Here is a 55,811-nt window from a genome sequence, read left to right as displayed (position 1 = left end):
TATCAGCGACACCCCGCCATAGAGCAGGCCGATGGCAATGAGCCAGCTGCCAAGAATGCGCGCCGGAATCGGAAACCAGTCCCGCCGGAACGCCCGCGCGGTCAGCGCAACGGCCGCGATGATCCAAAACCCGAGCGCCACTCCCGCCACGGGGATCGCAATATCGTGAAGGCTGGGGTCCGTCACCTGGATCGTCACCGCCAGCATGCTTCCGGCGACGACGGCGGCGACGAGCAGAAGCCTTGAACGCAGTCGCCCATCGGGCAGCGCGAGTGCGACGCCGACGGCCACGCTGGAGATTGTCGCCGTCAGGAAATGGTGGCTTGTTGCCCCTGGAATTGCCGCCAGGGCCGACAGCAGCCAGTCTCGGCCGAAAAAGCCGACAGCCACGCCGCCGCCGAACAGCGCAAGTGCTCCGAGACTGCAATTGCGGCCCACCAGTGCGACGGCGACGCCGAGTCCGACCAGCGGGAGCACCTGCTCGGGTGCGAGCGCAGTCGATAATATCCACCACGCGAGCATGCTGCGTCCCACAGCGGGACACATCGCTATTGCCGCCGCCCCGAGCAATCCGAGAGCGACCAGTGCGGGGCCACTCCATTTTCCCGCAATGGCGAGGACGTCGACAAGACGTTCACCTGGCGGAGAGCGCTGGGACAAGGAAGTAAACTCCGCCAAGCCCGATCAGCACTCCCAGCCCGCGCGCCAGGCGCCCCCCAAACGGCTTGCCTAGTCCAAGCCCGACGCCGATACCAAAGACGTGGATCAGGCCCGTCGCGAGGACGAAGCCAATGATGTAGTCGACCGGATCGGCCGCAAGGGGCAACTCAGCTCCGTGCGCGTATCCATGACAGATCGCAAAAACCGCTATCAAACAGAGCGCTATCCCTTCCGCAGGCTTCCAGGCAAAAGCGATTGCCAGGCCCAGCGCGAGGATCGAGAGCGCGATGCCGATCTCCACGCCCGGCAGCGGCAGGCCGAACATTCCGGCAGCGCCGCCGGCAACCATGATCAGCGGGAATGTCACCGGCAGCGTCCAAACCGGCCGACCGCCCATCTGGGCGCCCCACAGGCCGACGGCGAACATCGCAAGAAAATGGTCTGGCCCGGTGAGCGGATGGACAAACCCGCTTCCGAAGCCGCCGGAGCCCGTCGAGGCGATGTGGGCCGCCGCGGAATCTGGCAGCATCCAGCAGCAAAAGCCGATGGCAACAGCGGCGAGGGCTGCGCGTCGCAGATTTAGTCGGATCGTACGATTCACAAGAGCCAGTCAATCCTATTTGAACATACAACCGCACCATCGAGAATGCGATTTTCCCGATTCAGTTTGAAAGTGCGGAGGACAGTTGCCTTAGATTGTGCCGAACAAGATCAATATATGTGGGCGCATCGCCTTTTTGATCCGTGAGAGCGTCAGAGTACAGCGTGCCTCCAATTCTGGCACCGGTTTCCGTGGCAATTTGCTGCATTAGCCGCGGGTCCGTGACGTTTTCCAGAAATACCGCAGGCGCCTTACTCTGCTTGATAGCAGTAATGATCGATGCCATGCCTTTCGCGGAGGGTTCAGCTTCCGTCGAAAGCCCCTGAGGCGACGCAAACTTGATGCCGTACTCCCGCTCGAAATATCCGAACGCGCGATGGTCCGTAACGATGAGCCGCTTGTCGGCTGGGATGTTTGAAATCGTCGATCGTACGTCACGATCGAGCTGGTCGAGACGGGCGAGATATTGCCGTGCGTTCTCCTCATACGCCGGCTTGCCCGCGGGATCGGCCGCGACCAATCCATCGCGAATGTTCTCGACGTAGGTTTTTGCATTCGCGACCGATTGCCAAGCATGAGGATCGGCGCTGCCATGACCGTCATCATCCGCCTTCCCGGCTCTCTCTTTCGGTTTGATCCGCGTGGTTGCAACAATGATCGCCGCCTTTGTGCCAGAGGCATTGATTAACCTGTCCAACCAACCCTCAAGCCCCAAGCCGTTCACGACGATGACATCTGCGTCGGCGAGCTTCTTTGCGTCCGCAGGCGATGGTGTATAGACGTGAGTGTTGCCGTTCGGCCCAACAAGCGTATTGACGTAGACCCGGTCGCCGCCGATATTTTTCACGAGATCGCCAAGGATGGAGAAAGTCGCGACGACGTCGAGCTTTTTCCCAGCGCTGGCGCTCTGAATCCCAAACAGCGTCACGATGATTGTGAGGAGAAGCGCATATCGTGGCATCATGACACTCCAATCTCACTCGGGCTTTGATGCTCTTGTCTATTGACGCTTGGATCCAGCGTCACGAATGAGCGCCGAAGAAAACTGTGCAAGCATGGCAGCGACCCAGAGCGGGCCGTGCTCATGGATCAAGCGCGGCAACGTCTCGCTCATCAAGACGGCGTGAAGCGTTTCAGCCGGAATGCCTGCCCGCTCGATGCGTTCGATCGCCAAGCCGATGTGATCGCGCGCTTCGTCAAAGCGGGGCGGTACTGCTGACGCGTCCGTCTCTTCGGACGTATGAAGCATCTCTTCCCGCAAGCGGCCGATCGTTCGGTTCGTCATGCCGCGTCCTTTGTCCAGGACGGGAATGGGTCTGGCAAACCGCGCCACGCTTCCGGAGTGAAATGATCGGACTCTCCGACCAGGCAGCTGTCGAGACGGCGGCGGATGGACGCCTCGTCCATCGGATCGATGCCGATGATCACGATCTCCTGCCGCCGGTCGCCCCACACCGGGTCGAGATAAGGCTTCATGCTCTGCCGCCAACCGGGATCCTCGGGCCATCGCTGCTGCGGGACAGCCGACCACCACAGCCCCCGTTTCGACGTTCGGACCATGGCTCCCGCAAGCGCCAGTTCGCCGACAAAATTCGGGCGCGTCGCGAGCCAGAAGAATCCCTTGGCGCGAATGACCCCCGGCCAGGGTTCATTGCAGAATGCCTGGAAACGTCCGGGATGAAACGGACGGCGGGCACGATAGACGAAGGACCGCACGCCATACTCCTCGGTTTCCGGGATGTGGTCCTTGAAGCCGTTGAGCTCCCTGAACCAGAGCGGGTGGCGATGAGCCTTCTCGAAATCGAAGGAATTGGTCCCCAGTACCTGATCGAGAGGCACAGTCGCGAAATCTGTCTCGATAATTCTGGCATCGGAATTCAGGGACCGGACGATCGCGCGCGCGATCTCGAGATGCTCCAGAGAGGCCGCCGAAACCTTGTTGAGCACGATCACGTCGGCAAACTCGATTTGCTCGACCAGAAGGTCGACGAGCACCCTGTCGTCCTCAGGGCCGGCAACTTCGCCTCGATCTCGAAGGAAGTCCTGGCTGGAATAGTTCGCGAGCAGACTGGCCGCATCCACGACCGTCACCATGGTGTCAAGACGAGCAACATCGGAAAGGCTGGCGCCCTCCTCGTCCCGGAATTCGAAAGTGGCCGCGACCGGCAGCGGTTCACCAACCCCGGTCGACTCAATCACCAAGGCATCGAAGCGGCCGCTCGAAGCCAGTTTCCGGACTTCGACCAGCAGATCCTCGCGGAGCGTGCAACAGATGCAGCCATTGGTCATTTCGACCAGCGTTTCATCGGTCCGCGTCAGGCCTCCATCCTGGCGCACAAGCTCCGCATCGATGTTGACTTCGCTCATGTCGTTGACGATCACCGCGATCCGGCGTCCCTCGCTGTTGGCGAGCATGTGGTTCAAGAGCGTCGTCTTGCCCGCGCCAAGGAACCCAGAAAGAACGGTGACCGGAAGATTTTGATGAGCCATCATGAGCCTCTGCGACTTGTGCGGCAGGTTTAGTCGTATATTATAACATCCGTCAACCGCCGTTTGAAGAATTGAGGAGACCTCGATGAAGCGCGCAATTGCCAAGGCGCCAAAACATCAGCAGATTTTGCGTATCCTGCAGACGGCAGGTGGGCCCATGACGGCCTATGAAGTCCTTGATGCCGCCCGCAAGCATGAGATATCAGCGCCGCCGACGGTCTATCGCGCACTCAACAAGCTGATCGAACAGGGAGCTGCTCACCGGCTTGAGACAATCAACGCCTATGTCGCCTGCGTTGACCCCCAGCATCGGCATGGGGCTGCGGTATTCGCAATCTGTCGCGACTGCGGCAATGTGGAAGAACTCGATGAAGCCGATGCCTTTCGGCGTCTCAGAGCAACAGCCGACAAACATGGTTTCAAGATCGAAACCGCAGTCATTGAACTCAAGGGTCAATGCAATGCGTGCGTGGGATCGCACGCCTAGATGGTGGCGCCACAATCGACACCAGTAATCGTGCTTTCCGGCTTTCTCGGCGCCGGCAAATCGACGCTTTTGAACGACCTTCTCCGCGACCCGGCATTCGGCGACACCGCCGTCATCATCAATGAATTCGGTGACATCTCGATTGATCACGATCTTGTCCGCGTTGGCGAACGCGAGATGATGATCACGACAACGGGCTGCCTGTGCTGCACCGCCGGCAGCGACATCAGAACCTCGCTCTTCGAACTCCATGAGAGCGTCCAAAAGCAACTCGGCCGCAACTTTTCAAGGGTGATCGTCGAGACGACAGGTCTTGCGGATCCCGCCCCCGTGGTCAACCAACTTATTCCTGGCGGCACGCCCGCAACGGGTTTGCGCGATCACGTCGTAGCTCGGCGGTTTCATTTGGCGGGTTTTGTCTGCGTCGTGGATGTCCTGGCTGCTGAACAAACGCTGGAGCGACATTTCGAGTGCCTCAAGCAGATTGCATTTGCCGATCGCATCGTCCTGACCAAGATAGACTTGGCAGAGAGCCCGATTGAGGACCTGCGCCGGCAAATTGCCGACATCAATCCGACCGCGGAGGTCGTTGACCGCCACGGCGCCGGATTCGCCATCGCGTATCTGTTCGAGGCTCGCGAATTCGCGACTGCGCAACGCAAGGAGGACGTTGAAGACTGGCTTGCGCTGGATCGCGTGCTCGCGGCCGAGCAGTCGGGCGAGCATGCCGCAACCACCAAGGGCCGCCACGCCGGCCGGATACAGACGTTCAGCATCATCAGAGACGAGCCGGTCTCACAGACGGATCTGGATGGATTTGTCTTCCTGCTCCAGCGCGCCGCCGGCGACCGGCTGTTGCGCGTCAAGGGCCTGATTTCAGTTTCGGATGATGTCGATCGGCCCATTTTGATTCATGTGGTGCAGCACACGGTCTATCCCTTCCACCGTCTTGAACAATGGCCCTCCGAGGATCGCCGAACTCGCATTGTCCTCATCTGTCGGGATATCGATCCCGAGACAGTCCAGCAATTGTTCGATGTGTTGGCCGGATTGAAGAGACCGAGAGCTGCGCCCGTCGCGCTTGTGCTGATCGCTGCAGCGTTTGCGATCGCGGTGGGGGCAGCCGTGCTGTCGGTCTCAAACCACCTGTCGGAACATCATCGCGCCGGCCATCGCGATTGCAATCCCTTATACGGGCCGACAGATTCTGTTTGCACGCCGACACATCTATCCGAAATGAACTGGCAGGACCGTCGTCCGAGTTTGCGGAATCTGCCTGTTTTCATTCTCTCTCCATCACGCATGCAGGCCTTGACGGCCACTTCGATAGAAGCGACTGCTATAATGTAACGTCGGTGATTGGACGCCATGCACAACATATTCGAACGAAGGGGTTGGGCACAATGACGGCCGCGAACTCCAAGCCCGCCGCGATGCGCGACAACGATACGTCGCGGCTTCGCTTTTCGCCGCTCCGCACCGGCGTCGCTCACCGGCTGATTCCGATCACGATGTTGGTAGCAATCCTTTGGTTGGCAATTGCGCTGGTCGTCAGATCATGAGGCCGGCCATCGTATATTCCGCTCCTCCGAAGTCGAACAACGTCGCTCTCTCCTTCGAGGATCTGACGCTCGGATACGACCGGCATCCGGCAGTGCACCATCTCAACGGCACCGTCGCGCGAGGCGATCTCATTGCCCTCGTCGGTCCCAATGGCGCAGGCAAATCGACCCTGCTCAAAGGCATCATTGGGGATGTCAAGCCGCTGCAGGGAAGACTCGACCGCAAGGGAGCAAATCCGCGCGACTTCGCGTATTTGCCCCAACTGAAGGAAATCGATCGAAGCTTTCCGTTGCGATTGTTCGATCTGGTCTCGATGGGTCTGTGGCACGAGATTGGCGGTTGGCGCCCCCTTGATACGCAACTGGAGCTGCGCGCGAGGCAGGCGCTCGACTTGGTCGGCCTCGCCGGCTTCGAAGATCGCCTGATCGGCTCTCTTTCCGGTGGCCAGTTCCAACGGGCCCTATTTGCACGACTCATGCTGCAAGATGCGCCGATTATTCTGCTCGATGAACCGTTTGCTGCGATCGATAGCCGGACAGTGTCGGACCTGATTGCAATCATTCAGAGATGGCGTGAGGAAGGACGAACCATCATCGCGGCAGTCCATGACCTCGACCAAGCACGAACGAACTTTCCACAAACTCTGTTGCTCGCACGCGAGCTGGTTGCCTGGGGCGACAGCGCGGCCGTCCTGACGGACAATAATCTCAGGCGCGCGCGTCAGCTGTGCGAGGCGTGGGACGAGAATGCCGAACTGTGTCAGCGTGGAAAGCATGAGGCGCAAAAGAAGTCATGATCGATCTTCTTATCGGGCCATTCGTCGAGTTCTCGTTCATGCGCCGGGCGCTGGTCGGATGCTTTGCGCTGTCGCTAGGCGCCCCGCCGATCGGCGTATTTTTGATGCTTCGACGGATGAGCCTGATGGGGGACGCGATGAGCCACGCGATCCTGCCTGGGGTCGCGATTGGCTATCTGGTTGCGGGATTTTCCCTGTCGGCCATGTCCGCAGGCGGCTTGATCGCAGGCCTGAGCGTTGCGCTCCTGGCGGGAGCGGTCAGCCGATCCACCGTCCTCAAGGAGGATGCAAGCCTAGCGGCATTCTACCTGATGTCCCTCGCAGCTGGAGTCCTCATCGTTTCTGCCCGTGGCTCAAATGTCGATCTAATGCAGGTCCTGTTCGGCACCGTGCTCTCGCTTGACAACAAATCCCTGCTTTTGATGGGCGCCATCGCAACCATCAGCATGATCGGACTGGCGATCATCTACCGCCCCCTCGTCGTGGAGTGCATCGATGCACAATTCCTGCGCTCCGTGAGCCGTTCCAGTTCCGTTGTGCATCTTTCCTTTCTTGTCTTGGTGGTGTTGAGCCTCGTGGGAAGCTTCAACGCACTCGGCACACTGATGGCCGTCGGCATCATGCTCCTGCCCGCCGCGACCGCGCGATTTTGGGCCGACGAAGTCTTCCAGCTCATCATGTTCGCCGTCATCTTCGCCCTTGCAGGCTGCTACGTTGGCCTCCTTCTCTCATACTACCTGAACATGGCGTCTGGCCCGACCATCGTCGTCACCTGTGGTGGGTGTTACGTTCTTTCCATGCTCTTTGGTCCGCGCGGCAGTGTCCTCACCAAGTTGCTTCCGGTGCGCCATCTCGAAGCCTGACCCAGTTTGTCCTGGAGGACGCAGCTCGTGAGACACAATCGAGCGATGATCAGCATATTGAGCGCCTTGCTTATGTCAGCGCTTGCTGGTTGGGAACATCCAGCGAATGCTTCCGACAAGATTCTGGTTGTCACATCATTTTCCATTCTCGGCGATCTCGCCCGCGAAGTCGGTGGCGACCGCATAGCCGTGATGACGCTCGTGGCGCCCAATGGCGATGTTCACACGTTCCATCCCACGCCTGCTGATGCCAGACATCTCGGAGACGCGAAGGTCCTTGTTATGAACGGCCTGGGACTGGAAGGCTGGATGCCTCGATTGCATGACGCGTCCGGCTTTCGCGGCGTCCTTGTAACAGCAAGCGCCGGCGTCAAGCCGCGGGAAATGGTGGAAGACGGCACCAGGGTGACCGATCCGCATGCCTGGCAGGATCTGCAAAATGGCAAGATCTATGTTGCGAACATACGGGATGGCTTGGCCAAGGCAGATCCGAACGACAAGGCGACATTCGAGACGAATGCCCAAAGACTGATTGATGAAATCGACGAGCTCGATGCGGAGGTGAGAGCCGCAGTCGCCAAGATTCCAACAGAGCGGCGCAAAATCATTACCACGCATGATGCGTTCGGCTATTTCGGTGCCGCCTACGGTTTCGAGTTCATTGCCCCCGAAGGTATCAGCACCGAAAGCGCACCTTCGGCGCAGGACCTCGCCAGGATTGTACGTCAGATCAAAACCGAGAGAATCCCGGCCGTCTTTCTGGAGAACGTCACCGATCCTCGGCTTGTTGGTCAACTTTCCAGCGAGACCGGCGCGGTGATCGGTGGAACGCTCTACTCGGATTCTCTTTCGGCTCCCGACGGCCCTGCACCGACCTATCTTGACATGTTTCGTTCCAACCTTCGGACCTTGATCTCCGCGCTATCCGAATAACCGTTGTCCACGCGTATCGTATATTATACTATCCCTTCATAGATTGGACGAGACCGTGTGGATTTTTGGCCCGTCAGACCCGGAGTGTTCACGATGACTAACCTCGACGTTCAAACGCCCGTCACTGTTCTCACGGGTTACCTCGGATCGGGCAAGACCACGCTGTTGAACCGCATTCTGACCGAAACCCACGGGAAGCGCTATGCGGTGATCGTCAACGAATTTGGCGAAGTCGGCATCGACAACGACCTCATCGTCAACGCCGATGAAGAGATCTTCGAGATGAACAACGGCTGCATCTGCTGCACCGTTCGTGGAGATCTCATACGCATCATCGAAGGCTTGATGAAGCGCAAAGGTAAATTCGACGGCATCATTGTCGAAACGACGGGCCTGGCCGATCCCGCGCCAGTTGCGCAAACGTTCATAGTCGACGAAGAGGTTCGCAAGAGGACGAAGCTCGACGCGATCGTGACCGTGATCGACGCCAAGCACCTGCTTGGCGAGATCGAGAGCGCGCACGAGGCGCAGGAACAGATCGCATTTGCCGATGTCATTCTCATCAATAAGACCGATCTGGTCACCTCTGACGAAATCCAGCAAGTTGAAGCTCGCATCCGCCAGATCAACCCATACGCCAAGCTACATCACACCGAGAAGTGCTCTGTCGACCTTGGCAAGGTCATGGGCATGGATGCGTTCGATCTGAATCGAATCCTGGAATTCGAGCCCGACTTCATGAATGAGACGCACGCGCATGAGCACGACAGTCACGTCAAGAGCTTGTCGCTGAAGTCAAGCCGAGACTTGGACCCCGATCGTTTCCTGCCATGGATCCAGATGATCGTCCAAAAACTCGGCGTGGACATCCTTCGCATGAAAGGCATTCTGGCTTTCAGGGATGACCCCGACCGGTTTGTCGTCCAGGGCGTGCACATGCTGATCGATGGCGCCCCACAGCGGCCTTGGAAAGAGACCGAGCCGCGCGAGAGCCGCCTCGTCTTCATCGGAAGAAATTTGCCGGAAGACGTGTTGCGCACGGGATTTGAGGCCTGCCAAGTCTAGTCCCGCAATGCAAGGACCGAATTGAACAGTCGGGTTGAAGCACGACATGTCATCGTCATTTGTAAATCCGTTCGCCCGCAAATCAAAGATTGGGTACCCGGAATCCGTCGCGCGGTTGAAGGAAGAGGCGCGCCGGCACCTGGACCTGACGGAAGAAGTCACAATTTCCGTTACCGAATTGAATTGCAGCGATAGGGATTGCCCCGACACCGAGACAGTCGTCGCGGTACTCATCAACGGCGAGAAGCCGCGTCTGGCCCGCATCCATAAACCGATTCCCGAAGTGACGTTGAAGGATTTGGTGAAGGCTTTTGGAGGCGATCAAGACGACCTGACGTGATGGTTGGCTCCTAGCATCCACCTTTTGGGAGCGTATGCCTCCCCGACGCTGTCACCAAGATCCGATCGCCGAATTCGGGTCTAGTTACCCCTTGAGTTTGTCTCATTGCAAGGCTGGCGCTGCATTCACCATCGTCATCGGGTTTAAAGCACGATACGACGCTTGGGCCCCACCGTTCTGTGCCGGCGCACGGATGCGCGCTGGGCTGCGGGCTGGAATCAGACCTCGTCAATGTAGCAGACGGGAGAAATGCTACGTCTGGCTCGGGAATCACTGGCTCGCAATTGGCGTCGCCAAACCGCTCGTGGAGCTTGACAGATGCGAAGCGGATCAGCCGTGCGCCACCCATCCTCGCCAAGTGAAGGCGGCGTAGAACTGGCTGATGTTGGAGAATCCAGCCTCACGCAGAATCGCTTCGTCCTGCTCGGGGTTGAGCATATTCAGATTGGCCTCGATGATCCCGCGCATTGCCTGGGCGCGCTCAGTATCCACACCGGAGGCAATTGCGAACGCGACGTACCTCGACAGCGGGAGACAGACGACGCGCGAAGTTAGGGTTCCCGGGCGACCTTGAGCATCTCAGTGGCAGGGTCCACGCCGTTGAAGGTCCAACTCAGGTGAGTCTGCGCGAGCGCCTTCAACTCAAGGCCGCCGCCGCCACGTCGGGCTTGACAGCACCAAGTCCAACTATTAATCCATGGATCGTTGGACTGATGGAGTATGAATGGCACGCAATACGCATCTCCATTCTCCACGGCCGATCGCAAAACTGCCGAACGACCTCCAGCTTGAGGAGGCGTCTGCGATGTTTCGAGCGCTCGGCGATCCAGCCCGGTTGCGTTTGCTGGCCCACCTCGCCAGCGGCGAAGTCTGTGTGTCGGAACTGGCGGAGTTGGAAGACGAGAATTTGACCACGGTATCGGCGCGCCTGAAGACGCTCCATGCGGTGCGGCTGGTCAAGCGCAGGCGAGAGGCAAAGCACATCTACTATGCGCTCTCCGATGACCATGTTCTTCGACTGGTTGAGAGCGCCATCGAACATGCCGCCGAAAGGCACAACATCTGATCTCGGGCAGTTCGAGATCAATACGGAAGGAATGAACAATGAGCGCGTGTAACGAGAAGCATCATGCCAACCACACCCATCAACATGGCCCGAACTGCGGACATACCGCCGTCCGACATGACGGCCATGTCGACTATCTGCACGACGGTCACCTGCATCACATGCATGGCGATCATGTCGATGAGCATGTGATCGCTGTCAGCGCCGCAAACCCTGTGCGCTGCACGCCCGATACGAAATGCGCCTCTCATACCCACGGCCCCGGTTGTGGACATGAGGCAGTGCCCCATGGGGACCACATCGACTATCTCGTCGACGGACGCTTGCATCACGCCCACGGCGACCATTGTGACGATCACGGTCCCCTGAGACTGGCCTGATCTCCTCTGGCGAATCAGCCGCAGTGTGAGTGAGCGCTACGAGGAATTTCCCCGTCGCAGCGGGCACAGGCCCGCCCTGTCCTAGCGCGGACCGTGGCAAGACGTAGCCACGGTCCATGACTTTGATGGGAGGCCTACGGCTACATCATGTGGGGATTTTGGGATTCGTGGAACAGGTCGAACAGCTGCAGCGCAATCACGGCGGCAAACACCGCGCAGGCAAGCGGCGCGATCGGCAGCCCCCAAATAGGGGGACACATCGAGCGCGTCGGTGATCCCAAAGAGGCCCCGATTCCGACAAACACCTTGGCCGAACGAGACGAGACCGGCATCACCCGCGAGCAGGTTCCACATCTGCGCCATGGCCAAGATCATTCCGCAGCGGTCGGCTTGCGAGGCATATCGACGACCAGTTGGCAGTTTTGAGAAGCTCTCGTCAGAGTCACGGGTTTCCCCTTTGCGAGCGCTTGCAACCTCGCTGTTTCCCGGCCCGGCGATAGAGGCTCCGCCAGCTGAGCACGGGCAGATCATTTCGACGGAGTCAGCGAAATTCCAATCGCAGTCGCCGCCAGGCAATCAGGATCCCGGTGACACTGAATGCTGCGCCCAAAGCGCATAAAACAACAACGAGGGTCGTACGCAGTTCTGGGCGCGCCATCAAGACGGGAAGGTCGAGGGTATGCAGCGCGCGGTACAGCCAGCGATAGCTTCGACGTTGTGGATCAAGCTTTTCCAGGTTGGCGCCGCTGGCGCCATCGACTTGGTACCAGACCTCTCCGCAGATGGACCGATAGACCGGAGCCGCTGCAGCGTCAGATGCGATGATATATTCATCGCCTCGCGTCACGACGGACGTGCTCGAGCAGCCTCCGAGCGCGTGGACGATGGCGGCGTTGACTTCGTCGGCCTGCAAGAACGAGGAAGACGACGCACCTGACAGCGGATCGACGAGGGAAAGCTGCTGAGTGTCGATCACCGTTCGAATACGCCGATAGATACGGGCGCCGAGAGCGAACCATTCGATTTCTCGGGTGGTAGGTGGGGCGACTCCTATTGACGTCAGACTTTCCCAAGCCGCCGTGCCGGCAATCCGATCCGCTTCCGATGTGGTCAGCGCGCCGGTGGAAAAGAGACGGCCATGGTCCATCGATAGCCACCCGCTGACAATCCAAGTCATGACGAAAACGGCGCACGTCAATCCGAGCCAGTGATGCCAAGCATGCCATCGTCGGTAAGGAGATACGATACGGCCCCGCACGCGCTTGAGACGAAACAGACCCACGATAACGCCCGACAATGCCGCGAGGACAGCAGCAAGGGATAGCCACCAGACCGTAACGTTCCAGACTGCCCAGTTTCTGCGCAGTACGGTCGGGTAGATCCAATGCGCGATGCTTCCAACGTAGTTCCATGCACGCTCACTGCGCGTCGAGTCGCTTACGATCTCACCGGTGCGCGAGGAGACGTAAAGCTCCGTTCCCGCATGATCGTTCAGGGCAACGCGATAGAGAGGTCGATAAGGATCGAAGCTGTTCGGTACCGTCCATTGATCATATTCGGCCAGCCGAACCAATGTAGTGGAAGCGGAAGCGAAGCCGCGTAAACGCGCATGCTCTGACGCGATGGCCACAGCAACCAGCTCGGACCCGACATCGGCCGCGCGCAAATCGTCGGCACGCAAGGCTTTCATGCCGGAGGACGTAGACACCAGGTAGACAGGACCGTCGCTGCGCTGCCACAAGCGCACTCGCGTAACGCCCTTGAGAAGGCTCGCTGCGACGGCCTCGGCCGGGCTGTGCTTTATCACGGAGACGTCGATGGCCGGTAGTCCAGCGAACCGTTCGGTTTCGGTGAGCACAGGAAACGGCACAAAGTGCATCACGATACCGGATGCAAACCACATCGCGAACAGCAGGCACAGCGGAATGCTCAGCCAGCGATGGATAAGGACCAGGAATCGCTGTAGGCGGACTACCATCAGAACTTGAACGACGTCTCAATTTCGTATGTTCGCCGTGCTCCCAGGAAAATCTGGTCAGGGTAGAATGGGTCACTCCAGGCGGCATATATCTTGTCCGTGAGATTTCGAACCCGGAACGTGACACGCGTGTTGTCGAATGTGGGGAACGTCCGGGATTTGGGAATGTCGACGAACGCAAATACGTCAGCCGTCGTATAAGCCAGCATCGTCACCGTGTTGGCATCGGTGGTATAGCGATCACCGACGTGACGCACCGAGAAGCCAGCTTCGACCGGCAGCCAGCCCGGATTAAGGAAGCGGTAGGATGCCCCGCCGTTCACCACCAACGCAGGAATGTTGGGCGGTGCGTTTCCGGAGAATGAGCCGCCGGTGAAATCATAGTCCGCATAGCGGGCGTGGACGTAGGCGACGTTGCCCCAGAGCTTGAGCTCGGGGACCGGCCGCACCGCCGCAGCGAACTCGATACCTTGCGATTTGACCTTTCCTGCAAGGTTGAGAGTCTGTCCGGCCTGCGCCGTGTAGACATTGCTGCGCTCGATGTCGAAGGCCGAAAAGGTCCATTCGGCACGGCCGTTCCACCACAGGTTCTTAACGCCGGTCTCGTAGCTACGCGCATCCGTAAGCACAAGCTTCTGCGTCGGGCTCAAGAGAAAGATGCTTCCGCCTGACAAATCGCTGGCCGTGGCATACTGGCTGTAGAACGTGGTGCCCTGAAACGCTTCCCAGGTGTAGCCGATCCGGCCTGTGACCGGGTCCCAGTTGGCCGAGTAGGGAAAGCCGGCCTTTGTTGCGCCGTAAACGTTTGTCGAGTCGCGATCGAGCGAGAACGGATTGTAGCGCAGGCCGCCAATCAGGGCGAAGGTCGGCGTCAGCTTCAGACGATCTTCGATGTTGAATGCGATGCTGTCGATGGTGGCGGTCTGACGCTGTGTCGTAAGCAGGCCGTAATACCCGCGGGTGGGGTCGACCAGGTTGACCTGGTCGTAAGGAAAGTTGGCAGCCGCGGGGCGGGTAAAGTCCAGATGGTAGGCCTCGACGCCAGTGACCAGGCGATTGTCCAAACCGAAGAAACGCGAGTCCCAGGTCACGTCGGTATTGTTGCCGACGGTGTTCTGATTGTGATGCACGAAGAAGCGCTCGCGATCCACCTTGTTGTCGGTAGTATTGAAGGCACTGACCTCGCTGTTGTACCAGTCACGACTCGAATTGTACTCGTAAGTCTGGCTTCTTAGCGTGACGTTGTTTGCGAGATTCCATTCAAATCCGGTGCGGAACCACGTCTCGTCGATAGTCTTGTGGTTGTCCAGCACATTGTAGTTCGTGTTGAGCGTCCGGCTGTCGATCGTGACAGCGCCGAGGTTGGTGCCGTTGTAATCTGACACCTTCGTGCCCGATACGACCCCGTTGGTCGCGTAGGGACCACTAAATGCTACGGGAACGAGCGGTGTTCCTTCGTAGATGTGGCCGTAATAGTTCTTGTATTCTGCTGCGGCGAACACCTTGAAGGTGTCCGAGAGGCGATAGTCGAGTTGCCCAGACACGTGCAGGTTCTTCGCGTCGGTACCATCGATGAATCCATTCACGTTCGACTGACTGATATCGAAGCGATAGTCGAGACCCTGAATTTTGGTGCTGCCGCCGGATCCAAAGCCGGTCCGGTAGCTGCCGTAGGAATCAAATCCGACAAATGCCTCGTTCTGGATGGGGCCGGTGTGCGGCGTCTTGGTGACGTAATTGATGGCGCCACCGACCGCGGCTTCGCCCGACATCAGCGACGACGGACCCTTGAGGAATTCAACATGGTCGAGATTGAAGGTCTCCATCGTCAAGGCCGTGAAGCCCGTCGGCCCAATATTGATGCCGTTGTAGGTCACGTTGATCTGATTGCCTTGGAAACCGCGCATCGCGAATGAGATGTCGTTCGGCGCATCTCCCGCCTGGACGCCAGTCGCTCCCTTAACGGTATCGAGCATGTTGTGGTAGCCCTGCTCGCGGATCGTGCTCGCGTCGACGACCTCAACTGTCGCTGGAGTTTCCCGCGCGGTTAGTCCCAAGCGGCTCGCGCTCTGCGTAACCGTATTGGTGTTGAGCGGCGTCGCCGGCATTTGCTGTTGCCCTAGCGAGTGCGGCGACACTTCGGCAGTGGTTGGTAATCGCGGATTTCTGCTCGTGCGCGAGACCCGACCTCTCTGCGCGCTCGACGGCGTCGCCACTCTGGCCGTTGATCGCTGCTGTGGCGCATCAACGGTTACCGGCGGCAACGAAGTCGCTGGCTGGCCGGTTAGTGACGAAGGCATCTGAGCTTGCGCTTGGACCACGCCAAGAGAAAAAACGTCTGCCGCTATCAAAAGCGTTGAAAGAGAAACCGAACTCGACAGATAACGCACGCTTGCCCCCACAAACCACCTCGTCCCACATCGAGGCTTCCCCGCGCGAATGATGTAATGTTATAACGTTGCATGCGTCAAGAGGCGAACGGATCGCCATCGGCGAGACCCTCGTCACTGTTGCTGGGTACCACACACCACAGTGTCGTCGCGCGGTGGCGGATTAAGGCTCAAGAAATCCATGCTCGATGCTATTGAAGTAACGAAACAGTTCGGCGCCAAAAGCGCCCTGGACAAAGTCTCGCTCAGTGTCCAGCCCGGCGAGATCTACTGCCTGCTCGGGGCCAACGGCGCAGGCAAGACGACGCTGGTCAATCTGTTCCTGAATTTTCTCCAACCGACATCCGGTAGCCTGCAAATCGGCAAGCTTGACGTGGTGCGTCAGCCTCTCGAGACGAAGCGGCTGCTCGCGTATATCCCCGAACAGGTCACGCTCTATGGCGTGCTCACAGGTTTGGAAAACCTGACATTCTTCTCTTCGCTCGCAATTGGTGAGCGCTTGCCGCGGCTGCGGCTGCTTGAGCTGCTCGAGGCAGCCGGTCTGCCTCGTCAAGCAGCCGACGACAGGGTCGCGACCTACTCCAAAGGAATGCGCCAGAAGGTGGGCATTGCCATCGCGCTGGCCAAGAACGCCAAAGCCCTTCTGCTCGACGAGCCGACCTCGGGACTTGATCCGTCTGCGGCTAACGAGTTCTCCGAGCTTCTCGTCAAGGCCAGCAACGACGGCGTAGCGGTATTTACAACGACGCACGATCTCTTTCACGCGAAGCAGACCGGGACACGCATCGGCATCATGAAGCACGGGCGGCTGGTGGAGGAACTCAGGAGCGAGGACGTCAGCCACGCCGATCTTGAAATGCTGTACCTCAAGCACATGAAGAATTGACGTGTTCGCAATCATCGCCGTTAAGGATCTCCGCGAATTGGCTCACGACGGGCGCCTGATCTGGGCTGGAGGTCTGGTGGTCGTCCTCATGCTGGTGGCTCTCGCGGCCGGGTTGAATCGGCAAGTTCAGCTGAATAGCGAACGGTCGGCCGGCCAAGCCCTCGACTACGACGCCTGGCTTCAACAAGGCTATCGCCACCCGCACGATGCGGCGGAACAGGGCATGCACGTGTTCAAGCCTGAACCATCGCTTACCGTCTTCGATCCCGGCATTGGGCCGTTTGTCGGCTCGACCGTCTGGCTTCAGGCGCATCGCCAGAGCGAACTCAAGTTCCGACCGGCCCAGGATGCCACCGGATTGCAGCGGTTCGGCGAGTTATCACCGGCCTGGCTACTTCAGGTTTTGGTGCCACTGCTCATTATCGTCATCGGCTTCAACGCCGTGAGCGGCGAACGCGAACGCGGAACGTTGCGCCAGCTTCTCAGCCTGGGCGTACCCCCGCGAAGCCTCCTCTTCGGCAAAGCGGCTGCGCTAGCGATCTGCGTTGGTGCTTTGACTGCTCCAGTCGGCATGGCCTTTGCGGTGCTCATCGTTGCTCGCCTACCCGCTGGAGAGCGCCTCGACGTGGTGTATCGGATCGCGTGGCTCGCGGTGGGATATGGGCTCTATCTCGGCTTTTTCGTATTTCTGACGCTTGCGGTATCGGCTCTTGTACGTTCATCGCGGGCAGCCCTGGTCTTGCTGCTGAGCTTCTGGGTCGCTGCAACGCTGATTGCTCCGCGCACCGCCTCCGAGGCAGCCAATTTGCTTTATCCTACACCGTCCCGGCTCGACTTTGACAATCATCTCGCGCACGACGTGGCCGATGCTGGCCGCAAGGCCTGGTCCACCCATTTCGGTGCGCGAATGCCGTGGGATCCATCGGTTCCACTCAACAAATGGGGTGCGGCGCTAAAGGTTGACGACGAGGCTGGCTACGGCGCACTTGATGAGAACTTCGGCAAGCTTTGGGATACATTCGAGCGTCAACAGCGCGCGCAAGTTTGGGTCGGCCTCGTTGCACCGGTCGTTGCACTCCGCGGCTTCTCGATGGGCATGGCGGGAACGGACTTTTCGCAACATCGCGACTTCTCAACCGCGGCCGAAACCCAGCGGCGGACGATTCAAAACATTGTCAGTGAAGACCTGATCGAACACGCCGATCGCTTGGGCAATGCGCACTTCACCTATAAGGCTGGTCCCGAGCTGTGGGCGAGCGTGCCGCAATTCAAGTATGAACTTCCGTCTGTTTCGTTCGCCTTGGCGCACCATTGGACAAGCCTTGTACTGCTCGCCGTCGTGTTCTGCCTCTCCGGCGTGCTCGCGCTGTACGCGCTCACCCGTCCGCTGATGCGCTAGATATTCGGATGATGATGATAATGATCAAGCGTCGTCCGCTTTCGAATTTGTCGCTGATTGTACGACATGAAGCCCGCATCCTTTTGCGCGATCGCACGCTGCCGTTGGTGTGTTGCGTTCTGGCCCTCATGGTAGGTTACGGACTGTTTGTGGGACTGGCGCAAGCAACGCTCCGCGACCGCATGGTCGACCAAGTCCTCAAACACGAAAAAGAGAACCAAGCGGCAAATAGTGAGACGCTCCAGTCCGTTCTCGGCGGCAAAACCGCGCTGATACCTTTCTCCAATCCGGCGAACCCTGCTGCGATGGCAGGCTCCCTGTCCGGGCGCTACGCCACCATGCCCAACGCGCCGCTCGCGACGCTGGCGATCGGTCAGTCGGACATGATGCCCAATTATTATCGCATCACCTATCTGAGCAAAGTTCAGTTCATGTACGACACGGAAATCGAAAATCCATGGAATCTGCTCAGCGGGCACTTCGACCTCGCCTTCGTCATCGTGTTCGTATTGCCTCTGCTGGTCACGACGCTCGGCTACAACCTTCTGTCGGCGGAGCGTGAACATGGCACCCTACGCATGCTATGTTCGCAACCCCTTTCCGTCAGTACCTTGCTGATCGGGAAAATCGTCGTGCGCATGCTCGCGCTGCTGGCGATCGCGATTCCCCTGCCGCTTGTCGTGCTGATTCTCATCCGTCCCGAAACCCGAGGCGGGGAGCAACTGGTCTTGATGCTTTCGTGGTCAGCACTGGTCGCGGCTTACACTTTGTTCTGGTTTGCGGTCGCGGCTCTGGTCAACGCCAGCGGTTATTCCTCTTCGACGAATGCCTTGATCATGGTGGCGACCTGGACATTTCTTGTGCTCGTCTTGCCGGTGACAATGAACCTTGTCGTAGGTTTCGTCAGCCCGGCGCCTTCCCGCACGGAATTGGCGAGCCGCACGCGCGTTGCGACGGCGGAATCCTTGCGCGAGTACGAGGGCCTCTATAGCGCGGACTACCGCTATGCCTCCGATCCGGAAGCGCTGCTGGTGAAAGACGAACGCGTCGAAGTGCCGTCGCGCATGCGCGCGTTTTTTCTGGCCAAGCAAAAAGTCGACGAACAAATCGAGCCGCTTTTGAAGCGCTTTGATCAGCAACTGCTGCAACAGCAAAAACTTGTCGATCGACTGAGCTGGCTGTCGCCTGCGATTCTCGTCAATGAAGCGCTGACCTCCATCGCCGGTACCGATTCACGTCGTTTCCTCGCGTTCAAGGATCAGACCGAGACTTTCCACGAAAAATGGCGGCAGTATTTCTCTCCCAGAATCCTGGAAAGCCGCGCCATGACCGTGCGTGACCTGTCATCATTGCCCCGATGGCATTGGATTGAGATCCCGGCAAGCGAAATCAGATGGAGCATCTGGTGGCGGGCCATGTTGGTGCTGGCGCTCGCATCCGTGCTTGGCGGCCTCGCGCTCAGGCGCGCGTCCCGCCGATCGATCGCGTGACTGTCCAAAGCGTTTCCGATCAAGACACCTCTGGTACAGAGAATCGCCAAAGCTATCGACACCGCAGTGAAGCCCAGACGGGGTGTGACGCTTGCCGCTGCTCGCCAGCAATATTCCTTGCGCCTGACCGCGAGATTGACCGATCCTGCCACAAGCCTTGAGGGCTAGCGTTCAGGCGTACCCGCGCATTCCGCACACTGGCCCTCCACCTCGATCATCGGATGCCAGGGCCTGAAGCCGGTTGTTTTCGCTGCGCCCCGCAAGCCGCGCGCCACCAGTTCGGACGCTGCCTCTTGAACTGCGCCACATTGCGCGCAAACCATGAAGACAACCGTTTCGCCTTCTCCGTGCAGATGATCGCAGGCGAAATACGCCGAGCGGGACGCCAGCCGATGGACGCACCCTGCCTCCTGCAAAAATTCGAGCGCACGGTAGACTTGCACGGTCTTGAGCTTTCGCGCATCGCTCACTTTCTCTGCGATCTCGTAGGCGCTCATCGGCTTTCCAGACGTCGCGAGCAAGGCAAGCACGCTTTGGCGCATCGGCGTGAACGGCACCCCTTTCGACACCGCGTACGAGCGGGCGCGAGATTCAACTGCGTCGCCGCCGACGGCGTGACCATGCATCTCCTCGTGCACGCGAGTTCCGCGCGGATTTGGGTCGCGGTGCATTCCATCTCACCTTGACTGTCCCAGGTGTAACAGTATAACAGGCACTGTATTGTTACGACATTACACCAAGGATCGTTCATGACCAAGTCCCAAACGCGGGAGGAGGGCCTCCTCCCCGCTTCTTCTCCGTCCCGAGTCTTCAACGGCGAAAACAGGGCCACGGGCGAGATCATTCTCGGGATTGACTTCAGGTCCAAGCGCCGAGAACGAATTTACGACGCAGACCTGGTCTGGTCCGGAGAACATACGGTCCTGGACTACACAGAGATCTAGGGTCTGAACGTGGCCGACTTCACGGCTATGACGATATTACAGCGATCGGGCTGCCGGCGCTTGACACGCACCCGCCCCCTAAAAAGGCTCTTCGATCTTTATGCAAAAATTCCCCGTCACCATCTTGTCCGGCTTCCTCGGGGTTGGAAAGACAACGTTGCTCAATCGCGCGCCCCACCGGTTTCCTGACATTACGCTTTCTTCCCGCTGTGGCACCGCGTGCACGGCCACGCTGGCGACAGTGGGGCGGAGTCTTTTCATTTGCGTGTTCGCGTTTTCGTCGGCCTGAAGCAGAATTCGTGGCCGACGTGTGGACACGAACTAGAGGTATCAGGTCGGTTTCGATATCAGCATGTTCGCCCGATGCCTGGGCAGCGCTGCGGATACTTCGCCGAACACCTGGCAGAGGCCGTAAGGACCATGCACGACGACATATCATCGATAGGCGGGCGCAACGTGTGGTCCGTGAAACCCTGGCGCGGAACGAGACTGGGGAGCGCGATCGTCTGCTCGACACTTGCGATGCTCACAGGGCCCGCGCTTGCTCAAGTTCCGAACCCTCTGCTGCCGCACAACCTGTCGCCATGGGGCATGTTCCTCAATGCCGACATCGTGGTGAAGGCTGTCATGGTTGGGCTTGCCTTTGCGTCGCTTGTGACCTGGACGGTCTGGCTCTCCAAGACCGTCGAGCTCAGCATCGCGACACGGCTTGCGCGACGGCGAATACGGATGCTCGAGGCGGACGGTAGTCTCCAGGACGCGGTGCGCGCCTGCCGTGATGATCGAGACGCGATTGCGCAACTGGTCTCTTCCGCCGCGCGCGAGGCGGAGCTATCCGAAGGCCCCATCGACGACGGTTTCAAAGAGCGCGTCGCCCTGCGGCTGGAGCGCGTGGAAGCGGCGATGACGCGGCAGGTCTCGCGCGGGGTCGGCATCCTTGCGACGATCGGCGCCACCGCGCCGTTCGTCGGCCTGTTCGGCACGGTGTGGGGCATCATGAACTCCTTCATCGGGATTTCCGAGTCCCACACCACCAATCTCGCGGTGGTGGCTCCCGGCATCGCGGAAGCGCTGCTTGCCACGGCGTTTGGACTTGTCGCTGCCATTCCTGCGGTCGTTATCTATAACCATCTCGCGCGTGTTATTGCTGGCTACCGCATGCTGCTTGGCGACGCCTCGGCGCAGTTGTTGCTCCTGATCAGCCGCAGCCAGAGCAGCCGCACCGCGATCCTGCCGCGCGCGGCGGCGGAGTGAGTGGCATGGCGTTTCGTCTCGGCACGCGATCAGGCGATGACGGTTTAGAGGTCCTGCATGAGATCAACGTCACGCCGTTCATCGACGTCATACTGGTGCTGCTCATCATCTTCATGGTGGCAGCTCCGCTTGCCACCGTCGACATCGGTGTCAACCTGCCCGCCTCGACCGCACCCGAGCAGCCGCGGCCTGACAAGCCGGTGTTCATCACCATCAAGCCGGACCTCGCCATCGCGCTCGGCGAAAGCATCATTTCGCGCGAGGCGCTACCGGCCGCGCTGGATACGGCTACCAACGATCACCGGGACGAGACAATTTTCATCCGCGCCGACAAGTTGGTGAGCTATGGCGACCTGATGAGTGTGATGAACATCCTGCGTGACGCCGGATATCTCAAGCTCGCCCTGGTCGGGCTCGAAACGCCGGCAACCAAGCAATGAATTCGCTCGCGCTGTATCTTCCGGAGAGGCGCGGTTTGTCCCGCTGGACGCTGGCTGGCATGACGATCCTCGCCGTGCATGTAGCTATCCTTGCCTCGCTCGTGGAGTGGTATGCCCGCGAGCCGGTCGAGCCCAACATCATTCCCGCCATCACCGTGACACTCGCGCCGGTCGAAGCCAGTTCGCCCGAGATTCAGAATCAGGACATCGCGGTTGGCCCAACCATGCAACAGGCGGAGGCCGTGCCGACAGAGGATCGCAAAGTCGAGGAGAAGCCGGTCGAGCAGGTCGAGCAGCCTCCACCGCAGCCGCAGGCGGAGGTCACGTTGCCACGGGAGGAGGAGAAGGTCGAGAAGCCGGAGGCTCAACTCATGACTCCCGCGCCGGAGACCCGCGCTGTTCCCAAGAACGAGCGCGTCGCCGAGTTCAGCGTGGCCAGCTCGAACGCCTACAATGCGCTGATCTTCGGGCACCTGCAGCGCTATAAGCGCTATCCGCTGGCTGCGCACGGAGCATCGGGCACGGTGATGGTGCGTTTCGAGTTGAACCGCGCAGGTGAGGTGGTCGCCAGCAAGGTGACAAAATCCTCGGGTAACAACGTCCTCGATCAGGAGGCGCTCGACATCCTTCACCGCGCCAGCCCATTCCCGGCCTTTCCCGCGGCCAAGCCCGGCACGCAGGACAGCTTCATCGCGCCCGTTAATTTCGGGCACTAGCTTTTGCGCTCGCCGGCGAGAGGCCTGTCCGCTAGAGCGAATGCGCGAGGCGCGCCTATCTCACAAGGCACATGGGGGCGTCGACTGAACGTGTCCGCATTAACTAGCGTTGCGAAAATTCCACGTTGCGAAAATCCCACAGAGTGCCTGATTCTGACGACGCTCTGCTTGACTGCCGTTGACAGCGTTCAATCAAGTTCGCGAAACTCTCGTCGACGTCGATTAGGTCTGAATGTTCGACCTTTCGACGAAAGGCGCGTTTCAGCATGAAGTGGTTCCGATCCAACACAAGGCGGGTGTCTTGGCTGGCGTTTTTGGCGCTGGGCATCCAGCTTGCGTTGTCGTTTGGCCATTTCCACGGCGTTGGCTCTGCTGCGATCGCTGCTCCTGAATTGAGCTTGGCCGCGTCTGAGCTTTCCTTCGCCGCTCAGGCCGCCAGCAGTCAGCATGAGCGGCAACCTGCCTCCAATCACAACTCGGGCGAGCGCTCGGGTGACATTTGCGCCATCTGCGCTGTGATGGCGATGGCTAACGTGGCGCTGTTTGCCACGCCGCCATCGTTGCCGCTCCCGCAGATTGTCGCATTCTCGGCTCTGACCACGGAGAGCGATTTCGCTCGCGTGGCATCCGCTTGGCGTGCGTTTCAGTCACGCGCACCTCCGATTTCCTGACATCCATTTAGTATCGCGAGAATCGCACCAGGCGATCTCCCGAATGAAATGAATTCAGTCCGTCGCAGCCCGACGGCAGGCGCTTGCGAATTCGCCCGCAGCGCCGACTCCGCTCGCGCGTTCCAGGAATCGGAATAATGTCAGTTTTTCTCAAGCGAATGTTAGCAACGAGCGGAGTGGCCTCGCTCATGATCTGCGGCCTCGGCGCCACGGCTCGCGCGCAGACCCCACCTCCTGCGGAAAATACACCCAAGGTGCTTCCCGAGACCAAGGTGGAAGCGCCGAAGCAGCCGGCCAAGCCCAAGCAGAAGCCGCGCGTGGTAAGGCGTGAGCCCGCACCGGCGCAGCCCGCGCCGGTGCAGCCGGCGCCTACCCCAGAGCAGGTCCAGGCAGCGGCCAATCGTCAGGTCGTCCAGCAGACCCAAAACTTCGACCAGCGGCGCGACAATGTCATTCTGCCCAAGGTTGGCGCGACGACCTATGAACTCACTCAGAGGGACATCGAGAATATTCCGCAGGGAAATGCCGTCCAGCTCAGCGACCTCGCGCTGCAATTTCCGGGCGTCTCGCAAGACTCGACGAGCTCGGGCGATTTTCACATCCGTAACGAGCACGCCAACGTTCAGTACCGGATCAACGGAATTCTTCTGCCCGACGGCGTGTCCGGCTTTTCGCAGATACTCGAAACCTCATTTATCGGCAACATACAGCTGCTGACCGGCGCGCTGCCGGCGCAATACGGCCTGCATACGGCTGGCGTCTTCGACATCACGTCCAAGACCGGCGCGGCGCTGTCCGGCGGCAGCGTCAGCCTCTACGGCGGCAGCCGTCAGACCATCACGCCCAGCTTCGAATATGGAGGAGTCGAGGGAAAGACCGATTATTACGTCACCGGCCGCTATCTCAGCACCGGCCTCGGCCTTGAAAATCCCATAGCTTCCCCCAACGCCATTCACGATCATTCTGAACAGGGCAGGTTCTTCGCCTACACGTCCACCGTCCTCGATCCAACGACGCGGGTGGTCACTCTTACAGGGTTCGGCGAGACCCGTTACCAGATTCCCAATAATCCGGGGCAGCCGGGCAACGCGGGAGGTTTCTGCGGTGGTCCTTTCGACCCCGCGAACCCCTGCCTCAACCCTGACGGTACCCCCAACCCGACTGCTCCCGCCTATACGGCCTTTGGCAAAGGCGCTTTCGATTCGGCCACCCTCAACCAGAACCAGTACGAAAAGAACGCCTACAATGTTATCGCGTGGCAGAAATCGGAGGGCAATTTCGATGCGCAGCTCTCGTACTATTCACGCTACAGCGATCTGCACTTCGTGCCCGACCCGGTGGGCGATCTCTTCATCAACAACGTTGCGTCCGATGTCTTCCGCAGCTCATTCCTCAATGGCGTCTCGGGCGATTTCTCCTACCGCTTGAACGACGCGCACACCTTACGGGCCGGCTTCTACACCCAAGGCGAACAGACCCGAATCGCAACAACAAGCACGGTGCAGCCGCTCGATCCGAACGATCCGAACGGCATGACTGCGATCGACACACCGTTCAACATTCTCGACAGCAGCAAGTTATTTGGCTGGCAGCTTGGAGCCTACGCCCAGGACGAGTGGCGGCTGACGGACAAACTCACGCTCAATTACGGCCTGCGGTTCGATCAGATCTACCAATATGTCGACGCCAACCAGTTCAGTCCGCGCGCGAGCCTAACCTATAAGCCATGGTGGTCGACCGTATTCCATCTCGGCTACATGCGGACTTTCGAGCCGGCACCGCAGGCGCTTGGTCGGACAATTCCAACCCAGATCTTCAACGGGACCACCGCAAGTACCCCGACCGTCACTCCCGATCAGGCCGCCGTACTGGCTGGCCAGGTGGCTGGCCAGCCCCTCCAGAATGTCGGTGCGATCCAACCCGAGCGGGCGGATGTGTATGACGCCGGCTTCAAGCAGCAACTGCTGCCGCAATGTCCGACCGGGCCGGGCGGAATGCCTACCAAGGCTCCGACCGCGGTCGCAAACTGTCCGAGCCTCGAGCTCGCCGGCAGCATCTATTACAAAAACGCCAGGGACTTGCTCGACGATGGGCAGTTCGGCCAAGCTTACGCTCTTACGGCGTTCAACTACGACAAGGCCTACAATTATGGTGCGGAGCTGTCGCTCAGGTTTAGATACGGTGGCTTCTCCGCCGACACCAGCTGGGCGTACGGGGTTCAGCGCGCGAAGAAGGTCGTGTCAAACCAGACTCTGTTTGGCCCGGACGATCTGGTCTACATCCAGAACAATTGGATCCACACCGACCACGAACAACTCTATACGGGTTCGGGGAGGATCGCATACCGATGGTTCGATACCCATAGCTGGTTGGACGGGACCACCGTGAGCGCAACCTTCATCTACGGCAGCGGCTTGCGTACTGATCTTCAGAATCCAGACGGCACCGTTGTTCCGAACGGTGATCACCTCCCATCCTATTGGCAGGTCAACACCGGCGTCTCGCATGAGTTTGACCATGGCTGGAACGGATTGCCCGTTACGGTCCGGTTCGACGTGGTCAACGTGGCCGACTACATCTACCAGATCCGCAACGGCAGCGGCATCGGCGTGTTCGCACCGCAATACGGACCGCGGCGCGGATACTATTTTGGCATATCCCAGAAGCTTGGGGCTCCCGAGAAAACTACCGGTGTCCTGCCCGGCTTCTCCACCAAGGCCCCAGCCGCGGCCCCGATCGCCTACTATTGGAACGGCGCCTATGTCGGCGCCAATTTCGGCGGCGCGTTCAGCGCCGGCGAGCACGTGCTCACGCCGATTGGCTGGGGCGCGACCAATCCGAGCGGCGCGCTCGGCGGTCTGCAGTTCGGTTACAACTACCTGCTTGCATCGAACTGGCTGGTCGGCATCGAAGGAGAACTCGGCTGGACGTCGGCGCAGGGCAAGACCAATTTCGTTGATCCCGCCGGGACCGCGTCGCTCTCGATTGCCAGCGACCACAACTGGTATGACACTTTGAGCGGCAGGGTCGGCTATGTCACGGGGCCGCTGATGCTCTACGCCAAGGGCGGCGCGGCGTGGATGAACGCCGACTACCGTATGGAGGTGAACAGCGGGCTCGACGGTTCGACCGTGGCCAACACGACCAGGTCCGGATGGATCGCCGGCGGCGGCCTGGAATACATGTTGGGGTCTCACTGGTCCGCGAAGCTCGAATATGATCACCTTGCTTTCGGCAGCAAGACCCTGACGTTCGCGAACCCGTTCGGCAACAGCGTAACCGTGGAATCCGGGGTCAACCAAGTTAAAGCGGGCGTGAACTATCATCTTGAGGGATTACTATGATTTTGTCACCGGCCACGATTTCCGCGGCTATTTCCGCCTCGATCAAATACGCGCTGATCTCGGGCCTGATGGCGGCAGGCTGCAAGGTGCACGACATCGGGCTCGCGGTGACGCCGATGGCCTATTTCGCGCAGTTCGATCTCGACGTGCCCTGCGTTGCGATGGTCACCGCCTCGCACAACGACAATGGCTGGACCGGCGTCAAGATGGGCGCCAACCGCCCGCTCACCTTCGGACCCGACGAGATACCGGTGTCGGCGCCGGGCTGACGTTCCAGCACGATCGAATTGCCGTCCGGCATGATGATGCGGGTCCAGACCAGGAGGATCCGACTCTGGCCGAACGCAACGGAGCTGTCATACTGACCGATCAGCTTGGCGCCCTGGGTGGTCAGCATCTGGATCTGATTGTTGATCTGCTGCAGCTCGCGCGCCGCCGTCATCACGTTCTGGCTGAAGTTGGAGGGGTCGTAGACGATCCACTGCGCCGAGGCAGGCGTCGTCACAAGCGGCTGAAGCGACAGGGCGAGTGAGAGGGAGGTCATGGCCATTAAGCCTGCGCGCCGCAATTTACGGGTGGTCATGATTACACCTCCAGGTTTGTCAGGTCAGGGATGAGGTCGGCGGCCCATAGCAGCTCGTGATCCGCGAGCCAGGCCGGCGTAAAATTCTCGCGGCCGTGCTCGGCGAGAAGACATTCGATGGCAGCATGGTCGGCCTAGAGGATCCGGCGCAGAAGGCAAGCGCGACGGGGCCAAGCCCCAGCTCGAACAGCCGATTGCCGCGTCTTGATTGGCAGTAGTAGTCCCGCTTGGGCGTCGCCCGCGCGATGATCTCGATCCGGCGATCATTGAGACCAAAGCGCCGATAGATTGCTGTGAGCTACGGCTCGATGGCGCGCTCGTTGGGCAGAAAGATCCGCGTCGGGCAGCTTTCGACAATTGCGGGTGCGATGTTGCTGCCGTCGATGTCGGAGAGCGATTGCGTGGCGAAGACGACGGAGGCGTTTTTCTTCCGGAGCGTCTTCAGCCATTCTCGGAGCTGCTGCGCGAAGGCGGGATCGTCGAGCACGAGCCAGCCCTCGTCGATGATGAGGAGCGTCGGCCGGCCATCGAGTCGCCCTTCGATGCGATGGAACAGGTAGGTAAGGACGGCGGGTGCCGCGCCGGCACCGATCAGCCCCTCGGTCTCAAAGGCCTGGACCGACGCCAAGCCGAGTTGCTCGACCTCGGCGTCGAGCAGCCGGCCGGAGGGGCCGCCGACACAATAGGGTTGCAGCGCCTGCTTGAGCGCGGTCGATTGCAGCAGGACGGTCAGACCAGTGATCGTCCGCTCCTCAACGGGTGAGGATGCGAGTGACGTCAACGCCGACCAGACATGCTCTTTCGCGGTCGGATCGATCGTGACGCCCTCCTTGGCGAGGATCGCGGTCACCCATTCGGCGGCCCAGGCGCGCTCCGCCACTACTGCGTTACTCGATCCTACGAGGGTTCGTCCGGGCGGAGAAGGACAAGGGCCGCCTGAAGAATTGCGAATTGCTATTTCCTAACATCGAGCTTCGGTTGAACACGGGCATCGTGAAGGGAAACTTCGTCAACATCCATCTGTTGGTAAGCCCAGAAGGGCCAGATCACCTCGGCGAACTGAATCGGTTTCTTTCCCGTCTTCATTTCCAGGCGTTCGATGATGAGTTTGCATGCACGCCTACCGAACTTATGCGTCTTGGGCGTAAAGCAAAACCGGACTTGACCAACGATGAAGCGGCGCTGGCGCACGGCTGCACCCAATTTAAGAATCGCGGGAATATCTGACCCGCGTCTATGGAATGCCTTGGGCGAAAGATAATATCCTCATCGCAGTTGCCGGCAATGCGGATGGCACATCCGGCGTGCGCGAAGGAGCCGATACTAAGCGGATAGTGTTGTGCCCTTCATTTATGAGGTGACGTTGCCCTCCGGCAACGTCCGGGCAAAACTCTGCGTCCGGTGAAAACCCGCCAGCGTGACCGACGGGTTTTTAGCCTTGTGAAGGCTCAGTTCGCTTTGATGGCGGAAAGGACGGCCTGCAAAGCGGTCTGGGGCGGATCATCCCAGATTGGATATCACGTCCCCGGGTGCCGCTCCCTTCGCAACTCAAGACGGGAGCCCAGTTCGTAAAACCTTCCAACTTATCACCGCCCTCTGTCGCGGTCCCCCACCATATCTCTGAGCTGATACCGACTTGTTCGTGCTTATTACCTTCACGAGACGCTCCCAAAGAACCGGTTGATGGCCGAGGCGAGTTTCTCGGGCAGGCCGGTGTGCCAGCTATCACCGGGCCAGCCGCGTCTGGCGGTGACGTACTGGAGCAGCTCCAGCGTTCCGTGCTTCGTCGAGGGGGACATTCACCAAGACCCACGCCACCATGGTCTCCTCGCTCCGGCTGTGTCCATGTCTCGCTCTGCAACACGACGCCAGCCCGCTTGTTTTCCAAGAACGATTAGCGTACTACACTTATTATGAAGCCCTCGACGAAAAACGTAGTACGGAAACGTCCGGGCCGGCCGGCCACCGGTCAGGACCCGGTTACGGCTATCCGCCTGTCCTCGGAATTACGGAAAAGCGTCGATGCTTGGGCGGCCAAGCAAGAAGACCTCCCCGGCCGTTCCGAAGCCATCCGCCGCCTGGTCGAGCTGGGGCTCGGCAGAGCCTTCTCATTTGCAAGGCCTGCGACAAGGGCCGGTGGCGCCATCGCTGTTCGAGCCAAAGAACTTGCCGAAAAAAAACCATCGCTCGCTTAGCCGATCCGGAGACTCCATCCAGAGAGAAGGTGGTTCGCAGGCGCAGGTTGGTGAAAGGGCCCTCGGAATTCCGGGAATACCGTCTCGATCAACCCCGACCCACAAAGAGATAGGGGATGGACGCGCTCGCCGAGCTACTCCAGCCGGTGAGGCTTGGGCATTGGCTCATAATCGCGGGCGGCCTCTTCATTGTTCTCGGCGCCTTGGGCCTGATCGGACGGTCTCGCCGAGTAAGCTCTGAAGTCGAGGACGAAGTTACCTCCGACGCCAAATAGTAAATCTGGGGAGAAGGAAGATGATGAGGCCTGCGCTGATTCTCGCCACCGCCATTCTCGGCTTTTCGGCATCTGCCTACGCTCAAACTGCCGCGCCGAAGGCGACCGCGCCCCCCAAAGCCCGCGCGGCCAAGCCGCAAAAACAGCCGCTGGCCCCGATGGGTTGTAAGCTCGTGGGAACGGTGAGGGGGACCAAGCTTTGGGCAGGCGATTGTGTCACACCGTCGGAGCTCAGGGGTACTACACCCGCCGCCGAACCCGCCGCGCCGGAAACACCTCCCGAGCCACCTGACAAACAGTAGGCACTCGAGATATCGCTGCGATGGAGCTTTTTGGGATGTCCGACCGAGAAACACGCACAGATGCGACGTTAAAGCGCGAAGCTACGGTCAAACAGCTATTGCGGCGCGCAGTCGAGCGTAGCCGGCCCAGCGAGTCCGTTTCAGTAGTGCCCCACGGGTGGGAGACGCACCCGAATCGAGAGTTTGCGCCGGATCGCGACGCGGACGCCATTGTGTGGTTCCTGATAGCGCTCCCGATATTCATCGTAGCTCACGCGATCTGCGTGAAGATTGGCGCCATCTAAGCCTACGCGCATCCCGAACTGGTGGTTCCGGGCTCCCTGCCTTGGCTGCGGAAGTTGCGATAAACCTTCAATTTTCGGGGGGGAGAGTGGCGGTGACGCCAGACCAGAAAAGCAGCGTTCGATGCCATCATGGGTTTCGTCCATCGCGCAGCAATGAAGATTGCTGAAGTCCCTGAAGAAGAGCGCGCGAGGACGCTGACGCCCTAGGTGTTTAGTCCCGGCATTTGCTGGAGCGGATTGAGTTTGAATCGTTCTGGCTGGGAAGTCCAGCATTTGCAGATGTATTCGTAGGGTGTGAGGCCCTTCAGGGTCTTCAGCCGCCGAGCGTAGTTGTGGGCGGTGATGAAGTCGGCAAAGTGAGCTTCGAGCTGATCGTGTCGATCATAATGGTAGCGTTGGACGGTCGCTTCCTTGATCGTGCGGTTCATGCGCTCGACCTGGCCATTGGTCCAGGGATACTTGATCTTGGTCAGCCGATGTTCGATCCCGTTTTCTTGGCATCGCATATCGAACATATGCGTCACGTATCTTGCTGTCGGGCCGTCCACATAGCGGGGCGGGAAGGTGAACTGGATCCCATTGTCGGTGAGCACTGTGTGGATCTTGTAGGGGACAGCCGCGATCAGAGCTTCGAGGAAGGCCGAGGCGGAGGTCCTTCCCGTCTTCCTGACCAGTTGCACGAAGGCGAACTTGCTGGTGCGATCGATTGCGACGTAGAGGTAGAGCTTGCCTTCGGCAGTCTAGAGCTCAGCGATGTCGATGTGGAAATAGCCGATCGGATAAGCCTCGAACTTTTTCTTCGAAGGCTTGCCGCCTTCAATCTCCGGCAATCGGCTGATGCCGTGGCGCTGGAGGCAGCGATGCAGGGACGACCGCGTCAGATGCGGGATGGTCGGCTGCAGGGCATAGAGGCAATCGTCGAGCGGCAGCAGTGTATGCCGCCGGAAAGCGACGATGACCGCCTCCTCCTCGATGGAAAGGACTGTCGAGTTGGCTTCCTTGGGGCCTGTCGAACGATCGGCGACGGTCTCGCGCTGCTTCCACTTCGCGACAGTCTTCTGGTTGATCCCGTAGCGCTTGGCGAGTGCTCTCAGGCTCTCTTGACTATTTTGTATTGCTCGACGGACTGCCTCCGTCGTGGTGGCGCAGCCGTGTAAAACTTGTCCCATAGCGCATCCTTCGAATCGTGCGACAAGAATGCACCATCAAAGCCCGGGACTAAACACCTAGCCTGTCAGGCTTGGAATGCCCGCATGTTTGGTTTCCAAAGCCCTGCCCAGCCCTCCCCGGCCCCCGGGGACGCCCTCAATGCCGGCTATCGCTATCTTGAGGTGAAGTGTCCCGGCTGCGACAACCACCAGACCGTAGCGCTCGACATCGTTCGGCGGCCCAGATCATGCTCATCCACGAGCTCGGGCGCTATATGCGATAAGCAATGCTCGGTCAGGGGCGCCCGTTTAAGCGCAGCCATCTCGTCGTCTTACGGACCACGAAGATCTCGGCCAGTAATCCACCTTCTGTTTGGTGGCCCAGGGATCGCTGAGAATTGAAGCTGTCTGCTGAACGACCTTACGCCAGCCCTGAAGCGCCGCGCGCAAGCTTGTCGAATTGGCAGCCAGCATTGAGCAGGTCCAGGATGGCCGCATCTACATCGAGCGGATCAACGCGCCATTTCTCTACACGCTCAAGACCAGCGGACCGGAGTTCGGAGCTGGCATCAAGCACGCAGTTGAGAAGGGTTGGCTCGAGCTACACGAGAGCGGGACTTTCGTGCGTTTGCTGGAGCCGGGAAAGGCGCTGACAACGTAGACCAACCGGCCCAGCTTGGAGGTTTTTCCGGATCAAAAAACGAGCCGGAGGCAGCAGACCGGGCGAGCCGATAAGGTCGCCTCAATTGACTGCCGGACTCCGCGCTGGCGAGCCTTGTTCTGGCTAGTGATCTTCAGAAATTGGTGCCGGTCGTCGTCTTTTTGCTTGCTCGTTCCTCGCTGGCCATACGGCCTCAGCGTCCGAGCCAGCCCCGGAAAATGCTTGAGGCCGTTTTGTTGTTTCCTGTCACGAACCTGTGGCACGGCCATTGCTAGGGTAGCGCTAACTGGGATTTCAGGGCTCAGTTTGAGAATGAAACGCTGCCGGGACATGTATTTCGAGCCCGGCTGCGCGGCGGCGATCAAGGTGACGCGCTCTCATCCTGATTGATGTGGTGGAACGGCCCGCTCCGACAGCATCATCGTGCTAAAACGTGGTCGTTGTTCGAACGCCACAAGGAGGGACCGTTCCATGAAGCAGGTTAGCACCATCGGTGATTTGGCGAAGCACATTTTTCAAGTTCACGGCGCGGGTGCCGATGGCTCGCCGCTGTTCAACCGGAGACTACGGCACAGCGAGGTGCTGCATTTCTTCTCGAAGCAGCCGGCCTGCCTTGTCGGAATAGAAGCCTGTGGCAGCGCTCACTATTGGGCACGCGAGATTGCAACTCTCGGCCATGAAGTGCGGCTGATCCCACCAGCTTACGTCAAGCCGTTTGTGAAGCGTGGAAAAACGGATGCGGCGGATGCCGAGGCCATCAGCGAAGCCGTGACTCGCAAGACCATGCGCTTCGTTCCGATCAAAACGGCCGAGCAACAAGCCGGAACGATGGTCCTGAAGAGTCGCGCACTTCCGGTGAAACAGCAAACGCAGACGATCAACGCCCTGCGCTCGCATCTGGCTGAGTTGGGCATCATTGCCGCCGCCGGCCGGACAAAGGTCGAGGCGTTGGTTGCAATCGTACGGGATATAGCAGATATCCGCTTGCCTGCGGCAGCGCGCTTCGTGCTGACGGCAGTTGCCGATCAGATCGAGGCTCAGGCGGACCAGATTGACAAGCTCGAGCGAGCCATTGTTGCTGCGGCAAGGACCGACAAGGACATGCGCCGACTGACTACCACCCCCGGCATTGGAGCCATGACAGCGGCGACCATCACGGCGCTGGTGCCAGATCCCGGCGGCTTCAAATCCGCTCGTCACTTCGCTGCCTGGCTGGGACTGACGCCGCGACAGCATTCGAGTGGGGGCAAGGAGCGGATGGGGCGAATCTCGAAGATGGGAAACCCCGAGCTTCGGAGCCTCCTCGTTCTTGGGGCGACATCCGTCCTGCGAATTGCCCGGAAGGCTGATCGGGCGCCGCCATGGTTGAAGTCGCTGCTCGCCAGACGTCCGTACAAGGTGGCAGCGGTCGCACTTGCAAACAAGACAGCGCGAATTGCCTGGGCGCTCTTGAACAGGGGCGGGATTTATCGGCATCCGGAGACGCTAGCGACGACTACGGCTGCCGCTTGATGAATACAGCAGTTGTCAAAGAGATCTGACCGGCGCGGGCCGGCAGAGGGCAAGGAGCAATAACAGGCGATGAACCCACGGGACGAAATCCCGACACGAGTGAGGCTGGCGCGACAATGCGCTTCAAGCGCGTCTGATTGATTTAGCCCCTTGTGTCGCGGACTTCATCGAGGCCAGCGGTCATGCGCCGCGCTTTACAGGCCGTATACATGACCGCACCGCTCCCATGTGTGAACTCGACTGAGAAAGCTCTTGCGCCCGCGGGCCGTTCCATACATGTCGCGCCATACCCGGCAGCGTTCTATTTCGAGAAACTGGTGGCACAGCCGCCCGCGCCCTCAAGCTTATCTCGCAAGGCCGTGATCACGCGATGGACAATCCGTATATCCTTGACCGACAGCCCTTCTGAAAGATCGTTGATCCAGGGAGCCTGCAATTCCATTGCGGCTTCGAAGGCGCGCTGTCCATTCTCAGTGAGCACGACGAGCTGCGCCCGTCGGTGATGCGGGTTGACCTCAAAAGATACGAGGCCCTCCCTGTGCAGATCATTGATAATTCGCTGCACGTTTTGACGATTGCCGCCCAGGTCGCGTGCGAGCCAAGCGACCGGTTGGGGACGTTCGGCGGACACAATGGCGCCAAGCACCTGCCAGCGTGCGCTTGTTAGGCCAAGCGGGGCGACCAGACGGTCGCCGGCCGTCAGAAGTAGGCTGTAGAGCCTGAATAGATCGAGAACAAGGTCGGTCAGGGCGTCACCCTCGGGGGTTCGCTCGGCTTTTTTCATTTGTCACCATTATTTTATATTGACATCATAATGTCAATCTGTTATGTAATCATAATACCAATTAGGCATCACATATCAACTAGCGATGGAGGCACTCATGTCGTTGCTACGCCCACTGGACCCTTCCTTCCCGATCGACCGCCAGATTGCTATCGAGGCAAATTCGGTCGTCCTGGTGAACTTATTCACTCTCGACAAAGCCGATGAGGCGGCTTTTCTCAAAACCTGGCAGGACGACGCAGCGTTCATGAAGCGACAGCCGGGCTTCATTTCCACTCAGCTGCACAGAGCTCTCGGCGACAGCTCGACCTATCTGAACTACGCCGTCTGGGAATCCACCGCACACTTCCGCGCGGCCTTCACCCATCCTGACTTTCTAGCAAAAATCGCCACCTATCCGGCCTCGGCGGTAGCTTCCCCTCATCTGTTCCAGAAAGTTGCCGTGCCCGACATCTGCGTTACCTAGCCCTGCTGTTTTTAGGAAGGGAAGATACTCATGATCAAGTTGATCCATCCTGTCGCTGGCGCCTTGGCTATCGCAACGATCGGCACTTTCGACGGTACTCAGCGAGCTGTTCGCGTCCCATCGACGTTGAAACGGTTCCCTCGGCCGACAGCGCCGAGGCGTTCTCATGACCCACTAGAGGAGCGCGCTATGTCCTGGAAGTGGAAGCCGAGTTGGTACATCTTGGGCGGCAAGGCCAGCATCGTGCAACCGGCCCTTCAATGTCTTGTCACAAAACGCTCGACTGTCCCTAAGATCGACGGCCGCCGCGCCCCCAAGCGGGCCCAGCCCGAACTGGTACTCGATCTGATCCGCAAGGCTGCAAACGCCATTCTGCACCTAAGGCCGCGCAAGGTGCATCGCAGCCGGTTCAGCGAACCAAAAGGAAATCCGCGCAAGGCGAAGGGCGAAGCGCCATTGCAGACGTCAGCAGAGGTTGTGCGCACCTATAGTGCTGTCGTCGACGCGCTCACAGCCGCGATTCTCAATGCAGAGGCCGCCTTAAACTGGTTGGGCACTCAACCGCCAGATCTGGAAGAAGCCCGGCGAGCACTTAGTACTATCGCTAAGGACGGTAAGCGAGCAGGCGAAATTATCGCTCGACTTCGAGCGCCGATGCAGGATGACGCTCTTGATTGCGCGTTCCAGACGATCGTGATCACCAATTCCAGGCCATCGTGATCACTCATTCCAGAGCATCGTGATCACCGTTTCCAGGGGATCGTGATCACCAATTCCACAGGATCGTGATCGCTATTTCCAGCGGATCATGATCGGGGACAGCGAGCCGGACACCACTGACAGTCTGCAACCCAGGTAGCTTGATCTTTTGCCCGACAGCAGAGGATCGAGATGCCGACAGAGAGACTGTCCATGCGCCACATTCGCGAAGTTTTACGCCTGCACTACAGCGTCGGCATGTCGCAGCGCGCGGTTGCCCGCAGCCTCGGCCTGGCCCAGGGCACGGTCAACAAGTACCTCAACCTAGCGCGCCGGGCCGGCCTGACCTGGCCGTTGCCGCCGGAGCTCGATGACGATGTCCGGCTCGAGAACCGGCTGTTTCCGCCACCGTCCGATTTGCCCAGCGACGAGCGGCCGCAGCCGGATTGGGCGCTCGTGCATCGCGAGCTGCGGCGGAGGAACGTCACGCTGATGTTGTTGTGGGAGGAGTATTGCGGCTCCCACTCCGACAGTTTCAGCTATTCGTGGTTCTGCGAACGCTACAGGGAGTGGGCCAGCCGCCTCAAGCCGACCCTGCGCCAGGTTCATGTCGCCGGCGAGAAGCTGTTCGTCGACTATTCTGGCCACACCATGGAGGTGGTTGACGGGCTCACCGGCGAGGTGCGCAGCGCGCAGATCTTCGTCGCCGTGCTCGGTGCCTCGAACTACACCTACGCCGAGGCCAGCCTCAGCCAGAGCCTGCCGGACTGGATCGGCTCGCACGTCCGCGCCTTTGCCTATTTCGGCGGCACCGCCCGGCAGACGGTGAGCGACAATCTGAAGGCCGGCATCACCCGGGCCTGCTTTCACGAGCCGATGGTGAACCGGACCTATGCCGATCTCGCCCGCCATTACCGCACCGCCATTGTGCCGGCGCGGCCGTATCGTCCGCGCGACAAGGCCAAGGTCGAAGTCGGGGTCCAGATCGTCGGGCGATGGATTCTGGCGCGCCTGCGCAACCGCCGCTTCTTCTCGCTCGCCGCCCTCAACGAGGCAATTTACGCGCTCCTTGTCGAGCTAAACGATCGACCTCTCCGGAGCTGGGGACGAAGCCGGCGCGACCTGTTCGAGGAGCTCGATCGCCCGGCGCTGACCCCCTTGCCGGATGAGCCCTACGAGTATGCCGAGTGGAAGCGCTGCCGGGTCAATCTCGACTATCATATCGAGATTGCCAAACATTATTACAGCGTGCCTCACCACCTCGTGCATCAGGAGGTCGAGGCACGGATCACCCTCAAAACCGTCGAGATTTTCCTGCGCGGCAAGCGTGTCGCCTCGCATCTGCGCAGCACCCTGCCGCATCGTCCGACGACGATCCCCGAGCATATGCCAAGCTCGCATCGCCGCTACCGCGACTGGACCCAAGAGCGCATCCGCTCCGAAGCCGCCAAGGTGGGGCCCGACGCCGAGACCCTGATCGACGTCATCCTGCGCTCGCGGCCGCATCCGGAGCAGGGCTTCCGCTCGGCCATCGGCATTCTCGGGCTGGTCAAACGCTATGGCCAGGAGCGCGTCGACGCCGCCTGCGCCCGTGCCCTTTTGCTCAATGCCCGTTCCTACAAATCGGTCGCTGCCATCCTCAAGAACGGCACCGACAAAACCGCGCCTCCGACCCAGGACGCACCCATCCTCTTCCACGCCAACATCCGCGGCCGCGGTTACTACAACTGATCAGGAGATCATCGTGCTCATCCATCCGACCGTCGAACGCCTGCGCGCACTCGGCCTCACTGCCATGGCCGATACCGTCATCGAACTGCAGAACAATCCCGAGGCCGCCGAGATGCCGCACCCCGATTGGCTCCGCCTCCTCGTCGATCGCGAGGTCACCGCCCGCGACAACCGTCGCCTCACGCGCCGCTTGAGCAATGCCAAGCTCCGCCAGGCCGCCACCATCGAGAACGTCGACTATCGCACCGCGCGCGGTCTCGACCGTTCGCTCTTCCAGACCCTCGCCTCCGGCCAATGGATCCGCGATCACAACCATCTGGTGATTGTCGGCCCGACCGGCACCGGTAAGTCCTGGCTGGCTTGCGCGCTCGGCAACAGAGCATGCCGCGATGGTTTCTCCGTCCTCTACAAGCGCGTGCCCCGCTTGTTCGCCGATCTCGCCCAGGCGCGTGGCGAAGGCCGTCTCGCCCGTCTGATCGCGGCGCTGGAGCGTGTCAATCTACTCATCCTTGACGACTGGGGACCCGAACCGCTCACCGCCGACCAGCGTCGTGATCTACTCGAGATCGTCGATGATCGCTACGACAAGGGATCATTGTTGATCACAAGTCAGCTCCCCGTGTCGCAATGGCATGACGTGATTGCCGATCCCACGCTTGGCGATGCCATCTTGGATCGCATCATTCACAATGCACACCGCATCGAGCTCAAGGGCGACAGCCTGCGTCGGCGGGCCGACGATAGGACAAACGCGTGACCACCGCACGCCCGATCGCCCCACCGGCCCACAGGTCCCTCCCGCGCGCGCCGCTGCGTCGCTCGTGGGGCCACTCCGCGCCGCGCGCGGGGCCCTCCCATGGACCGCCGGACCGATCTCCAAACCCTCCCGTCTGTCTTGACCAGGAAGACCATTTCCAGCACACATTAAACACGTCAGTCGTGTTCGCCTCCGCAAGTGATCACCATCGTCTGGAATCCGTGATCACGATCGCCTGCAATCGCTGATCACCATCCGTGGAATACGCACTTGATCCCTAAACGCGCTCTGACCCGCACCATCCCGTTTATGATGGGGTTGTCTAATCGCTGCTGAAAGGTCAAGCATATAATCTTGTTGAAGTGCTTGCCGGGTGTACGGTTGTCTTCGCGGTCGATAGTAGCCGGCGCATGATGGAGCTTCGCGGGACGAGCCCTTCAATGTGGACGACGTACTTTGCTGAGTCAGCGGTGCAACCCCATCAGCGGAATGGCTCAAGGGACACCTCGAGCGTTCAGCTTCAGAACGCTAATCGGATTCATGCGATGGCTCCGGCTGTCGGATTGAACAGCTCGCCAGTCTTAAGCATTGTATGCATTATCACTGCCAGCTTGCTCGCCACAGCCACGGCAGCTCTTTTGAAGCCGATTCTTTCCCGGAGCTGCAAACCCCACGTGCGCAACGTGCTTTCCTGCGCGCGGCCAGCCGAATTTCCGGCGATGATCCGCGCACCGTGGCCTCGATCGCATAGAGCTGTGCGATCTGGTGAACCGCGGCCTCGGCGATCGGCGATTTGCCGTTGCGCGCCAGCTTGACGAAGCGCCGACGCAAATGACGCCAGCAATGCACGAGCGTCCATGAGACCTGCGGTCGAACAACCTTGGCGAGCCGATCATAGCGCACCCGCATGACTTTCCTGATAATGCCTCACCCCTAAGCCCCCAATGATTGACGGCTTGCTCATTTTGATTCCTTCACAACCACGTTGAGGGTCTGTACCGTCTCGGAGATTGTGTGATGCTGCGGATCCGCCCAATAGAGTCTTATTGTGTGCCGGCCGGGCTTGGCAGGAAGATCGAAAACATAGAGATAGCGGCCATCACCAAGCTGGATCAGCTGGTCTGCCATTGGCATGAGCTCGGTTTCGTCCATCGAAACATGCAGATGAACGCTCGGATTGGCAGAGCTCATGGTCATTTCTGCGATGTTATCGTCGGCTTGGAAAACGAAAGCAACACGCTCGCCGATGGTATTACCCGATTGCGGCAGGAGGATCTTCAATGCGGGCAGCTCGCCGGTATTTCCCGATCTCGCAATAGGCGCACCGTCAGACCCGTGCATATGGTGCATGCCCGGCTCATGGTGTTGTGCGTGGGCTGGAGCCACGACCAGAGCGCCAGCCACAAGAATCATGCACCAAATGAACTGTTCGAATCGATCGCCAAACCGGTTGGGACGGGATGATATTTGCATGCTTTCCTCCCTTTGTTTGCGAGCCCTGAAAGATTTCCACTAGTTCAGTGCACATGTTGAGCGGCTGGCGGGAGAATTTTGGGCTCTTTATTGAGAACTCGGACCCGCGAGATCAGCTCGTCGGAATTTTCCCAACCACATTCGTCCTCCTCCCGCAACCAGCGCGCACGGATGTATCCGAACCTGTCGATTAGGAATTCCATGGAATGTCTTCCCATTTCCAAACGCTTGGGATCTCCACGATTTGTAGTGCTCCGGGAGAGCAGATCGTAGCTTTCTCTAACCTCTTGTGCTCCACGCCGGACATTCGGGACGCCCGCCGCCAGCTTTGCGTCCGGCGACACGATAATCGCCCACAATCGTTCTTTCCGGAATCTATTCTGCTCAAGGCGTAGCTGTTCAACGCGCATTGCATCGGACTTTTCGGGAAACACGAGCAGCACATTGCTTTGCTCACGGAAGTCCTTCAGCTCCCTCTCCGCCCCATTTTCGTCCTCTAAGAAAAAATTGGGAGCCCCCAGCCACGGATGATCGGGTACGATTTCAGGCGACAGGAGGCGCGCCTGAAATCCCTCTGAAAACGTCCGCAGGAAGTTGATCACATCCCAGCGGGCCTGTTCGTCCAATACATCAGCAAATCCGGGCATGCCGCTTTTTGGAATTCCATGGCTAAGCCACCAAAACATGTCGCCGGCCGTGTGCAGCGCAGTATGCGGTTCGCTCAAATTCGCGGGCGGCTTGGGAAGGGTCGATGCCGCCGGACCATCGCCAAGCCCTCCGCTGCCGTGGCAATCCGCACAATTCTGGGCAAATAGACGCTTTCCATTGGTTATTGATATCGTCGAATAGGCAACCGAAGGGCGGCGGTAAGTATCGGGATAGGCTTGCACGGATATCTGCGACAGACCGCCTGCGACCGAAATAACGGCGGCGGCGCCTGCCGCGACTGCTTTTACCTTTTGCGGCTTTCTCAAACAAACGAGCAGGCCCCAGAAGAGTGACAATAGTGCTAGTGAGAAGGCGCCCGGCGCGATAACGGGCGTCGGCCACGCCGGCCACGTGGCTTCGATCGAAAAGCGAAACGGCAGCCACCAGATGGGCTGATCATGTCGTGCTGGTATGACTGAAGAGAGCGCGGCTGCGCAGCCGACGATCAGAACACCGCAAAAGAATTCAGTTGCTGCCCATCCAGCTCCTGCAAGAAAAGCCACGGGTCTTGCTCCTACGGTTTCCATGACGGGTAGGAAGCGCGCGCGAATCCGATTGGCCACCAACAGGATGCATGCAAGTAGAGCAAGCTTCGTTATAATTAGTTGACCGTAGGTCGTGCCAAGCCACTCGCCAGCCGAACTAGTGGAGCTAAACGCGAGCACCAAACCTGATGCGACGACGACGACCACGAATCCGATTGCTAGTTGGGAGAAACGTCGCAGCGTCGCTGCGACATAGACGCGCCGAGTCTCCGTGGTGGTGACAGCGACCGAAGCCACCAGCCAGATCCAAGCCGGTAAGGCCCCAAGCCAAGCAGAAACCGCGAGCACGTGAAGTTGATAAGTCGGAACGAGCCAACGGCTGTCGTCTTCCCCGGCGGCGTGTCCAGCAAGTGGACCAATCAGCGCGATCAGTGCTGCTGTCCCGGCTGTCACGATTGAAGCTGAACGTTGCCGCTCCCTCGACCAGCCGCGAATTAGGATCGCTGTCGGCAGCAGCAAAAGAAGAGAGAGCGCTAACCTTGCAAGCGTGATCCGACCGTAATGTGTGTCAAATCCGAAGCTTTCCAGCGTCTGGCCAGCCGCTACTATCTCCAGTAGGGCCATATCTGTCGCAATCGCGACTTGAGCGATAAATAACCCGGCGGTAGCGAAGAGGTGAATGCCGGCTGCCCAGAGAAAGCTCACCTGCACTCGTCTTTGCCAAGCGGCAAGGAACGCATCGGAAGACGGCCCTGCCAGCAACAGAAAGAGTACTCCGCCTATGACCCATGCAAGCGCAATGTCAGCGATGGCCTTGCACAGAGCTGGAAACAATACAGTCATTCCGCATGCCTAACGTTCCTTGACGGTGAACTGATAGCCGTAGTCCACCACATGCCCGTCTTGCGAGAGCACGCGGTAATGAACCGAATAGCTGCCCGGTCTCATGTCAGATACTGCCGTTACCATGCACTTCGGATCATTGCCTGCTTTCAAATTGCCGAGCGTTAGCGACTGACCGTTGGCGTTCTTGAGCTCCACTTTCGAAAACTTGAGCTCTATGCGTTCGTTGAAGCACAGTTCGATCTGCTGCGGCGAATGAGCTAACACTGCCCGGCTCGCGGGATCTGACTTCACGAGAGCGGCATGTGCAGAGGCAGCCGTCGGCAGGCACACGAGGCCAACGCACAGCAACGTGATGCCAAGCGCTGATGCCGGACGCCGGCTTGCGGACGAGAGTTCTTTTACCGTCCCTTCAATCAGCCTAGTTCGCGCCCTGCCGGCGCCGGCAGTCAAGTTTGGCGTGCCAGCAGGATCAAGTGATGGCCGCCCCGTCGCTACTCGGATGCAATCGCTCTTGTTTCTGTGTTTTTCGTGAGACATGCGTGTGCCCCTTATGGCAAGACAGCGGTCGACAAAGTGATAGCCTAGCTTTCCTTCCGCAACGTGGAGTACCAAAACATGGCGGCCCCGGCTGCCAACGTTCCTAGAACGATTGCGAAACTGTCCCTATATCGGACCCAAATCCCGTTGCCGTAACCAACCGAAAACGGAAATCTCGATACGTATTTCGGTCCGTCGCCGACTGTCACGAGGCCCACAAAGCGCCCGGATTCGGGGAACGTGTACTGAAACGATAGTGAGCCTGTCGGATATTTTTTTGGCGGGATTCGAAGGACGGCCTCGCTGTCTACGTCGTTGCCGGCGTCTCGCAACAACCGCACCTCGATGGGCAGATCACGTAGCACATCGCCGATGGTATCCAAGACGATGACGGTGCGGCCGATTTCCGGAATGTCCTCGCAAAACTCCTGATTCCCCTGCTTGACCGGCTGGTATCCGGTAAAATGCATCATATAGGGCCCTGCGCGAAGCTTGCACACGTCTTTCTCCATCGATACTCCCCCGTGTGCAATCGCTGGCCGCGCCCCACCGCAGTCCAGGATGACGAGCAAAGATGGAATTCCAAGCACTGCGGCTTTTACTATGTTCAACCCGCCCCTCCTTTCGGATTCTCAGCCGTGCGGTTGTCGGGATCGGTGAATACAGGAACCATGGGGCCGCTGACGTTTGAGATTGTCCGCTTGCCGTGCTCGTCATAGAAGAACAACAGTCCTCCCAACGTGTTGTCCGGATCGTTGATCAGGCTACTCAAGCGCTCCGTCTCCCATGCCGCGTCGGCCGCTTCGATATCGACTGTCTTCGTTTCACCCGGCTTGAGCGGTCGGCTGTCGCTCACCTTTAGCCCATTCGGAGGAAGCAATTCCTTGGGGTAATTCGGATCCACCGTCGCCATTGCCTGGCTAACCTCATGGTTGATGAAGCGCTGATTGGAAGTTAAGAGCTCGCCAAGCTGCACTGACGAGCTCCCATTGTTCGTCAGTGTCACGTTCATACGAAGCGAGCGGCCAGGGACGTCATAGTTTGACTTGTTGACCGCAACTTTGACCTGCTCAGGCACTTCCGGTAGGGGCTCGACGGTTGCGCGGGACCCTTGCAGCGGCACCGTCCTTGGATAAGCGGTGTCGGTCGCCTGAAAGCCGAAGAATACGATGAGAATCGTCGCCACGAGCAAACCGGCCCCGAATAGGCGATCGATGCTGGTAACGAGCTGAGATCGATCGCCGCCTTTTTCCGTCAACGCGCGAAAACGTGGCAGCAGGAGCGGCCGGCGCAACCACCAGACAAGCCACACGATGGCGATCGCAACCCACAAGCCATGCCAGAAGAACACCCTGCCAAGGCCCCAGGTTTCGAGATTGTCGATAGTCTCGCCACTGAGAGTTTTGATTGAAAGCTTGAAGTCGCTTTCGTTCCCCGTCACCGTCAGCCAGTTTCCCGGTCCGAGCAGCGGCCCGGCTCCCATCACGTTGATCATCGGATGGACGTGATGGTGGCCTGGCACTCGTCCTTTGAGCACTGTTTTGAATTCATAGTCCCGGTTCAACTCCAGTTTGGTGGACTGAATTGCCGGGACGCCATTAATGTAGCTCTCGGTTCGGGCTAGCACCGGGCCCGGCGTCCCGTTTCCCAGAAAGGCCGCTTCGGGAAGGGGTAGGTTGACTGGCCAGATCGGGAAGAGTCGGAACTTGCCGGTGACAACGATTTCACCGTTCACGGGAATTTCGTTCGTGCTCCACTTCACATCGTAAAAATGAGCCGTTCGCATCCGCAGAAACGGCTCCTGATTGCGCTCACCATGCGCCAGAGCAGCATCTGGGACGAAGGTCAGTATTCCAATCTGCATGATCGCCGCCGCTGCCGATAAGACTACACGCACGCATGAGCCTTTGCGGAAACAGAATGTTCTCATTTGGAGTCCTCCACAGTTCCAGCAGGATCATTCGGCTGCGACGAAGCGCCCTTGCAGGCTGGTACCGTCCACGGATTTTCGGGCCGTCTCAGCTGGCTCATCCTTATCGGTGAGCCCCATGAAATTTTTCAGGGTGTTTGGCGTCGTTACCACGCGAGCGAGGAGCATTCCGATATGCCACCACGCCAAATACATCAGTATGGATACGAATGCCGAGAAAAAGGACGCGATAATGGCCGAGTGGCCACCAAAAGTTCGAAGCGTGCCCCGCTCTATCAGCCGGATATACTCAGGCAGGGCGGTGCGGGTGAAGGCATAGCTGATGTAATCGCCCACGGAAACAAGCTGCCCCATCACTTCTACGGGTAGCCGATATGGCGCCAGCCAAAACCAGTTAGTCGGGTAGAAAAGTAGTGCGAACGCAAAGGCGCCGGACATCGCCGTGAACAAAAAATTCCCGGTCAGCAAAAGAGCGACATCGAGGACTAGTGCGCCAGGTATCAGCAGCGCTGGAATGACCTCGCTCATCGGAAAGTACGACCACAGGTGGAAACCGAAATATCGATTTATCCACTGACCGAACAGGAGACAAACGACCGCAAATGTAGCGGCGATTGGAAGTCTAAATTTCGTCCAAAACACATACTGCAAAGCTGCAGGGAATGTTATGGCCATAATTGGAGTCAGGGTGACCCACCACTGTCTGTCTTTCCAATCGATCCACATATCCCAGTCCCCTGCGGTCAGCATGCAATGCAGGTGGAATGCGCCGGAGATGGCCAGAAAAAGGATGGCGGCGACGAGAAGGTCAAACACTCTTGAGATTCTTGCTGACTCTTTAGGCCATTCGAGCCCATACAGTCTCACAGACGTTCCTCCTTGCATGGCTTCCTCCTAATTCTTCTACCGAGTTGAGATCGACCTTCCTAGAAGCCGACGCCCGACATGATTACAAGACGGCATGCTTTGCACATGCTGGGCTGTCAGCGATTAATGGTTCATAAGCGGTTTCACCGCTGGGTGGCGACCGAAACTTCGTCCTCTTGGGAAAGCCGCCCGATCACTTCAAGCATGTGCATCGCGATCTGGATCAGGAGCCCACCCAAGGCCAGCACACTCCAGCCCATCACGACAAAACCCCAGTGCAAGGGATAGGAGAACACCTCTTCCATCAGGAAGAAGGCATGGCCCCACTCGTTGTAGCCTAAGTTCGGCAATATTAGAAACGGACCTACAACCACGAGCACGAATGGGATTGAGATCTGCGTTGCGAACTTCGGCAGCCTCGTCATCGCGTACAGAAATGATCCCACGCCAAACAGCACGTAGAGTGGCATGGTGCCGTAGAACAGCACGATGTGACTCGGCGTGAAGCTTGTATCCCGGACCACAACCTGATGCCATGAGGCGTCCTGCTCGGCAAAGAAGCTGGTAGAGAACCAGACGCAAAAGGCATAGACGAAGATGAACAGGACCAGATTGAAGTAACGCCGGAGCTCTTCCCGCGGTTTGAGCGCGCCAAGATTGCGGTCTCGCGTGAACCATAGATACGCCCAAGTCACCACCCAGAGCAAAGGGATGACGCTAAGCTCAACCTTCAGCAACGTCATCCAGGCAGCATCGAACGCGGGCTCAGTCGAATCGAGGCCGGCACTCCAAGCATAGACCTGCTGAAAGATGCGCCAGAACACCATCAGCGCCAGCACCGCCAGAGTGACTCCTGCTGCAAGTTTGAAATTCCCCAACGGCTGAGTACGGTCCTCAGCGGCAGACTTGGCGTTATGAGTCATCGTGATCGACATCTTGTCTCCTCCTTGAGATTGCCTAAGGTGTGGTGTTGTTTACGAGGGTGGCGCTCACTCCGATCGTTGACCGCAAGGATAGGATCTGCCTTCACGCTCCCAGCTTTCTGGTTACCTCCTTGCGAACGGCGCACGCATAGATGTTGATTTCGAGACCGATCGGTAATTCGACGACTTTTGGGGCTTTCGACCGCCTGCTCGAGCATGGCCTGCCCGATGCCCTGGGCAAGGCCGCCATGGACCTGGCCCTCGACGACCATGGGTTGATGAGGCGGCCGAAGTCGTCGGCCGCCACGAAGTATTGTGCGTGGTATAGGCGGCGAGCGCGACCATCGGCAGCGCGACCGACTTGTCGGTGCCGGTGACCTTGAACTCGCCGTTTTCGATGACGATGTCGGCCTCCGAACATGCGCGGCGATCTTCTTGGCCTTGGCCTCCGTCTTCTCCATCGCCTTGAGACCGACAGCCGCCGAGCGCGAGCCGTAGGTGCCCATGCCGGACTGCACCTTGTCGGTGTCGCCGTGGACGATCGAGACCTGGCTGATGGGAACGCCGAGCCGCTCCGCGATGATCTGGCAGAACGTCGTCTCATGGCCCTGGCCGTGGCTGTGCGAACCGGTAAGCACCTCGATGGTGCCGACCGGGTTGACGCGGATCTCAGCCGATTCCCACAGGCCGACGCCGGCGCCTAAGCTGCCGACCGCCTTCGAGGGGGTGATGCCGCCGGCCTCGATATAGCAGGACACGCCGATGCCGCGCAGCTTGCCTTCGGACTTCGCCTTGGCCTTGCGGCCAGCGAAGCCTGCGTAGTCGAGCGCCTTCATCGCGGCATCGATCGAGGCGTTAAAGTCACCGACGTCGTAGGCGATGATAACCGGCGTCTGATACGGAAACGTGGTGATGAAGTTCTTCTTGCGCAGCTCTGCCGGATCGACCTTCAGCTGCCGCGCCGCGGTCTCCATCATGCGCTCAAGCAGGTCGCTCGCCTCGGGTCGGCCCGCGCCCCGATAGGCGTCGACCGGCGTCGTGTTGGTGTAGACGCCGATCACCTCGGCATAGATCGCCGGGATCACGTACTGCCCCGACAGCAGCGTCGCGTAGAGATAGGTCGGCACCGCCGACGAGAACAGCGACATATAGGCGCCGAAATTGGCATGCGTCTTCACCCGCAAACCGCGGATCTTGTTGTCCTTGTCGAACGCCGTCTCGGCTTGGGTGACGTGGTCGCGGCCATGCGGGTCGGTGAGGAAGGCCTCGGTGCGGTCGCCGGTCCATTTCACCGGACGGCCGACCTTCTTGGAGGCCCACAGCGCCACCATCTCTTCCGGGTAGATGTAGATCTTGGAGCCGAAGCCGCCGCCGACGTCGGGCGCGATCACGCGCAGCTTGTGCTCGGGCGCGATGTTGTAGAACGCCGACAGCACGAGGCGGGCGACGTGCGGATTCTGCGATGTTGTGTAGAGCGTGTAGTGCTCCTCGGCCGCGTCATAGTCGGCGATCGCCGAGCGCGGCTCCATCGGATTGGACGCGAGGCGGTTGTTGGTGACATCCATCTTCACCACGTTCACGGCCTTGGCGAAGGCGCCGTTCACGGCGGTTTCACCGCCGATGACCCAGTCATAGACCTGGTTACCGGGAGCTTCGGGGTGAAGTTGCGGCGCGCCGGCCTTGATCGCGGCGTGCACGTCGGCAACCGCCGCCAACTCTTCGTAGTCGACGACCACAGCCTCCGCCGCATCGCGCGCTAGATTCTTGCTTTCGGCGATCACGACCGCAATTGCCTGTCCGACGAAGCGCACGGTTTCCGGCGCCATCGCCGGCCATGCGTCCATCTTCATCGGGCTGCCATCCTTGAAGGTGATGGCCCAGTCGCAGATCAGGTTGCCGACCTTGTCGTCGACGATCTGCTTGCCATTGAGCACCGCGACCACGCCAGGCATCCCCAGCGCGGCGGAGGCATCGATGTTCTTTACCTTGCCGTGTGCATGCGGGCTGCGGATGAAATGGGCATAGGTCATGCCTGGCAACTTGATGTCGTCCACGAACCGGCCCCTGCCAGTAATGAACCGCTTGCCTTCCTTGCGCACAACGCTGGCGCCAATCCCATCCAGACCCATGTCTGTCTTCCCGAGCAAACTTTATTTGCGCACTTACGTTTTGAAAGCTCTCGATCGGCGGAGCCGCGCTGCTTATTCGGCGGCCTGCGAAACCTTCATGCGGCCGGCCGCATCCAGCACCGCCTTGATGATGTTGTGCTAGCCGGTACAGCGACAAATGCTGCCTTCGAGCTCGCGGCGGACGATGGCTTCATCGAGCAGATCACCATGACGGCGCACGATATCGCCCGCCAACAGGATCACGCCCGGCATGCAATAGCGTATTGCAAACCATGATTATCTCGATATCTTTGATAACCTGATCAATGCTTCGCGTCGATGGCGTCCCGTCGGGGTTAGCTCCCCAACATGTGTGATTCTTTCGTGAGGGTTCTTTCTGCCTGTCTTGTTGACGTAGCGAATGCGTGCGCGTTTAGCCATTCTCGTAGCCTCCTGATCTCTCCTAAATCTGCAAGTCCTGAAGGACCAGCATAGACCAACGGTTGGATTCGGCGGCCACCAATCCAGGTAGGTCAGGTGCGCTCCCACCCTTGAGAATTGAGCGTCCGCCATCAACTGAAATTTCGCATTCACAGCATAGAAGACGATCAGCGGACCGAACTCGGTGGCGCAGCTGAGCATCATATGCGGTGCGTCTCGTCGTCCATCACCAGCGCTGGTTACCAGTACCGGCCGTTTTGCTCCCTTACACATCACGAAGGTTGGCAATATACAACCTGACGCTGCGTAAGCTTCAAGCCCCTGCGGGGTGTCCAATTATCCTATGCTGGCAAACGCAATGACCAGCCCATGCGCCTCCCCTGCCGATGCTTGGCTTGTGGTATCGACGGGCTGCCTGGGGTGATTACGCCTGCATTCGCTCGGGGAGCGTCAAGATGATCGTGCATCCCGCGGAAGGTGGTACAGGCAGTCGAGACGCGCAGCGGGTTCGCTGTGCTAATCAGCGCGTTATTGTCGAGGACGATCTTGAAGCAGCCATCCTCAAAAGCCGCTTTCATTTCGTTATGGGTGACGTTGCAGTCGTCCGGCAAGCCACCTTGAGCCTTGGCTTCTTGGACGCTCGCGTTGTATGTCAGTTCGTTCTGGAGGCGCGCGGCAATGTTCATCCTGCCGACGTCGCTTGCGATGTCGCGGATGTTCTTACGCACATCTGGATTTCGCAAGGCCGCGAGCCCAATGAGCGTGAGGAGGTGCGCGCGATCGTCTTCGTTCTCTAGGTGGCGCACCTCATTGATACCGCCCTAGGCATCGGCCAACTTGGTCTCGAACTCCGACATGGCTGCTTCGAGCGCATCCGGATCCATGCCGTCGAGCGGGATGCGATTGAAGTAGTTCTGGCATGCCACATCCTGGGTGTTGTTCTTGTAGCTCTGCGCCTTCTTGCGGTCGAAGACCGATACGTGGTGAGCCTTCGTGAGCCTTACCATGCATATTGGCGAACTGGCGCAGGTAGCACTGTGGCACGCAGTGCTGCTTTATTGGCCGATTTCGAGTTTTTCCCATGCAGGCGTTCCCCCCCAGTGGCCATGTTGTTTCCCAGACTTGGCTTGTTTGTGCAAACGCAACCCGCGGCATCCAAATACTCGGACGACCAGCCAAGGTGACAAACCTACCGGCGCTGTTGAATGTTCGCTAGTGCCGCTTATGCGATGTCGCAGGTAGGGCGAGCAGGGTATGAACCTAATTTGACGTCGACAGTTTAGCTCAACCAGATGTAGGAGTATCAGATCAAGTCACGAATCTAGAATCTGTTCGTTTGGCATGCACGACAATAAACCGGCCCTCAACCCACGCCACGGATGGCAGCCAGGACTGCTCCGCGAGATTGTGCTCGCGACAGCTAGCAAGATGTTGAGTCATGGGATTCCGGTAACGCCACAGCTGTCGACGTTGCTTGGATGAACCACACGGAATCGAGGCCCTTAGTGTGACTGTAGCGTGAAATGTGATCGATCAGGTTCTGTCGAGCCTGCGCGTAGTTCGCCTGGTGTTTATTAAAAATCCCAAGTGAGCAAGTTACAGGGCCATCACTGAGCTCCCTGCGGAGTTGCACAAACACTCTCATAGCAAGCCTTCTCACCCTTGTAGTTGGCCAGCGCTTGGACCAACGGCGGCGTGACGTGCTGTTTCAGTTCGTCGGGGATAGGCTCAGGACCGCTTAGCGAGTTCAATGCCACCTCGACCAATTCGATTGCGCGATCCTTGTTGCCGCTCTCATAATAATACTGCGCGACCGCCCCATAAGACAGCCACTTGAGGCCACCGTCCCGGTGCGGAGGATTCAGCGCAAGAATGTGTTCGGACAACTCTTTGCCCATCGCAAGGCGCTCGGCAGACGGGAAGTGGGAGTTGTCATTCGCCGGATTGAAGAGTTGACGCAGCGCCTTTTCCATCCACACCTCATTGTTTTTGTCGATCGCGTCGCGAGCGAATTGCCTCATAACCGGCAAGCCGGTCTGCATGTTGCGCAGCTTGTGAAGCAACAGATCCGCATGGCGCCCGCGGAAGGCGAGGTAGTCCGGCATCACCGCGAGGGCCTCTTCGACCGCCGAAACCGCCTTTGCCCAATCCTCCGCTTTCATCGCTGCGAGAATCGGCTCAGTCAACGCCCGCCCGCGCGTCATTTCGTCCATTTCGCGTCGTCCGGTCTCGATCCGCTCTGTGTCGGCGGCTTTAGCTTCATCGCTGGTCCGCCAGCTGCCGTTAAGAACTTTCGGCAAGACGTCATCGAGCTGCATCGGAGGACCGATAAAGGCGATGTGGCCGTCACGGTCAACGACGAACGAGGTAGGAATCCCGACAGAAAAGCTGGATTCCATCCAAAGCTTGTTCATTTCGCCTGTGGAGTCGAACCCGATCCGATAGTTCAGGTTCGAGAACTTGTCGGTCAACCACGCGTCCAGGCTTCTTCGGGCCTCGTCCGCCGTTGCAGCTTCTTCGTAAGCTGCGACGCCGAGCACCTCAAGTCCGCTGTCTTTGTATTTCTCTTGCAGCTCTACTAGATGAGGCATCACTGCCGCACATGGTCCGCACCAAGTTGCCCAAAATTCGACGATGTACACCTTCCCGGGCTGGAAGCTCGTGAGGGGCTCGCCTCGCAGCCAGTTCTCCACCTTGATCGGGGGAGCTTGGGACTCCATGTGCAGCATCATGTTGCTCTCCAAAACTATTGCCACTCGTTGCGCGATTTCGTGTGCTAGCCTGTCTCTCTCAGAAACGGAGCACACGGGTTCAAGAGAAGGAGAGCATCACTCGTTTTGCGCATCTGGTGTGCGCTCAGCCCTCACTCCGTGTTCTGCATCCCAATAGCAACAGGCGTGCCAGCTCAGTCAGCACGCATCAAGCGCCTGACTACGCTTTGAAAACCCCAAGGCGCCCCAAACGCAGCCGGTGTTTTGAACCTGACTGACTTTGTCCCGAGTCAGAACTTGGACACGAATCGCGCGCTTCGCGCCACCAGAAAAGCTGGTTTGTGAGTCACCGAATGGAGCCTGCTAACACCTTTCCCCGCCAGGCAGGATGAGAGGAGATCGCGATGCAGATCGGAATCGAAATAGCCAAGGCAGAGGACCGCGACGGGTTCGTGGTCGATGACGACGGAATCATTCGAGGGGGCACTAGAGCACGAGCTGCGGATCGGTGCGCCTTAAAAACTGCCAGTGCTCGCCAGCACGCCAAGCGTTTCCTGCACCAACTGGCACTTCGATAAATTTGCTGTTCAGCCGCGTGAATAGCGGCCGGACAGGAGTTTTCGCGGATGTTCGAACAAGGCTGCCGCCCGAAGCGAGCGGCCCGATGGTCATAGACATGCCAGAGAACAATGGTGTGCTGGTCGGTCGGACTACGGAGAATCAAGAAAATCGTGCTGGGCATGGCAGCCCTCATCGCGCAGGGAGGGACTAAGCTAACTTGCTCGAACTTTGATTGCGAATGCTTGCAGACCGTTTGGGAAGCGCCCGACCGCCAAGTCCGCTAGTGTTCATCAAAGTCCATCTCCGATGCGGGCGACAATGTGTTCGCTATGGTATGAAATCTGCTGTCCCGTTTTTCTGAATAGGCACAAGCATCTATGCCGCGCCGTGGAGGACATAGAGGTTTCTCAACCTCCGAGCTAAGCTCGGATCCGGCGCGCGGGCTGCGGAGGGTTCAGCTCGACAAGCTGATTGACGAGGCTCGAAAACAACAGCCTGTCAAAATCGGCCCCCCTTTGCAATTTTCCGGCCTAGTCAAGAGCACCGCTTCGAAGGCCTTGCGTTGGTTTATTGTCCGGAGATCTCACAATGGTGCGCTAGCTTTCGAGAAGCTGACGAGCCTCGGCCCGATGCTTGGTTCGACGTTGAGAACGCCGTCCAGCCTTAACCGGCAGGGATGTTAGCGGCAGCGACAGCTGGACGGTGAATGTCCTGTGCGTTCCCCCGAGCTGCGGTGCTCAGAGCTGTAAAGAATGGACGACTAACTACCCTCGGAGCCCGCTTGGTCTAGGCCGACGGAAGATTGAACGCCATCTACGTCATCCAGGATTTCCTGCCTCAGCTTGGGCCCATGGCTTAGCCGCCGGCCCAATGCTGCGACGAAGTTATCATAGCGCGCTCCCGCTTGTGCCCGCGCGGCCTTTGCGGCTGGCTCGGGGAGTAGCGGTGTCGTCGTGAGCCAGAACCGGATGAAGAGTGCGATGGTCTCGACCGAAATCCCGACATCCCGCTCGAGGCGAGCGATCCGGCGGTCGATCTGATCGAGGCGCTTGGCAATAGCGGCCTCCCGCCGCTCGTCGGCGTCGGCGTCGGGCGACAGGAAGGACGCGATCGCGGCCTCTGCGATGAGCGATAGCGATTGCTCTCGGCGGGCCGCGTAGGCCGAGAGCGCCTTCATGACATCAGGATCGAGATAGACCGACATCTGGGATTTCTTCTTTGGCGTGGTCATGCCTGCCTCACAGTCCGAGATCGTCGCCCTGAGCCTGCAAGGTGAAGGCGGGAGAGCCGAAGCGGCGGAGGTTTTGCGCGCGTTGGTCGATCAGGTAACACTCGTCCCCGATGGCGAAGAGCTGGCGATCGTGTTGCGCGGCGACCTGGCCGCGATCCTGCGCTTTGCGGCGGGCAAGAAAAACCCCGACTTCCTCTCAGAAGCCGGGGCTCTGGATGGCTTGCTATCGCAAGCATCGGTGGTTGCGGGGATAGGATTTGAACCTAAGACCTTCAGGTTATGAGGCCGAAGGTCGGAATGAACGCAATTTGCGCCCCCGAGCGCTTCGTAGGCCAATTGAACCGGTTCGTCCTATTTGTACGCCACAGCCATCCAGCAGCCATACCCTCGCAGTTGATTTCTTTCTTGCTGGATCGGCCTACGATCTTATTGCGTCAGACCGATCATTGGTCCGGAGCGCATGAACGACGACCAGAATCGGAACGAGGCATTTGGATCGCCAGATTCCAGCAAAGCGCCGAGTAGCCCGAAGCGCCGTCGCAAGAGTCGTGGCATGCCGCCCCCCGCGACGTTCGATATCGATACGCTGCCGGGCGGCTCCAATTTGACGGCGTTGGAAACGGCCGCGGTCATCCGGCGCACACCCGGGGCGCTGGAACAGTGGCGACGCGATCCGAACCACCCGCTGAAATGGCGCTACGTCGACGGCCGCCCGCTCTATCGAGTCGATGCCGTGCGGGACTATCTGGCCAAATCAGACAAAGCTACTAAGCCGTCTCAGCCGCATAATGCTCGCGGAGACGACCCAGCAGTTCAGCCTTGATCGGATCGAGCGGATTCGTTCTTTGCAGGCGCACGACTTTGCCGACCCGCATCGCGCCGACCAGCTCCGCGATGTAATCATGGGCCGCTTCGAATGCCATTTTTCGGATGATCCACTGTTCGTCGTGATTGTAGACCTGATCGATTCCGCTCGGCTTTTGCCCGACACACAGCCGCTGGATCTCGTTGTCGTAGCCGCAGCGCGACATGATGGTGCGCAAACTGCGCCTTAAGTCATGCATGGTGAATTTTGCAACACCCGCCTCTTTGATCAACCGATTGACCATCTTGGTGAAGCCCGACATCTGGCCACCGGTCTTCGGTGACGGGAAGACGAAGTCGGACGTGGCGCGCTGAAAATGTTTCGCGGCCGCGAGCACCTCATCAACGAGGTGTGTGCGCGGTACATCGTGGTGCAAGCCCATCTTGGTCCAAGCCGCATCGAAGGTGATGCGATCATCCATAATGTGCTTCTGCCATTCGATCAGGGTGGGTTCGCTCCGGCGCGGGCCACCGAGTAGGCACACCCTCGTCAGGAGCCCAAAGGTGCCGAGCTTGCCGGATGCGTGCCAGACCTTGATGATTTCTTCATCGGTCAGTGCACGGCCCTTCGTTCGGCGTGCGACCCTTTGCGCGCGGGTTTCCTTGGGCTCACGATAGCCAGCCAGCACATTGTGGTTGACATAGCCCTCGCCAACGCACCATTCGAGGAACGTGTGGGTGTGCTTGCGCAGGTCCTTGGCCGCGCCCCGCTTGCCGGTTTTGGCGACGCGGTCGACCGCCGCCATGATTTGCCGCCGCGTCAGGTCCCCCACGCCGCTCTCAGCGTGCTCCTTGAGCCCGCGCCGCAACGCCGACATGGCTGGCTTCCAGTTGACGACCTGACGTCCGGTCAAGGACGTCTGGTAGGGACCATCGTCGACGACGAGGTCTGCCAGGATGGTGCGCTGCTTTTCGGCTGCCTGTTGCCGCCTCGCTTCGCGTTTGGCGTCGTTGGGGTCCATGCCCTTGACCACCTCGCCGGCGGCGATGGTGGCGGCCTTGCGCGCAGCCTTCTCATTATACTTGGGCCATGGGCCGAGGGTCTTGCGTTGCGTCCCTCTTATTCCCGGCTTGGTGAAGAGGTAAACCCACGTTCGGCCCCCGGTGACGCGCATGCGCAGGGCAAGGCCAGGCAGCTTGTCGTCGTGGAGATAATGCTGAGCTTTGCCGGGCGGCAGCACGGCGTTGCGGATCACCGCATCGGTGAGTGTCAGCTGGTTGGTCGGCTCCGTCATGATCCATTCCCCACCTCTGTGCCCCGGTGTGCCCCTGCGAGGGGCAATCGCGCCCAATCGGGGCAAGCTCTCAGAGCTTCCCTCACAATGTGCCCCAAAAGGAAGAATCGAGAGACCAGACCTCAGATCTTCCCTCATTGTTGTGCCCCAAGGGAAAATCTGCGGCGGGCACAACAGGGGCACACAAAATGCAGTATGGCCGCTTATGGTCTACTGAGGCTAAAGCGGCCATAAGATACTGCAATAAAACGAATTATTTCGACAAAACTGTGGCTGTGCGTGGTCAGCCTGGATCTACGGATTGTGGTTCACACGGGAGAGGTCCAAGGTTCGATCCCTTGTGCGTCCACCATTCCTCCAAACCCCTGCCGGGCGCGGACGATTGTCGACATTCCGGTGTCCTTCGGGACCGCCTCATCAAAATGTCGAAAACAACCCCATGCAAAGGAGCCGAGGCGAGTGTGATGCGGCCGGCGTTCCGGCTCACTGCCGGCGGCGCTGCGGTGTCTCTGACGGATTGGCGATGCGCCGGCTCAGTTCGCCGAGCAGGTCGCGAACCGCGCAGTCGAGTTCATCGGGCGGGGTGGTGAGATCGGCCTGTTGCAGACCGGACGCCCGATGCCGGCTACGGGCGGAGATGTCGTCATTGGCGGCAAGGATGGCGTCGGCATCGCCGCCGGTATCATCCCGCCGCGGGCGGGGTCGCCAGGCGTGAGGCGCGTGAACCTCCGGCGCGTG

At 59.3% G+C, this 55,811-nt stretch carries 54 protein-coding genes and 9 pseudogenes (2 of these 63 running past the window's edge); 29 read left to right on the top strand and 34 right to left on the bottom strand.

The window, feature by feature from the left end; all coding sequences use genetic code 11:
• The 5 genes from ACVILL_RS21350 to ACVILL_RS21330 all read right to left on the bottom strand — a co-directional run.
• A protein-coding gene (locus ACVILL_RS21350) for a hypothetical protein (protein WP_456730849.1) crosses the window boundary here: on the bottom strand, nt 1-522 show its 5' portion. The gene continues 111 nt to the left of window position 1, outside the view; the window shows 522 of its 633 coding nt (coding positions 1-522); it begins with the start codon at nt 520-522; its stop codon lies beyond the left edge, outside the window.
• A gap of 112 nt (nt 523-634) precedes the next feature.
• Nucleotides 635-1,261 carry a HupE/UreJ family protein gene (locus ACVILL_RS21345; protein WP_456730848.1) on the bottom strand — a complete coding sequence of 209 codons (627 nt, stop codon included), beginning with the start codon at nt 1,259-1,261 and terminating at the stop codon, nt 635-637.
• Nucleotides 1,262-1,322: 61 nt separating this feature from the next.
• A complete protein-coding gene (locus tag ACVILL_RS21340) occupies nt 1,323-2,222 on the bottom strand; it encodes a metal ABC transporter substrate-binding protein (protein WP_456730847.1) in 900 nt (299 codons plus the stop codon).
• Between the two features lie 39 nt (nt 2,223-2,261).
• Nucleotides 2,262-2,546 carry a hypothetical protein gene (locus tag ACVILL_RS21335; protein WP_456730846.1) on the bottom strand — a complete coding sequence of 95 codons (285 nt, stop codon included), beginning with the start codon at nt 2,544-2,546 and terminating at the stop codon, nt 2,262-2,264.
• Nucleotides 2,543-3,751, bottom strand: coding sequence for a GTP-binding protein (locus tag ACVILL_RS21330; RefSeq protein ID WP_456734322.1), 1,209 nt, complete (start codon nt 3,749-3,751; stop codon nt 2,543-2,545). The genes ACVILL_RS21335 and ACVILL_RS21330 overlap by 4 nt, the downstream gene beginning before the upstream one ends.
• Before the next feature lie 85 nt (nt 3,752-3,836).
• Here ACVILL_RS21330 and ACVILL_RS21325 point away from each other — a divergent pair, with 85 nt between their 5' ends.
• From ACVILL_RS21325 to ACVILL_RS21290, 8 genes are all read left to right on the top strand, one after another.
• On the top strand, nt 3,837-4,238 hold the full coding sequence (locus ACVILL_RS21325) for a Fur family transcriptional regulator (RefSeq protein WP_456730845.1): 402 nt from the start codon (nt 3,837-3,839) through the stop codon (nt 4,236-4,238).
• A complete protein-coding gene (locus ACVILL_RS21320; protein ID WP_456730844.1) occupies nt 4,239-5,588 on the top strand; it encodes a CobW family GTP-binding protein in 1,350 nt (449 codons plus the stop codon).
• 53 nt (nt 5,589-5,641) lie between these two features.
• Nucleotides 5,642-5,800 carry a hypothetical protein gene (locus ACVILL_RS21315; protein WP_456730843.1) on the top strand — a complete coding sequence of 53 codons (159 nt, stop codon included), beginning with the start codon at nt 5,642-5,644 and terminating at the stop codon, nt 5,798-5,800.
• Nucleotides 5,797-6,597: a metal ABC transporter ATP-binding protein gene (locus ACVILL_RS21310; protein ID WP_456730842.1), complete on the top strand. Its 801-nt coding sequence runs from the start codon at nt 5,797-5,799 to the stop codon at nt 6,595-6,597. The genes ACVILL_RS21315 and ACVILL_RS21310 overlap by 4 nt, the downstream gene beginning before the upstream one ends.
• A complete protein-coding gene (locus ACVILL_RS21305) occupies nt 6,594-7,460 on the top strand; it encodes a metal ABC transporter permease (RefSeq protein ID WP_456730841.1) in 867 nt (288 codons plus the stop codon). Before ACVILL_RS21310 ends, ACVILL_RS21305 begins: the two co-directional genes overlap by 4 nt.
• Nucleotides 7,461-7,505: 45 nt before the next feature.
• The gene (locus ACVILL_RS21300; RefSeq protein WP_456730840.1) at nt 7,506-8,393 is read left to right on the top strand and encodes a metal ABC transporter substrate-binding protein; all 888 of its coding nucleotides are present in this window, start codon (nt 7,506-7,508) and stop codon (nt 8,391-8,393) included.
• A gap of 93 nt (nt 8,394-8,486) precedes the next feature.
• Nucleotides 8,487-9,458: a CobW family GTP-binding protein gene (locus ACVILL_RS21295; RefSeq protein WP_456730839.1), complete on the top strand. Its 972-nt coding sequence runs from the start codon at nt 8,487-8,489 to the stop codon at nt 9,456-9,458.
• 46 nt (nt 9,459-9,504) lie between these two features.
• Nucleotides 9,505-9,798 (top strand): nitrate reductase, encoded by a 294-nt coding sequence (locus ACVILL_RS21290; protein WP_456730838.1) that lies wholly within the window; start codon nt 9,505-9,507, stop codon nt 9,796-9,798.
• A 330-nt stretch (nt 9,799-10,128) separates the two neighbouring features.
• Here the strand turns inward: ACVILL_RS21290 and ACVILL_RS21285 are convergent, their stop codons facing one another.
• Complete coding sequence (locus ACVILL_RS21285; RefSeq protein WP_456730837.1) at nt 10,129-10,266, bottom strand: hypothetical protein; 138 nt, start codon at nt 10,264-10,266, stop codon at nt 10,129-10,131.
• 256 nt (nt 10,267-10,522) lie between these two features.
• Here ACVILL_RS21285 and ACVILL_RS21280 point away from each other — a divergent pair, with 256 nt between their 5' ends.
• Nucleotides 10,523-10,864: an ArsR/SmtB family transcription factor gene (locus ACVILL_RS21280; RefSeq protein WP_456730836.1), complete on the top strand. Its 342-nt coding sequence runs from the start codon at nt 10,523-10,525 to the stop codon at nt 10,862-10,864.
• Nucleotides 10,865-10,881: 17 nt separating this feature from the next.
• On the opposite strand, the gene ACVILL_RS21275 is transcribed toward ACVILL_RS21280, so the two are convergent.
• The 3 genes from ACVILL_RS21275 to ACVILL_RS21265 form a co-directional block, all read right to left on the bottom strand.
• Nucleotides 10,882-11,211 (bottom strand): hypothetical protein, encoded by a 330-nt coding sequence (locus ACVILL_RS21275; protein ID WP_456730835.1) that lies wholly within the window; start codon nt 11,209-11,211, stop codon nt 10,882-10,884.
• A gap of 574 nt (nt 11,212-11,785) precedes the next feature.
• Nucleotides 11,786-13,222: a PepSY domain-containing protein gene (locus tag ACVILL_RS21270; protein ID WP_456730834.1), complete on the bottom strand. Its 1,437-nt coding sequence runs from the start codon at nt 13,220-13,222 to the stop codon at nt 11,786-11,788.
• Complete coding sequence (locus ACVILL_RS21265) at nt 13,222-15,330, bottom strand: TonB-dependent receptor (RefSeq protein WP_456734321.1); 2,109 nt, start codon at nt 15,328-15,330, stop codon at nt 13,222-13,224. Before ACVILL_RS21265 ends, ACVILL_RS21270 begins: the two co-directional genes overlap by 1 nt.
• Nucleotides 15,331-15,793: 463 nt before the next feature.
• Here ACVILL_RS21265 and ACVILL_RS21260 point away from each other — a divergent pair, with 463 nt between their 5' ends.
• From ACVILL_RS21260 to ACVILL_RS21250, 3 genes are read left to right on the top strand one after another with little or no spacing between them, the layout of a single operon-like run.
• Nucleotides 15,794-16,498 carry an ABC transporter ATP-binding protein gene (locus ACVILL_RS21260; RefSeq protein ID WP_456730833.1) on the top strand — a complete coding sequence of 235 codons (705 nt, stop codon included), beginning with the start codon at nt 15,794-15,796 and terminating at the stop codon, nt 16,496-16,498.
• Between the two features lies 1 nt (nt 16,499).
• Nucleotides 16,500-17,897, top strand: coding sequence for an ABC transporter permease subunit (locus ACVILL_RS21255; protein WP_456730832.1), 1,398 nt, complete (start codon nt 16,500-16,502; stop codon nt 17,895-17,897).
• Between the two features lie 20 nt (nt 17,898-17,917).
• A complete protein-coding gene (locus tag ACVILL_RS21250) occupies nt 17,918-19,387 on the top strand; it encodes a DUF3526 domain-containing protein (protein WP_456730831.1) in 1,470 nt (489 codons plus the stop codon).
• Nucleotides 19,388-19,551: 164 nt separating this feature from the next.
• Here ACVILL_RS21250 and ACVILL_RS21245 read toward each other — a convergent pair whose 3' ends face one another.
• Nucleotides 19,552-20,058 carry a transcriptional repressor gene (locus ACVILL_RS21245; protein WP_456730830.1) on the bottom strand — a complete coding sequence of 169 codons (507 nt, stop codon included), beginning with the start codon at nt 20,056-20,058 and terminating at the stop codon, nt 19,552-19,554.
• 373 nt (nt 20,059-20,431) lie between these two features.
• Here ACVILL_RS21245 and ACVILL_RS21240 point away from each other — a divergent pair, with 373 nt between their 5' ends.
• The 7 genes and pseudogenes from ACVILL_RS21240 to ACVILL_RS21210 all read left to right on the top strand — a co-directional run.
• On the top strand, nt 20,432-20,620 hold the full coding sequence (locus ACVILL_RS21240; protein WP_456730829.1) for a GTP-binding protein: 189 nt from the start codon (nt 20,432-20,434) through the stop codon (nt 20,618-20,620).
• Nucleotides 20,621-20,853: 233 nt separating this feature from the next.
• Nucleotides 20,854-21,585, top strand: coding sequence for a tonB-system energizer ExbB (exbB, locus tag ACVILL_RS21235; protein WP_456734320.1), 732 nt, complete (start codon nt 20,854-20,856; stop codon nt 21,583-21,585).
• Between the two features lie 5 nt (nt 21,586-21,590).
• The gene (exbD, locus tag ACVILL_RS21230; protein ID WP_456730828.1) at nt 21,591-22,025 is read left to right on the top strand and encodes a TonB system transport protein ExbD; all 435 of its coding nucleotides are present in this window, start codon (nt 21,591-21,593) and stop codon (nt 22,023-22,025) included.
• Nucleotides 22,022-22,741 carry an energy transducer TonB gene (locus tag ACVILL_RS21225; RefSeq protein WP_456730827.1) on the top strand — a complete coding sequence of 240 codons (720 nt, stop codon included), beginning with the start codon at nt 22,022-22,024 and terminating at the stop codon, nt 22,739-22,741. Before exbD ends, ACVILL_RS21225 begins: the two co-directional genes overlap by 4 nt.
• Nucleotides 22,742-23,007: 266 nt before the next feature.
• A complete protein-coding gene (locus ACVILL_RS21220; RefSeq protein ID WP_456730826.1) occupies nt 23,008-23,412 on the top strand; it encodes a DUF2946 family protein in 405 nt (134 codons plus the stop codon).
• Nucleotides 23,413-23,549: 137 nt separating this feature from the next.
• Nucleotides 23,550-26,756, top strand: coding sequence for a TonB-dependent receptor domain-containing protein (locus tag ACVILL_RS21215; protein ID WP_456730825.1), 3,207 nt, complete (start codon nt 23,550-23,552; stop codon nt 26,754-26,756).
• Nucleotides 26,755-27,004, top strand: a pseudogene (locus tag ACVILL_RS21210) (phosphomannomutase/phosphoglucomutase); the annotation flags it as partial. The gene ACVILL_RS21215 and the pseudogene ACVILL_RS21210, both read left to right, overlap by 2 nt.
• Here ACVILL_RS21210 and ACVILL_RS21205 read toward each other — a convergent pair.
• The 3 pseudogenes from ACVILL_RS21205 to ACVILL_RS21195 all read right to left on the bottom strand — a co-directional run.
• Nucleotides 26,992-27,153 (bottom strand): annotated as a pseudogene (locus tag ACVILL_RS21205) (TrbI/VirB10 family protein); the annotation flags it as partial. The pseudogenes ACVILL_RS21210 and ACVILL_RS21205 sit on opposite strands and share 13 nt — an antisense overlap.
• Before the next feature lie 30 nt (nt 27,154-27,183).
• Nucleotides 27,184-27,300: pseudogene (locus ACVILL_RS21200) on the bottom strand (DUF4141 domain-containing protein); the annotation flags it as partial.
• 41 nt (nt 27,301-27,341) lie between these two features.
• A pseudogene (locus tag ACVILL_RS21195) lies at nt 27,342-28,216 on the bottom strand (TraG/VirB4 family ATPase); the annotation flags it as partial.
• A gap of 101 nt (nt 28,217-28,317) precedes the next feature.
• Here ACVILL_RS21195 and ACVILL_RS21190 point away from each other — a divergent pair.
• Nucleotides 28,318-28,566, top strand: a complete 249-nt coding sequence (locus ACVILL_RS21190; RefSeq protein ID WP_456730824.1) for a hypothetical protein — start codon at nt 28,318-28,320, stop codon at nt 28,564-28,566.
• Between the two features lie 428 nt (nt 28,567-28,994).
• Here ACVILL_RS21190 and ACVILL_RS21185 read toward each other — a convergent pair whose 3' ends face one another.
• Together ACVILL_RS21185 and ACVILL_RS21180 are read right to left on the bottom strand one after the other, a co-directional pair.
• A complete protein-coding gene (locus tag ACVILL_RS21185; RefSeq protein ID WP_456730823.1) occupies nt 28,995-29,138 on the bottom strand; it encodes a hypothetical protein in 144 nt (47 codons plus the stop codon).
• A gap of 1,460 nt (nt 29,139-30,598) precedes the next feature.
• A pseudogene (locus ACVILL_RS21180) lies at nt 30,599-31,564 on the bottom strand (IS481 family transposase).
• Nucleotides 31,565-32,003: 439 nt separating this feature from the next.
• Between ACVILL_RS21180 and ACVILL_RS21175 the strand changes: the two are divergent.
• Nucleotides 32,004-32,204 (top strand): hypothetical protein, encoded by a 201-nt coding sequence (locus ACVILL_RS21175; protein WP_456730822.1) that lies wholly within the window; start codon nt 32,004-32,006, stop codon nt 32,202-32,204.
• 32 nt (nt 32,205-32,236) lie between these two features.
• On the opposite strand, the gene ACVILL_RS21170 is transcribed toward ACVILL_RS21175, so the two are convergent.
• On the bottom strand, nt 32,237-32,569 hold the full coding sequence (locus tag ACVILL_RS21170) for a hypothetical protein (RefSeq protein ID WP_456730821.1): 333 nt from the start codon (nt 32,567-32,569) through the stop codon (nt 32,237-32,239).
• Nucleotides 32,570-32,675: 106 nt separating this feature from the next.
• Here ACVILL_RS21170 and ACVILL_RS21165 point away from each other — a divergent pair, with 106 nt between their 5' ends.
• Entirely contained in the window at nt 32,676-33,716 is a 1,041-nt protein-coding gene (locus ACVILL_RS21165) for an IS110 family RNA-guided transposase (protein WP_456730820.1), read from the top strand.
• 301 nt (nt 33,717-34,017) lie between these two features.
• On the opposite strand, the gene ACVILL_RS21160 is transcribed toward ACVILL_RS21165, so the two are convergent.
• On the bottom strand, nt 34,018-34,500 hold the full coding sequence (locus ACVILL_RS21160; protein ID WP_456730819.1) for a MarR family winged helix-turn-helix transcriptional regulator: 483 nt from the start codon (nt 34,498-34,500) through the stop codon (nt 34,018-34,020).
• 97 nt (nt 34,501-34,597) lie between these two features.
• On the opposite strand from ACVILL_RS21160, the gene ACVILL_RS21155 reads away from it, so the two are divergent.
• The 4 genes from ACVILL_RS21155 (at nt 34,598) to istB (ending at nt 38,153) form a co-directional block, all read left to right on the top strand.
• Complete coding sequence (locus ACVILL_RS21155) at nt 34,598-34,966, top strand: antibiotic biosynthesis monooxygenase family protein (protein WP_456730818.1); 369 nt, start codon at nt 34,598-34,600, stop codon at nt 34,964-34,966.
• Between the two features lie 189 nt (nt 34,967-35,155).
• Nucleotides 35,156-35,686, top strand: a complete 531-nt coding sequence (locus ACVILL_RS21150) for a hypothetical protein (RefSeq protein ID WP_456730817.1) — start codon at nt 35,156-35,158, stop codon at nt 35,684-35,686.
• A gap of 171 nt (nt 35,687-35,857) precedes the next feature.
• Nucleotides 35,858-37,396 (top strand): IS21 family transposase, encoded by a 1,539-nt coding sequence (istA, locus tag ACVILL_RS21145; RefSeq protein ID WP_456730816.1) that lies wholly within the window; start codon nt 35,858-35,860, stop codon nt 37,394-37,396.
• A gap of 13 nt (nt 37,397-37,409) precedes the next feature.
• The gene (gene istB, locus ACVILL_RS21140; RefSeq protein ID WP_456730815.1) at nt 37,410-38,153 is read left to right on the top strand and encodes an IS21-like element helper ATPase IstB; all 744 of its coding nucleotides are present in this window, start codon (nt 37,410-37,412) and stop codon (nt 38,151-38,153) included.
• A gap of 538 nt (nt 38,154-38,691) precedes the next feature.
• Here istB and ACVILL_RS21135 read toward each other — a convergent pair.
• The 12 genes and pseudogenes from ACVILL_RS21135 to ACVILL_RS21080 form a co-directional block, all read right to left on the bottom strand.
• A pseudogene (locus ACVILL_RS21135) lies at nt 38,692-38,844 on the bottom strand (IS110 family transposase); the annotation flags it as partial.
• 47 nt (nt 38,845-38,891) lie between these two features.
• A pseudogene (locus ACVILL_RS21130) lies at nt 38,892-39,062 on the bottom strand (IS66 family transposase); the annotation flags it as partial.
• A gap of 51 nt (nt 39,063-39,113) precedes the next feature.
• Complete coding sequence (locus ACVILL_RS21125) at nt 39,114-39,626, bottom strand: hypothetical protein (RefSeq protein WP_456730814.1); 513 nt, start codon at nt 39,624-39,626, stop codon at nt 39,114-39,116.
• A gap of 44 nt (nt 39,627-39,670) precedes the next feature.
• On the bottom strand, nt 39,671-41,662 hold the full coding sequence (locus ACVILL_RS21120; RefSeq protein ID WP_456730813.1) for a c-type cytochrome: 1,992 nt from the start codon (nt 41,660-41,662) through the stop codon (nt 39,671-39,673).
• Between the two features lie 9 nt (nt 41,663-41,671).
• Nucleotides 41,672-42,202, bottom strand: coding sequence for a copper resistance CopC family protein (locus tag ACVILL_RS21115; protein ID WP_456730812.1), 531 nt, complete (start codon nt 42,200-42,202; stop codon nt 41,672-41,674).
• A gap of 44 nt (nt 42,203-42,246) precedes the next feature.
• Nucleotides 42,247-42,714, bottom strand: a complete 468-nt coding sequence (locus ACVILL_RS21110; protein ID WP_456718389.1) for a hypothetical protein — start codon at nt 42,712-42,714, stop codon at nt 42,247-42,249.
• A gap of 95 nt (nt 42,715-42,809) precedes the next feature.
• Entirely contained in the window at nt 42,810-44,132 is a 1,323-nt protein-coding gene (gene amoB, locus ACVILL_RS21105; RefSeq protein ID WP_456730811.1) for a bacterial ammonia monooxygenase, subunit AmoB, read from the bottom strand.
• Between the two features lie 27 nt (nt 44,133-44,159).
• The gene (gene amoA, locus ACVILL_RS21100; RefSeq protein ID WP_456730810.1) at nt 44,160-45,017 is read right to left on the bottom strand and encodes a bacterial ammonia monooxygenase, subunit AmoA; all 858 of its coding nucleotides are present in this window, start codon (nt 45,015-45,017) and stop codon (nt 44,160-44,162) included.
• 125 nt (nt 45,018-45,142) lie between these two features.
• Nucleotides 45,143-45,934: a bacterial ammonia monooxygenase, subunit AmoC gene (gene amoC / locus ACVILL_RS21095; protein WP_456730809.1), complete on the bottom strand. Its 792-nt coding sequence runs from the start codon at nt 45,932-45,934 to the stop codon at nt 45,143-45,145.
• Nucleotides 45,935-46,025: 91 nt separating this feature from the next.
• Nucleotides 46,026-46,094: a hypothetical protein gene (locus ACVILL_RS21090; RefSeq protein ID WP_456734319.1), complete on the bottom strand. Its 69-nt coding sequence runs from the start codon at nt 46,092-46,094 to the stop codon at nt 46,026-46,028.
• A gap of 1 nt (nt 46,095) precedes the next feature.
• Nucleotides 46,096-48,051 (bottom strand): annotated as a pseudogene (locus ACVILL_RS21085) (xanthine dehydrogenase family protein molybdopterin-binding subunit); the annotation flags it as partial.
• A gap of 72 nt (nt 48,052-48,123) precedes the next feature.
• Nucleotides 48,124-48,338: pseudogene (locus tag ACVILL_RS21080) on the bottom strand (2Fe-2S iron-sulfur cluster-binding protein); the annotation flags it as partial.
• A gap of 588 nt (nt 48,339-48,926) precedes the next feature.
• Between ACVILL_RS21080 and ACVILL_RS21075 the strand changes: the two are divergent.
• The gene (locus tag ACVILL_RS21075; RefSeq protein WP_456730808.1) at nt 48,927-49,268 is read left to right on the top strand and encodes a hypothetical protein; all 342 of its coding nucleotides are present in this window, start codon (nt 48,927-48,929) and stop codon (nt 49,266-49,268) included.
• 24 nt (nt 49,269-49,292) lie between these two features.
• Here the strand turns inward: ACVILL_RS21075 and ACVILL_RS21070 are convergent, their stop codons facing one another.
• The 3 genes from ACVILL_RS21070 to ACVILL_RS21060 form a co-directional block, all read right to left on the bottom strand.
• On the bottom strand, nt 49,293-49,478 hold the full coding sequence (locus ACVILL_RS21070; RefSeq protein ID WP_456718394.1) for a hypothetical protein: 186 nt from the start codon (nt 49,476-49,478) through the stop codon (nt 49,293-49,295).
• Between the two features lie 600 nt (nt 49,479-50,078).
• On the bottom strand, nt 50,079-51,203 hold the full coding sequence (locus ACVILL_RS21065; RefSeq protein ID WP_456730807.1) for a TlpA disulfide reductase family protein: 1,125 nt from the start codon (nt 51,201-51,203) through the stop codon (nt 50,079-50,081).
• Between the two features lie 1,300 nt (nt 51,204-52,503).
• Nucleotides 52,504-52,974 carry a CopG family transcriptional regulator gene (locus ACVILL_RS21060; protein ID WP_456730806.1) on the bottom strand — a complete coding sequence of 157 codons (471 nt, stop codon included), beginning with the start codon at nt 52,972-52,974 and terminating at the stop codon, nt 52,504-52,506.
• Between ACVILL_RS21060 and ACVILL_RS21055 the strand changes: the two genes are divergently transcribed.
• Nucleotides 52,973-53,257 carry a hypothetical protein gene (locus tag ACVILL_RS21055; RefSeq protein WP_456730805.1) on the top strand — a complete coding sequence of 95 codons (285 nt, stop codon included), beginning with the start codon at nt 52,973-52,975 and terminating at the stop codon, nt 53,255-53,257. The genes ACVILL_RS21060 and ACVILL_RS21055 overlap by 2 nt on opposite strands.
• A 177-nt stretch (nt 53,258-53,434) precedes the next feature.
• Complete coding sequence (locus ACVILL_RS21050) at nt 53,435-53,797, top strand: hypothetical protein (protein ID WP_456730804.1); 363 nt, start codon at nt 53,435-53,437, stop codon at nt 53,795-53,797.
• Here the strand turns inward: ACVILL_RS21050 and ACVILL_RS21045 are convergent.
• Complete coding sequence (locus ACVILL_RS21045; protein ID WP_456730803.1) at nt 53,742-55,073, bottom strand: tyrosine-type recombinase/integrase; 1,332 nt, start codon at nt 55,071-55,073, stop codon at nt 53,742-53,744. The genes ACVILL_RS21050 and ACVILL_RS21045 overlap by 56 nt on opposite strands.
• A gap of 483 nt (nt 55,074-55,556) precedes the next feature.
• On the bottom strand, nt 55,557-55,811 hold the 3' portion of the coding sequence (locus tag ACVILL_RS21040; protein ID WP_456730802.1) for a hypothetical protein. It continues 108 nt past the right edge of the window; only the last 255 of its 363 coding nucleotides appear in the window; the start codon falls outside the window, past its right edge — the gene reads right to left on this strand; the stop codon is at nt 55,557-55,559.

This window comes from Bradyrhizobium sp. USDA 3364 (genome assembly GCF_054056355.1).
Note: the sequence above shows the minus strand (reverse complement) of the source record. Positions and strands in the feature narration are given on the sequence as shown.

Bases quoted from the DNA above. Each gene is read 5' to 3' on its own strand.
- ACVILL_RS21340 (WP_456730847.1), bottom strand. From the start codon at position 2,222: ATGCCACGATATGCGCTTCTCCTCACAATCATCGTGACGCTGTTTGGG.
- ACVILL_RS21335 (WP_456730846.1), bottom strand. From the start codon at position 2,546: ATGACGAACCGAACGATCGGCCGCTTGCGGGAAGAGATGCTTCATACG.
- ACVILL_RS21330 (WP_456734322.1), bottom strand. From the start codon at position 3,751: ATGGCTCATCAAAATCTTCCGGTCACCGTTCTTTCTGGGTTCCTTGGC.
- ACVILL_RS21325 (WP_456730845.1), top strand. From the start codon at position 3,837: ATGAAGCGCGCAATTGCCAAGGCGCCAAAACATCAGCAGATTTTGCGT.
- ACVILL_RS21320 (WP_456730844.1), top strand. From the start codon at position 4,239: ATGGTGGCGCCACAATCGACACCAGTAATCGTGCTTTCCGGCTTTCTC.
- ACVILL_RS21315 (WP_456730843.1), top strand. From the start codon at position 5,642: ATGACGGCCGCGAACTCCAAGCCCGCCGCGATGCGCGACAACGATACG.
- ACVILL_RS21310 (WP_456730842.1), top strand. From the start codon at position 5,797: ATGAGGCCGGCCATCGTATATTCCGCTCCTCCGAAGTCGAACAACGTC.
- ACVILL_RS21305 (WP_456730841.1), top strand. From the start codon at position 6,594: ATGATCGATCTTCTTATCGGGCCATTCGTCGAGTTCTCGTTCATGCGC.
- ACVILL_RS21300 (WP_456730840.1), top strand. From the start codon at position 7,506: ATGATCAGCATATTGAGCGCCTTGCTTATGTCAGCGCTTGCTGGTTGG.
- ACVILL_RS21295 (WP_456730839.1), top strand. From the start codon at position 8,487: ATGACTAACCTCGACGTTCAAACGCCCGTCACTGTTCTCACGGGTTAC.
- ACVILL_RS21290 (WP_456730838.1), top strand. From the start codon at position 9,505: ATGTCATCGTCATTTGTAAATCCGTTCGCCCGCAAATCAAAGATTGGG.
- ACVILL_RS21285 (WP_456730837.1), bottom strand. From the start codon at position 10,266: ATGCGCGGGATCATCGAGGCCAATCTGAATATGCTCAACCCCGAGCAG.
- ACVILL_RS21280 (WP_456730836.1), top strand. From the start codon at position 10,523: ATGGCACGCAATACGCATCTCCATTCTCCACGGCCGATCGCAAAACTG.
- ACVILL_RS21275 (WP_456730835.1), bottom strand. From the start codon at position 11,211: ATGGTCGCCGTGGGCGTGATGCAAGCGTCCGTCGACGAGATAGTCGAT.
- ACVILL_RS21270 (WP_456730834.1), bottom strand. From the start codon at position 13,222: ATGGTAGTCCGCCTACAGCGATTCCTGGTCCTTATCCATCGCTGGCTG.
- ACVILL_RS21265 (WP_456734321.1), bottom strand. From the start codon at position 15,330: ATGCCGGCGACGCCGCTCAACACCAATACGGTTACGCAGAGCGCGAGC.
- ACVILL_RS21260 (WP_456730833.1), top strand. From the start codon at position 15,794: ATGCTCGATGCTATTGAAGTAACGAAACAGTTCGGCGCCAAAAGCGCC.
- ACVILL_RS21250 (WP_456730831.1), top strand. From the start codon at position 17,918: ATGATCAAGCGTCGTCCGCTTTCGAATTTGTCGCTGATTGTACGACAT.
- ACVILL_RS21245 (WP_456730830.1), bottom strand. From the start codon at position 20,058: ATGCACCGCGACCCAAATCCGCGCGGAACTCGCGTGCACGAGGAGATG.
- ACVILL_RS21240 (WP_456730829.1), top strand. From the start codon at position 20,432: ATGCAAAAATTCCCCGTCACCATCTTGTCCGGCTTCCTCGGGGTTGGA.
- exbB (WP_456734320.1), top strand. From the start codon at position 20,854: ATGCTCACAGGGCCCGCGCTTGCTCAAGTTCCGAACCCTCTGCTGCCG.
- exbD (WP_456730828.1), top strand. From the start codon at position 21,591: ATGGCGTTTCGTCTCGGCACGCGATCAGGCGATGACGGTTTAGAGGTC.
- ACVILL_RS21225 (WP_456730827.1), top strand. From the start codon at position 22,022: ATGAATTCGCTCGCGCTGTATCTTCCGGAGAGGCGCGGTTTGTCCCGC.
- ACVILL_RS21220 (WP_456730826.1), top strand. From the start codon at position 23,008: ATGAAGTGGTTCCGATCCAACACAAGGCGGGTGTCTTGGCTGGCGTTT.
- ACVILL_RS21215 (WP_456730825.1), top strand. From the start codon at position 23,550: ATGTCAGTTTTTCTCAAGCGAATGTTAGCAACGAGCGGAGTGGCCTCG.
- ACVILL_RS21185 (WP_456730823.1), bottom strand. From the start codon at position 29,138: ATGTCCCCCTCGACGAAGCACGGAACGCTGGAGCTGCTCCAGTACGTC.
- ACVILL_RS21165 (WP_456730820.1), top strand. From the start codon at position 32,676: ATGAAGCAGGTTAGCACCATCGGTGATTTGGCGAAGCACATTTTTCAA.
- ACVILL_RS21160 (WP_456730819.1), bottom strand. From the start codon at position 34,500: ATGAAAAAAGCCGAGCGAACCCCCGAGGGTGACGCCCTGACCGACCTT.
- ACVILL_RS21155 (WP_456730818.1), top strand. From the start codon at position 34,598: ATGTCGTTGCTACGCCCACTGGACCCTTCCTTCCCGATCGACCGCCAG.
- ACVILL_RS21150 (WP_456730817.1), top strand. From the start codon at position 35,156: ATGTCCTGGAAGTGGAAGCCGAGTTGGTACATCTTGGGCGGCAAGGCC.
- istA (WP_456730816.1), top strand. From the start codon at position 35,858: ATGCCGACAGAGAGACTGTCCATGCGCCACATTCGCGAAGTTTTACGC.
- ACVILL_RS21125 (WP_456730814.1), bottom strand. From the start codon at position 39,626: ATGCAAATATCATCCCGTCCCAACCGGTTTGGCGATCGATTCGAACAG.
- ACVILL_RS21120 (WP_456730813.1), bottom strand. From the start codon at position 41,662: ATGACTGTATTGTTTCCAGCTCTGTGCAAGGCCATCGCTGACATTGCG.
- ACVILL_RS21115 (WP_456730812.1), bottom strand. From the start codon at position 42,202: ATGTCTCACGAAAAACACAGAAACAAGAGCGATTGCATCCGAGTAGCG.
- ACVILL_RS21110 (WP_456718389.1), bottom strand. From the start codon at position 42,714: ATGGAGAAAGACGTGTGCAAGCTTCGCGCAGGGCCCTATATGATGCAT.
- amoB (WP_456730811.1), bottom strand. From the start codon at position 44,132: ATGAGAACATTCTGTTTCCGCAAAGGCTCATGCGTGCGTGTAGTCTTA.
- amoA (WP_456730810.1), bottom strand. From the start codon at position 45,017: ATGCAAGGAGGAACGTCTGTGAGACTGTATGGGCTCGAATGGCCTAAA.
- amoC (WP_456730809.1), bottom strand. From the start codon at position 45,934: ATGTCGATCACGATGACTCATAACGCCAAGTCTGCCGCTGAGGACCGT.
- ACVILL_RS21075 (WP_456730808.1), top strand. From the start codon at position 48,927: ATGATCGTGCATCCCGCGGAAGGTGGTACAGGCAGTCGAGACGCGCAG.
- ACVILL_RS21070 (WP_456718394.1), bottom strand. From the start codon at position 49,478: ATGGTAAGGCTCACGAAGGCTCACCACGTATCGGTCTTCGACCGCAAG.
- ACVILL_RS21065 (WP_456730807.1), bottom strand. From the start codon at position 51,203: ATGATGCTGCACATGGAGTCCCAAGCTCCCCCGATCAAGGTGGAGAAC.
- ACVILL_RS21055 (WP_456730805.1), top strand. From the start codon at position 52,973: ATGCCTGCCTCACAGTCCGAGATCGTCGCCCTGAGCCTGCAAGGTGAA.
- ACVILL_RS21060 (WP_456730806.1), bottom strand. From the start codon at position 52,974: ATGACCACGCCAAAGAAGAAATCCCAGATGTCGGTCTATCTCGATCCT.
- ACVILL_RS21050 (WP_456730804.1), top strand. From the start codon at position 53,435: ATGAACGACGACCAGAATCGGAACGAGGCATTTGGATCGCCAGATTCC.
- ACVILL_RS21045 (WP_456730803.1), bottom strand. From the start codon at position 55,073: ATGACGGAGCCGACCAACCAGCTGACACTCACCGATGCGGTGATCCGC.